The organism is Nostoc sp. 'Peltigera membranacea cyanobiont' 213 (genome assembly GCF_002245975.1).
Classification (GTDB): domain Bacteria; phylum Cyanobacteriota; class Cyanobacteriia; order Cyanobacteriales; family Nostocaceae; genus Nostoc.
On the sequence record NZ_NOLI01000040.1, the window covers coordinates 1 to 51,591 of the forward strand.

Annotated in this window: 41 protein-coding genes and 1 pseudogene; 32 read left to right on the forward strand and 10 right to left on the reverse strand. The window is 41.2% G+C overall.

Annotated elements, in window-relative coordinates; translation table 11 throughout:
* Positions 1-192 precede the first annotated feature (192 nt).
* Entirely contained in the window at positions 193-777 is a 585-nt protein-coding gene (gene hemJ / locus CDG77_RS13400; RefSeq protein WP_094329859.1) for a protoporphyrinogen oxidase HemJ, read from the reverse strand.
* A 187-nt stretch (positions 778-964) separates the two neighbouring features.
* Positions 965-1,816: an alpha/beta fold hydrolase gene (locus CDG77_RS13405; RefSeq protein WP_094329860.1), complete on the reverse strand. Its 852-nt coding sequence runs from the start codon at positions 1,814-1,816 to the stop codon at positions 965-967.
* Positions 1,817-2,111: 295 nt separating this feature from the next.
* Here CDG77_RS13405 and CDG77_RS13410 point away from each other — a divergent pair, with 295 nt between their 5' ends.
* Positions 2,112-3,392 carry an MFS transporter gene (locus CDG77_RS13410; protein WP_094329861.1) on the forward strand — a complete coding sequence of 427 codons (1,281 nt, stop codon included), beginning with the start codon at positions 2,112-2,114 and terminating at the stop codon, positions 3,390-3,392.
* 4 nt (positions 3,393-3,396) lie between these two features.
* Positions 3,397-4,584: an anion transporter gene (locus CDG77_RS13415; RefSeq protein WP_094329862.1), complete on the forward strand. Its 1,188-nt coding sequence runs from the start codon at positions 3,397-3,399 to the stop codon at positions 4,582-4,584.
* A gap of 341 nt (positions 4,585-4,925) precedes the next feature.
* Here CDG77_RS13415 and CDG77_RS13420 read toward each other — a convergent pair whose 3' ends face one another.
* Together CDG77_RS13420 and CDG77_RS13425 are read right to left on the reverse strand one after the other, a co-directional pair.
* Positions 4,926-6,278: an RNA polymerase factor sigma-54 gene (locus tag CDG77_RS13420; protein WP_223269802.1), complete on the reverse strand. Its 1,353-nt coding sequence runs from the start codon at positions 6,276-6,278 to the stop codon at positions 4,926-4,928.
* A 398-nt stretch (positions 6,279-6,676) separates the two neighbouring features.
* Entirely contained in the window at positions 6,677-7,228 is a 552-nt protein-coding gene (locus CDG77_RS13425) for an NUDIX hydrolase (RefSeq protein ID WP_094329863.1), read from the reverse strand.
* Between the two features lie 142 nt (positions 7,229-7,370).
* Between CDG77_RS13425 and CDG77_RS13430 the strand changes: the two genes are divergently transcribed.
* The 6 genes from CDG77_RS13430 (at position 7,371) to CDG77_RS13445 (ending at position 12,241) form a co-directional block, all read left to right on the forward strand.
* Positions 7,371-8,423 carry a dipeptide epimerase gene (locus tag CDG77_RS13430; protein ID WP_094329864.1) on the forward strand — a complete coding sequence of 351 codons (1,053 nt, stop codon included), beginning with the start codon at positions 7,371-7,373 and terminating at the stop codon, positions 8,421-8,423.
* The gene (locus CDG77_RS13435; protein ID WP_094329865.1) at positions 8,407-9,453 is read left to right on the forward strand and encodes a DUF1611 domain-containing protein; all 1,047 of its coding nucleotides are present in this window, start codon (positions 8,407-8,409) and stop codon (positions 9,451-9,453) included. Before CDG77_RS13430 ends, CDG77_RS13435 begins: the two co-directional genes overlap by 17 nt.
* 167 nt (positions 9,454-9,620) lie before the next feature.
* Positions 9,621-9,758 (forward strand): hypothetical protein, encoded by a 138-nt coding sequence (locus CDG77_RS36470; RefSeq protein WP_181154489.1) that lies wholly within the window; start codon positions 9,621-9,623, stop codon positions 9,756-9,758.
* 166 nt (positions 9,759-9,924) lie between these two features.
* Positions 9,925-10,095 carry a photosystem II assembly protein Psb34 gene (psb34, locus tag CDG77_RS35420; protein WP_104900141.1) on the forward strand — a complete coding sequence of 57 codons (171 nt, stop codon included), beginning with the start codon at positions 9,925-9,927 and terminating at the stop codon, positions 10,093-10,095.
* Positions 10,096-10,298: 203 nt separating this feature from the next.
* Positions 10,299-11,072, forward strand: coding sequence for a Uma2 family endonuclease (locus CDG77_RS13440; protein WP_094329866.1), 774 nt, complete (start codon positions 10,299-10,301; stop codon positions 11,070-11,072).
* 383 nt (positions 11,073-11,455) lie between these two features.
* A complete protein-coding gene (locus CDG77_RS13445; protein ID WP_094329867.1) occupies positions 11,456-12,241 on the forward strand; it encodes a COP23 domain-containing protein in 786 nt (261 codons plus the stop codon).
* Between the two features lie 90 nt (positions 12,242-12,331).
* Here the strand turns inward: CDG77_RS13445 and CDG77_RS13450 are convergent, their stop codons facing one another.
* Complete coding sequence (locus CDG77_RS13450; RefSeq protein ID WP_094329868.1) at positions 12,332-13,066, reverse strand: SDR family oxidoreductase; 735 nt, start codon at positions 13,064-13,066, stop codon at positions 12,332-12,334.
* Between the two features lie 266 nt (positions 13,067-13,332).
* On the opposite strand from CDG77_RS13450, the gene CDG77_RS13455 reads away from it, so the two are divergent.
* Positions 13,333-14,253, forward strand: a complete 921-nt coding sequence (locus CDG77_RS13455; protein ID WP_094329869.1) for an AraC family transcriptional regulator — start codon at positions 13,333-13,335, stop codon at positions 14,251-14,253.
* Between the two features lie 110 nt (positions 14,254-14,363).
* Positions 14,364-14,990 carry a PadR family transcriptional regulator gene (locus CDG77_RS13460; RefSeq protein ID WP_094329870.1) on the forward strand — a complete coding sequence of 209 codons (627 nt, stop codon included), beginning with the start codon at positions 14,364-14,366 and terminating at the stop codon, positions 14,988-14,990.
* 45 nt (positions 14,991-15,035) lie between these two features.
* Here the strand turns inward: CDG77_RS13460 and CDG77_RS13465 are convergent, their stop codons facing one another.
* The gene (locus CDG77_RS13465; protein WP_094329871.1) at positions 15,036-15,722 is read right to left on the reverse strand and encodes an HAD family hydrolase; all 687 of its coding nucleotides are present in this window, start codon (positions 15,720-15,722) and stop codon (positions 15,036-15,038) included.
* 181 nt (positions 15,723-15,903) lie between these two features.
* Here CDG77_RS13465 and CDG77_RS13470 point away from each other — a divergent pair, with 181 nt between their 5' ends.
* Positions 15,904-16,674: a glucosamine-6-phosphate deaminase gene (locus CDG77_RS13470; RefSeq protein WP_094329872.1), complete on the forward strand. Its 771-nt coding sequence runs from the start codon at positions 15,904-15,906 to the stop codon at positions 16,672-16,674.
* A gap of 176 nt (positions 16,675-16,850) precedes the next feature.
* Positions 16,851-18,896 (forward strand): potassium channel family protein, encoded by a 2,046-nt coding sequence (locus CDG77_RS13475; protein ID WP_094329873.1) that lies wholly within the window; start codon positions 16,851-16,853, stop codon positions 18,894-18,896.
* 102 nt (positions 18,897-18,998) lie between these two features.
* On the opposite strand, the gene CDG77_RS35425 is transcribed toward CDG77_RS13475, so the two are convergent.
* The gene (locus CDG77_RS35425; protein WP_143857020.1) at positions 18,999-19,841 is read right to left on the reverse strand and encodes a hypothetical protein; all 843 of its coding nucleotides are present in this window, start codon (positions 19,839-19,841) and stop codon (positions 18,999-19,001) included.
* Positions 19,842-20,457: 616 nt separating this feature from the next.
* Between CDG77_RS35425 and CDG77_RS38850 the strand changes: the two genes are divergently transcribed.
* The 4 genes from CDG77_RS38850 to CDG77_RS13500 all read left to right on the forward strand — a co-directional run bounded on the left by CDG77_RS38850 (position 20,458) and on the right by CDG77_RS13500 (position 26,932).
* Complete coding sequence (locus tag CDG77_RS38850) at positions 20,458-22,434, forward strand: PAS domain S-box protein (RefSeq protein WP_143857021.1); 1,977 nt, start codon at positions 20,458-20,460, stop codon at positions 22,432-22,434.
* Positions 22,435-22,445: 11 nt separating this feature from the next.
* Complete coding sequence (locus CDG77_RS13490) at positions 22,446-23,963, forward strand: hybrid sensor histidine kinase/response regulator (protein ID WP_094329875.1); 1,518 nt, start codon at positions 22,446-22,448, stop codon at positions 23,961-23,963.
* A gap of 147 nt (positions 23,964-24,110) precedes the next feature.
* On the forward strand, positions 24,111-25,274 hold the full coding sequence (gene argJ, locus CDG77_RS13495) for a bifunctional glutamate N-acetyltransferase/amino-acid acetyltransferase ArgJ (protein WP_094329876.1): 1,164 nt from the start codon (positions 24,111-24,113) through the stop codon (positions 25,272-25,274).
* A 449-nt stretch (positions 25,275-25,723) separates the two neighbouring features.
* Positions 25,724-26,932, forward strand: coding sequence for an AAA family ATPase (locus CDG77_RS13500; protein WP_094329877.1), 1,209 nt, complete (start codon positions 25,724-25,726; stop codon positions 26,930-26,932).
* Between the two features lie 175 nt (positions 26,933-27,107).
* On the opposite strand, the gene CDG77_RS13505 is transcribed toward CDG77_RS13500, so the two are convergent.
* On the reverse strand, positions 27,108-27,977 hold the full coding sequence (locus CDG77_RS13505) for a response regulator transcription factor (RefSeq protein ID WP_094329892.1): 870 nt from the start codon (positions 27,975-27,977) through the stop codon (positions 27,108-27,110).
* A gap of 355 nt (positions 27,978-28,332) precedes the next feature.
* Positions 28,333-30,291, reverse strand: coding sequence for a scytonemin biosynthesis sensor histidine kinase (locus tag CDG77_RS13510; RefSeq protein ID WP_094329878.1), 1,959 nt, complete (start codon positions 30,289-30,291; stop codon positions 28,333-28,335).
* Between the two features lie 1,509 nt (positions 30,292-31,800).
* Between CDG77_RS13510 and CDG77_RS36475 the strand changes: the two genes are divergently transcribed.
* The 13 genes from CDG77_RS36475 (at position 31,801) to trpC (ending at position 48,437) form a co-directional block, all read left to right on the forward strand.
* A complete protein-coding gene (locus tag CDG77_RS36475) occupies positions 31,801-31,953 on the forward strand; it encodes a hypothetical protein (protein WP_181154488.1) in 153 nt (50 codons plus the stop codon).
* 98 nt (positions 31,954-32,051) lie between these two features.
* A complete protein-coding gene (scyA, locus tag CDG77_RS13515) occupies positions 32,052-33,926 on the forward strand; it encodes a scytonemin biosynthesis protein ScyA (RefSeq protein WP_094329879.1) in 1,875 nt (624 codons plus the stop codon).
* A 303-nt stretch (positions 33,927-34,229) separates the two neighbouring features.
* Entirely contained in the window at positions 34,230-35,291 is a 1,062-nt protein-coding gene (scyB, locus tag CDG77_RS13520) for a tryptophan dehydrogenase ScyB (RefSeq protein WP_094329880.1), read from the forward strand.
* 25 nt (positions 35,292-35,316) lie between these two features.
* Positions 35,317-36,288 (forward strand): scytonemin biosynthesis cyclase/decarboxylase ScyC, encoded by a 972-nt coding sequence (scyC, locus tag CDG77_RS13525; RefSeq protein WP_094329881.1) that lies wholly within the window; start codon positions 35,317-35,319, stop codon positions 36,286-36,288.
* Between the two features lie 78 nt (positions 36,289-36,366).
* Positions 36,367-37,635, forward strand: coding sequence for a ScyD/ScyE family protein (locus tag CDG77_RS13530; protein ID WP_094329882.1), 1,269 nt, complete (start codon positions 36,367-36,369; stop codon positions 37,633-37,635).
* 97 nt (positions 37,636-37,732) lie between these two features.
* Positions 37,733-39,031, forward strand: a complete 1,299-nt coding sequence (locus CDG77_RS13535; protein ID WP_094329883.1) for a ScyD/ScyE family protein — start codon at positions 37,733-37,735, stop codon at positions 39,029-39,031.
* A 156-nt stretch (positions 39,032-39,187) separates the two neighbouring features.
* Complete coding sequence (gene scyF, locus CDG77_RS13540) at positions 39,188-40,357, forward strand: scytonemin biosynthesis PEP-CTERM protein ScyF (RefSeq protein ID WP_094329893.1); 1,170 nt, start codon at positions 39,188-39,190, stop codon at positions 40,355-40,357.
* A 164-nt stretch (positions 40,358-40,521) separates the two neighbouring features.
* The gene (locus tag CDG77_RS13545; RefSeq protein ID WP_094329884.1) at positions 40,522-41,811 is read left to right on the forward strand and encodes a glycosyltransferase family 4 protein; all 1,290 of its coding nucleotides are present in this window, start codon (positions 40,522-40,524) and stop codon (positions 41,809-41,811) included.
* An 18-nt stretch (positions 41,812-41,829) separates the two neighbouring features.
* The gene (gene tyrA / locus CDG77_RS13550; protein WP_094329885.1) at positions 41,830-42,909 is read left to right on the forward strand and encodes a bifunctional chorismate mutase/prephenate dehydrogenase; all 1,080 of its coding nucleotides are present in this window, start codon (positions 41,830-41,832) and stop codon (positions 42,907-42,909) included.
* A 116-nt stretch (positions 42,910-43,025) separates the two neighbouring features.
* A complete protein-coding gene (locus CDG77_RS13555) occupies positions 43,026-43,670 on the forward strand; it encodes a DsbA family oxidoreductase (RefSeq protein ID WP_094329886.1) in 645 nt (214 codons plus the stop codon).
* Positions 43,667-44,851 (forward strand): 3-dehydroquinate synthase, encoded by a 1,185-nt coding sequence (locus CDG77_RS13560; RefSeq protein ID WP_094329887.1) that lies wholly within the window; start codon positions 43,667-43,669, stop codon positions 44,849-44,851. The genes CDG77_RS13555 and CDG77_RS13560 overlap by 4 nt, the downstream gene beginning before the upstream one ends.
* A 464-nt stretch (positions 44,852-45,315) precedes the next feature.
* Positions 45,316-47,517: an anthranilate synthase gene (locus tag CDG77_RS13565; protein WP_094329894.1), complete on the forward strand. Its 2,202-nt coding sequence runs from the start codon at positions 45,316-45,318 to the stop codon at positions 47,515-47,517.
* Between the two features lie 92 nt (positions 47,518-47,609).
* Complete coding sequence (trpC, locus tag CDG77_RS13570; RefSeq protein WP_094329888.1) at positions 47,610-48,437, forward strand: indole-3-glycerol phosphate synthase TrpC; 828 nt, start codon at positions 47,610-47,612, stop codon at positions 48,435-48,437.
* A gap of 134 nt (positions 48,438-48,571) precedes the next feature.
* Here the strand turns inward: trpC and CDG77_RS35430 are convergent, their stop codons facing one another.
* A complete protein-coding gene (locus CDG77_RS35430; RefSeq protein WP_143857022.1) occupies positions 48,572-48,874 on the reverse strand; it encodes a hypothetical protein in 303 nt (100 codons plus the stop codon).
* 102 nt (positions 48,875-48,976) lie between these two features.
* Between CDG77_RS35430 and trpA the strand changes: the two genes are divergently transcribed.
* The 3 genes and pseudogenes from trpA to CDG77_RS13585 form a co-directional block, all read left to right on the forward strand.
* Positions 48,977-49,804 (forward strand): tryptophan synthase subunit alpha, encoded by an 828-nt coding sequence (gene trpA, locus CDG77_RS13575; protein WP_094329889.1) that lies wholly within the window; start codon positions 48,977-48,979, stop codon positions 49,802-49,804.
* Between the two features lie 152 nt (positions 49,805-49,956).
* Positions 49,957-51,186: a tryptophan synthase subunit beta gene (gene trpB, locus CDG77_RS13580; protein ID WP_094329890.1), complete on the forward strand. Its 1,230-nt coding sequence runs from the start codon at positions 49,957-49,959 to the stop codon at positions 51,184-51,186.
* A gap of 139 nt (positions 51,187-51,325) precedes the next feature.
* A pseudogene (locus tag CDG77_RS13585) lies at positions 51,326-51,591 on the forward strand (anthranilate phosphoribosyltransferase); the annotation flags it as partial.

Consider the following 51,591-nt stretch of genomic DNA (forward strand, 5'->3'; position numbering starts at 1 on the left):
GTAGTAAGGACTTTAGTCCTGATTTGAGAACTAAAGTTCTCACTACAAACCTTTAATTATTTACCCTGTTCTACTTAAGTCACTCATGAAAAGTTAGATACCCAACTTATTTAAGAAATCAGGTATCTATAAACTATGAATTTTCACTAACTTAACAACCAATGGATAGCTGGTATTAGACAGCAATTTTGTCTAACTTTGTTCTTGTGGAACTTGTCCTATCTGTGCCGTCAGCTTCTCTTTATCTTGCCTGCGTTTTTTGGCGTAAAGTTGAATAGTGACCGCCATCAAAATAATCATGGCAAAAATACCCCAGGCAGCGATATCTGTAGGTAAATTATTCTTAAATACAGCCAGTAATACGATCGCTACTAACATAACTGTCGGTGCTTCATTTAAAGCGCGTAATTGCTGACCATTCCAACCGCATTCATCTACTGCTAACTTCTTCATGAGTCGAGCGCAGTAATGATGATAGCCAATTAAAATAGCAACAAATAGCAGTTTTATATGTAACCAACCCTCTTTTAAAATATCCGGTTCAGTGCTTAATAAACCGATAGCCATTGCGATCGTCACAAACATTCCAGGGTTAGTAATGATGTGGTAGAGGCGCTTTTCCATAATTTGATACTGATTTTTCAGTATCGTTCGTGCTGGTTCAGGTTCAAGGTTCGCTTCAACGTGATAGATAAAAAGACGTACTAAGTAGAACAAACCAGCGAACCAAACTACAAATCCGACAATATGAAATGCTTTAAACCATGAATAAGCCATGAATACTAATCCCCTTTACTTGTGGCTGCGATCCATTTTTAGTGGTACTAAAAATTTCACAAATGCAGCCTAGAATAACATGATAAGTCTGGCAAAAATCCAGAATTATTTTTTTACCACAGATAAATCCTCGGTGTTTTTCTATGGCTTCATTTTTATAATATCGATTTTTGCCAAAACTATATTGTCAATGAGTATCTTTACGACGCACAAAGGGTAAAAGGTCTTGCAAAATCGTCTCGTGGTAGTGTTCTTGAGGATAATGTCCGACGTTATTAAGTTTGATTAATTCGGCATTTGGTGCAGAATCTGTAAAATTTTGGGCGATATCCACAGATAACCAAGGGTCAATCATCCCCCATTGAATCAGAATTGGCTGTTGCCATTCTTTAAAGCCAGATTCGATTTCTGTCATTGCTGAATCAAGCTGTAAATTGCGAATACTTGATAAAAGACTCCGCCCAGATGATGAAGTTTTCAAAAATGGCTTTCGATAAATATCTAAATCCTTATCTCCGATGCGATAGCGGCTACCACCTTCTAGAGTTCGGTCAACTAATAAGGGGTCTTGGGTCATTACCTCACCTGCCAAAGGTAAACCCATTTGTTTAATTTTCCAGGGTAATTTGGCAGCAGTTGATATTGGTGTATTCAGGATAGCTAAATTGGCAATCTGTTCTGGATGACGCAAGGCATATTGTAGTCCTACAGAACCTAAAAAACCTTGGACAACTAAAGAAAAATGTTCGAGTTCTAGTGCTTTGACAAATCCTTCTAAAGCTGTGATAAAAGCATCGGGTGTGTAAGCGAAATCTCGTTTTTCTGGTTTTGCAGAAAAGCCGTAACCAATCCAATCTGGAGCGATCGCTCTTGTCCCTTGATTCCCTAAAGCAGGTATAATATTACGCCAACTGTAACTTTGTGAAACCAACCCGTGTAGCAATAACACAGGTGCTAAATCAGTTCTGCCTATTGGTGAAGATTCTCGATAAAACCATTCCAGTGAATCTACATTGATTTTATGTTCTGTTATTGACACGCTATATTCCTATGGAATTGGGAATTGGGGATTGGGAATTGGGGTTATCCCCCCTCTCTCCCTAAAACCTCCATCAAAATCATAGAGCACCGGAGAGTGTCAACGTTAACGTTTAGATAATCATAATATTGATGTCGCTCAAGGCAGAACTACATCCTTGATGTGTTAAAGCGATAGTTCTTCATCGGTATGACTTTGTAGGTACTTGGCGGATTAAAGCGATTTGACATTGGCACGCTTTTTGCATTTAAAGTTGCATGGCCCAACTTCATGAAGTTTTGTAGCAAGCAAAGATATGGTTACTCGTTCGGTGACGCGTCAAGGAAGTCTAAAAGCACTCGATTGGTTAAATGTATTTTTAGCAGATATTCAGGGCGGTGTCGGCCCGTTTCTAGTGGTTTATCTAACTTCAAGTCTGCATTGGAACCCCTCTCAGGTGGGATTGGTAATGACGATTTCAGGATTGACGGGGGTAATTGCTCAAACACCGATTGGAGGATTAGTCGATCGGTTACGCCAGAAGCGATCGCTAATTATTCTCGCGGCGGTGTTAATTGGCATCAGTTCAATTGCCACCGTTACGATCCCATCATTCCCCGTAATTACAATATCTCAATCCTTCTGTGCCATTGCTGGAGCATTTTTTGCCCCGACGATCGCAGCAATTTCTCTAGGATTAGTCGGACGAAGGGGTATTGAGTATCGCATTGGCCGCAACCAGACTCTCAGTTCTGCTGGAAATGTGGTAGCTGCAATACTAGCAGGATTAATCGGTCATTTTGTGGCTCAGGCAGCTATCTTCTACTTTATGGCGCTGATGTCAGTTGCAGTGATTGTCTGCGCTTTGAAGATTCGCAAACAGGATATTAATTATCGGTTAGCAAGAGGGGGTGACGAGCAAGAAAGCAAGGATATACAAGAAGATGGGAAAGAAAAAGTTAATGTTTCTAAGTTTACAACCCTATTGAGCGATCGCCGTCTCCTGATTTTTGCCGCCTGTGCAGTGTTGTTCCACTTTGCCAACGCTGCCATGTTACCCTTGCTCGGTGAGGTACTAGCTCACCAGAAAGGTGCTAGTCCAACGTTATTTATGTCTGCCTGCATTGTCACTGCTCAATTAGTGATGATTCCCTTGGGAATTTTGGTTGGGGGACGGGCGAGTAAAGATCGACGTAAACCTATTTTTCTGATTGCATTTCTGGTGTTACCGATTCGCGCCGTGCTGTATACCCTCAGCGATAATCCTTTCTTTCTGGTGTCAGTGCAATTATTAGACGGGGTTGGCGGAGGAATTTTTGGGGTGATGCAGCTTTTGGTGATTGCCGATTTGACTAAGGGAACCGGACACTTTAATCTGGCACAGGGAGCAATTGGAACTGCTGTTGGTATTGGTGCATCCCTCAGTAATTCTTTGGCTGGTTTTGTTGCGAAATCTGCTGGCTACAATGCTAGCTTTTTGACTATGGCAGCGATCGCAACAGTTGCCTTAATTTTCTTCTGGTTTTTCATGCCCGAAACTAAGTCTACAGCCTATCCGGTAAGCTCTAAATCGGGGCTTGCTACGTTTAGGGAATAGAGAAATGGTAGTTTTGCGATATCTCGTGATTATTATCACCTACATCGGTTTAGGGCTAGGTTACTTGCCCGGATTGCGGATGAATCGGGCGACGATCGCCATTGTTGGTGCTGCCTTTTTGATGGCATTGGGAGTACTAGATTTACCTGCGGCGTGGGGCGCGATCGATTACAAAACACTAATTTTTCTATTTGGGATGATGGTAATCAGTGCCAATCTCGCCGCCTCTGGTTTTTTCCAGCTTGCCCTTGATTATACAATCCGCCGCATCCACAGCCCATTTGGGTTACTGGTGGTGTTAACTTTTGGCAGTGGCATCCTCTCAGCCCTTTTTTTGAATGATACGATTGCTTTAATTTTGACACCTTTAGTAATTGGTATTACCCAGTTACTCAAGCTTAAACCTATTCCCTATTTGCTGGCGCTAGCAGGTGCAACTAACCTCGGTTCCGTTGCCACTTTGAGCGGTAATCCGCAAAATATCTTGATCGGTTCTTTCTCTGGCATTAGTTATCTAGACTTTGCCAAAGCCTTAACACCACTTGCGTTGATCTGTTTGACAATTCAGGTAGGTTTGTTGTGGTGGTTATATCCAGAAGTGCGATCGCTTCGCCCTTACTTAAAAGTTAAACCACCCCGCTACCATGTCCTCAAACCACTGTTAGCTAAAAGTCTATTAATTACCACCGGATTACTAGTAGCATTTTTAATCGGAATTCCGACTGCTGAAGTTACCTTAATTGCTGCTGGATTATTACTGGTAACGCGCCGCCTTAAGCCAGAGCGAATTTTACAACAGGTAGACTGGGATTTGCTGTTAATGTTTTGTGGACTGTTCATCCTTACCGAAGGTGTGCAAAAACTCGGTTCTTTGGGATGGCTTTCTCATTTTACTCGCGATCCCTTGAGCATTTTGGGGATAACGGCGTTGTTGTCAAATTTAGTATCCAATGTGCCGGCTGTACTGCTATTACATCACCTAATTCCTCATCCCAACACCCACACTTGGCTACTACTCGCGGCGGCTTCAACACTGGCAGGAAATCTCACGCTGCTGGGTTCGGTAGCAAACTTGATTGTGGCGGAGGCTGTTGCTAAACAGGGATATAGGCTCACTTTTGGGGAACATTTGCGATTTGGGCTACCGCTAACTGTTATCACCTTGGCGCTTACCTATTTTTGGATTTATTAACTTTAACGTGAGTTGGATCTCCTTGCATTAATGCATGGGGTAGTTCAGTCTAACTTGTTATGCCAATGCATCGGCTTGTTATGCCAATGCATCGGCTTGCTATGTTAATGCATCGGCTTGTTATGCCAATGCATCGGCTTGTTATGTTAATGCATCGACTTATTATGTTAATGCATCGACTTATTATGCCAATGCATCGGCTTGCTATGTTAATGCATCGACTTATTATGCCAATGCATCGACTTGCAACAATTAGAACACCCTATATTACATAGAAATTATAAAAAGTTTGTGTACACAGTAGCGCTTTTTAGGAGAGCGATAAATTCCTCTAACTGATGTTAACGTTTACGTGCGTGGGAAGATTCGATTCCTGCCAGTTTTCGGTACTTGACTACAGTCCGTCGAGCGATCGCCATGCCAAATCGCAGTTTTAATAGTTGGGCTAGTTGTTCATCGCTGTAAGGTTTAGCTGGTGGTTCTTGTTGAATTAATTGAATAATCAACTCTTGGATTTGTTTAGGCGTGCGTCCACCAACACCAACAGAAGTACAGAAAGACTGCAACGGCACAATTCGACTTTGCCCGCCGCTAATGAGCAAATAGCGATCGCGCACAATGCGACTGATGGTAGCATTTGAAAGCCCGACCGATTGAGCAATTAGCTGCTGAGGTGTTGGTACTAAATCTAAACTGTCCTTACTTGTGAGAAAGGCTTGCTGACGATTAACCAAAAATTGCCCAACTTTGAGTAAATTTTCCTGCCACTGATTTAGTGCTGACAATAAATTTCGTGCTTGTTGTAGCAGTGTTTCCTGCATCTTGTGGTTTGATTGAACCAGCAAAGCGATCGCTTCTTCATCCAAGCAAAACTCTTGACTAACTTCAGAAGTTAAAGAAACCTGCCACCCATTGGCGTTGAGTTCGGCTTGTAAATCTGGGGTGGCGATCGCCACTGGATAATAGCTAAAGTTTCTTGCTGGGCGAGGTTCTAAGGTTTGAATTTCTTGAATCGCTGCTTTCAAAGCTGGCAGATTAATCGGTGATTCCACTACAGAAACTCTTTTTGCATGTAATTGCAACTTCTTCAACAACAATTGTTGATGTTCCTTAGCTTCAGTTGAATTACCAATACAATCTGCTACCTCTGCTAAGTAATCTCGTACCAGTAAGGCAGCCAAACTATTGGGACGATCTTGAAGCTGTAATAGCAAACATTCTTGCGGCGATCGCGCCCCAATCCCCGGTGGATCGAGACTTTGTAAATGCGACACAACCGCTTCTAATTCCTTGACATTCCAATCACTTCCTGCTGTCCAGACTTGGGACGATTCTTCCAGATAGCCGGAGGGTGAAATCCATTGCATGAGGTATAACAGTGCTTCTCGCTGTTTGAGTGGCAAATCTAAAGCGGTAATTTGCCCACGTAGATGTTCTTGTAAGCTTGGTTCCATTGCAACTGGACTATACCAATTTGGTAAAATGTCTTCTAGCAATGCTTCCCGATGATTAGAGCGGCGATGCAGCAAAAATGGATTGTGTTTGGCTTCTGCTTGTAAATATTCTCGAACTCGCTGATGATTCCAAGGTAACAGTTGCACTAACTGTCGCAGGCTTGGATAAAGAACTGCTTGCGTCTCTAAACGGGTTTCTACAGAGAGAGTTGAAGTTAATGCAGGTGTATCCATATCCATTAGTGAGAGGTTAAGGTAATTACACTAATGTTTGCGAGGGTAAAGGAAAGGGAAAAAATCCTACTTGAAGACTGGTAATAGCCAGGCTTTGACTATTCTTAAATCTTAATTCTTTTTTGCAGCGAAGTACTTGAACTAATTCGTAATTGGTGGCGATTCAGCTAGTTCCGCTAACTCAATTGGACGATTTTTCAGGAAAGTATCAGCAGTTACTGTAGAGACAAACATAATAATTAACTCTTGTATAGGAATCATATTTGATTTTTGAACAAAACTAGGTATTGTAGGGTGTGTTAGAACGCAGTTCGTAACGCACCAAACCCTTGATGATGGTGCGTTACGCTGTCGCTAACACACCCTACGTATCTTTTCAGAAATCAAATACTAGTCTTATATGATTAATAATTTATAAGTTTTAAACCTAAAAATAGAGCCGCAACAGTTCCCGCTACAGAAATTTCTCCTTGAATAATTTTATCTAAAACTGATTCTAGAGGAATAAATACAATTTCAATTTCTTCTGTAATATCGAGTTGTTGCTCTCCGACTTTACTCACATTTTCTGCTAAAAACAAATGGATTTGATTGGTATCTTTACTCGGCTTATCGTATAGAGTTCCAATTTTTCTAAATTCTTGGGGTATATAACCAGTCTCTTCTGTGAATTCTATAATTGCGGCTACTTCGGCACTCTCTTTTATCGGATCGAAATTCCCTGCTGGTAGTTCTAAGAAAAATTCACCTACTGCATGTCTGTATTGCCGGACAAAAATAACTTCTCTATTACTAGTAATAGGTAAAACCATCGCCACGTCTGGTTTAATATTGACAAAATAATCATCTATGATTTTACCATTGGGCAATTCTATTTCATCTTGCCTTACTTGACACCAAGGGTTATCTAAAACCATTTTTGATTTTAAAGTCTTCCATTTTCTTAAGTTGTTCATAAATTTAGTAACCAATAAAATTATGTCTAGGAACTTTAGTAACTAAGTAATGAATGTAAAAAAGTATAACAGATACATCCGATAATCTAAACTTTAAACTTACACTGACTTTTGCAATAACATAATATTATGTAAAAGAAATATGCAAATAAATGTAAATTTATTTACAGTAAACAAGAGATTTCCATTGACCATTAGTCGAGGGACAACGGCACAGACAACGAATGCATGGGTGAGGATTTCAGATGATGGTATCGAAGGCTGGGGAGAAGCATCGCCATTCGGTGTGGGCGATCGTCGACAATCAACTGATACAATCAAAGATTCTCTAGATCGAGTTGTGCCACTGTTGCAAGCATTTAGCCCCTTGCAGCGACAGCAAATTGAGCAAGTTTTAATCCAAAACCAGATTCCTTCTGCTGCTAGGGCAGCGTTAGATATGGCAATGCACGACTGGTTGGGTAAGCGTGTAGGATTACCTTTGTGGAAAATTTGGGGACTCGATCGCAATCAAATAGTACCAACCTCAGTCACAATTGGGATTAATTCGCCTGAAGGTGCTAAGGCGAGAGCGCGAGACTGGTTACGATTTACCGATGTCCGCCTTTTTAAGGTGAAGTTAGGTAGTCCAGATGGCATAGATGCAGATAAAAAAATGCTGTTGGCAGTGCGAGAAGAAGCACCGGAAATAGAATTATTTGTTGATGCCAATGGGGGTTGGAGCTTAGAAGATGCGATCGCAATGTGCAATTGGCTGGCTAATTTAGATATAAAGTATGTAGAACAGCCATTACCACGAGGTCAAGAAAAAAGTTTAGCTAAACTCAAAGAACACTCTCCCCTACCCATCTTTGTCGATGAGAGTTGCTTCACAAGTTCTGATATCCCCGATTTGGCAAACTACGTGGATGGTATTAATATCAAACTGATGAAATCAGGCGGACTAACAGAGGCAATGCGAATGGTACATACAGCGCGAGCATATCGGTTGCAAGTAATGTTCGGTTGCTATTCTGACAGTTCGCTAGCTAATACAGCAGCATTACAGCTTGCGCCACTAGCTGATTATTTAGATTTAGACAGTCATCTCAACTTAATCGACGATCCCTTTACAGGTGCATTGCTAAAAGAAGGTAGAGTTTTGCTAAACGATTTACCAGGTTTGGGGGTAAAACACAGTGCGTCTACCACTTAATCAACGAGTAGCTATCTTACTTCACGAGGGAACTATTGGAACTCACGGCAAAACAGGACTCGCAATTTTACGTTACAGCGAGTCACCAATTGTAGCCGTCATCGATCGCGAATGTGCTGGCAAATCTCTGACAGAATTAACAGGTATTAAACGTGATGTACCCATTGTGGCATCAGTAGCCGCAGCCTTAGAGTACAAGCCAGAAGTCTTAGTAATAGGCATTGCTCCCAGTGGTGGTGCTATCCCAGATGATTACTGGCTAGAAATCAAAAATGCTCTAGAAGCTGGGATGTCGTTGGTGAACGGCTTACATACACCAATGGCAAGCATCCCGGAGTTAAATGCACTAGTCAAACCAGGGCAATTAATTTGGGATGTCCGCAAAGAGCCGTCTAATATAAGTGTTGCTAGTGGAATGGCACGCACCCTCCCTTGTCGGCGAGTTTTGACGGTGGGAACCGATATGGCGATCGGTAAAATGTCAACTAGCTTGGAGTTACATTGGGCATCCAAACTGCGGGGTTGGCGTTCTAAATTTCTCGCCACAGGTCAAACTGGGGTGATGTTAGAAGGCGATGGCGTGGCTTTAGATGCCGTGCGAGTGGACTTTGCTGCTGGTGCTGTGGAACAAATAATCATGCGCTATGGCAAAAACTACGACATCCTGCACATTGAAGGACAAGGTTCGCTGCTACACCCTGGTTCAACGGCAACCCTACCCCTGATTCGTGGTTCGCAACCAACTCAACTGGTATTAGTCCATCGGGCGGGACAAGTTCATGTCCGCAATCATCCCCATGTTTTAATTCCACCTTTATCAGAGGTAATTCGGCTTTATGAAAGCGTTGCTAGTGCTGGTGGTGCTTTTGCAAGCGTTTCTGTAGTGGGTATAGCACTTAATACGGCACATTTAGATGAATCTGCGGCCGACGAAAGTATTGCTCAAGTAACAGCAGAAACCGGGCTACCTTGCACTGATGTAGTCCGTTTTGATGCCAATGTGCTTTTGGATGCGGTGATGAAGAATTAGGTTCTGACCTTATCAAGAAGCAAAACTTTAGTTGCTTCAAGACGAATCCGAGCAACTTAAAGGAAGCTTAACAAGAAGTATCTTGCTCCACTTTGCCACATAAGGGCAATTTACACCCCCAACTTACTGGGGGTTTTTTATCAATAAGGTTTGGTTAATGTTTTTTGATGGAAATTCTAGATCGTAAAGATGCGATAAATCGCCGTCTCTACAATCATCAGCGATTCATCGCGTCTCTTGCCTTAACCGAACACTATTGGTTTTGTATGGCACTTAGGTTAAAAGGACGCGCAGCAATGGGTTAAGAGACATGCCGCTTTCATTGCCTAGAACCGCTTTACCTAAAATCTTCCATTCCTTGATAAGCAACTCTTAATAAACTCATCAGATTTTTTTGTCAAGCCCTATTGACATTTTGTAACAAAATTGTTAAATTCAGTTACATAACTAAACAAAAGAAGAGAAAAAAATATGTACACTACTGTAAACGAAGACGGTATCCTTAATAACTACGCACATGAAGCCAAGGTATACTACGCAGAGTACCCAGCAATTTGGGAACAACGTAAATACGTTTTACAGGGTCTTTTTGCAACTTTAATTGTCACAACTTTAGTTTTGGTTGGTTTTAGCGTTAGCTAAGATTTTTCCATTGCCGTATCGCTGTATCTTATTGTCATTCTCACTTCTCTCTCAAGCCTCGGTTAGTTTCGCCGGGGTTTTTTGTGTTTTACCCCTGTGTGTTGGCAATGCCTGCCGTAGGCATCGCATCCCAAAAGGGCGACATTGTAAAATAACTGCGATCGCACATAAAATAAAGACAAATTAATAAAATGGGGTGTTATATGGCAACCCAACTCGGTGAAGCTAAATCTTCAACAGAACTGATAATATCTTGGGAAGCCTTGCCCGCAGATTTTCAGTTAGAGGATGAACCAGTGGAAAATACAGGTCAGCCACTGTTGGCTGGTGCTTTGCGCGAAAGCCTTGAGATAAGTGGTTTCATCCAACCCCAGATGTTAATCGCCTCAAATTTTGGACTTTGTGCAACGATAAACGATCAGTTTGTAGCGAAAGCACCTGACTGGGTTTATGTTTCAGCAGTAAATGAAGTTTTAGCAGAACGCAAAAGTTACACACCTAATTTAGAAGGTGAGATTCCGGCAGTGGTGATGGAATTTCTATCTGACACTGACGGTACAGAGTACTCTTTTAAGCGAATCTATCCGCCAGGAAAATGGTTTTTTTACGAGCAGATTCTTCAAGTACCAATTTACGTGATTTTTGACCCTAATGGCGGTTTGTTAGAATATTACCAACTCGAAAACAGGCGCTACGAATTACAACAACCTGACGAAAATGGTCGTCATTGGATTGATTCAATGGGCTTATTCTTAGGAACTTGGCAAGGAACAAAAGAATCCAGAACGGGTTATTGGTTGCGCTGGTGGGATAAAGCAGGTAATTTGTTACCTTGGGCAGTCGAACAAATTGCACAGGAACGTCAACGCGCCGAACAAGAACGTCAACGCGCCGAACAAGAACGTCAGCAAAAAGAACGGCTAATTGCCTATTTACAATCTCAAGGTATCGATCCAAATAATTTGCCAGGTAGCTGAGTTACTTACAGGACTTACGCAAAAAAGTTCTGAAGTAGCGGTAATTCATGAATTACCGCTACGACAAATCAGGTTTTTGAGACAATTTTGTGTAAGTCCTAACTTAGTTTAAGCAAAAATTACGTGCTAAGTGCGATCGCTTTATCTGTCTTTTGCTATTTCTTTATAAAAGTAAGAAAGAACACTTTTCTGCATAAGTACATCTCAGTATGAAACGAATTATGAAAGAGTGCGGTATTATGCAGAAATTCAAGTATATCTAAAAGCTACTCCCAGATAAAAAAGAAATTAAAGAAAAAATAACGTTTTTGATGAATCAAAAAATAGAATTATTCGTCACTTAAACTATCAATTCCTTACTTGTTTTTACTGGAGGATGATTCATGTCATCACAACTGTTACGCTTGATATCTTTAGGCAGTCTTGGCTTATCTTTGTGCCTGGGCAATTCGGCAGCAATGGCGCAATATGATTCTACTGGCGATGGTGGTGGTGGTGTAGTAGTACCAACAGTGCCATCAGGTGGGTCATCAGTTCCAATAGACACATCAACAGGTATACCAACTTCACCCTCATCTGACGGTACAACTCGGTTTAGCTGTCAGACTTACAACGGTCAGTCTACCGTTATGTATCAGCCACAAAGTCAGTCAGGACAATTTTTTCCTTGGGCTGCACCTGCGGCTTTGGGCGGTGGTTGGGACGCACAAAAGCGTTGTGCAGCAATTGCCAGTCGTTTAGAACTTTATCGTCCAGATGGCTTACAAGAACTCCAGACATCTGTAGAAAATAACGAAAATGTTGTCTGCGTCACAACTGAAGCTAACCCAAGCTGTAGAATTGTGCTGACAGTACCGCGTGGTAAAGATCCCGTTGTCATCCGCAATAGCATTTTTCAGAATTTGACTACTGCTGATAACGGACAGCAAACTATAGCCGTTAACACTTATGGCGATCGCAGTAGTGGGGGAAGTGAATTATATAATTTAGGACGCACACTTTTAGGCAGTGGCAATAATCGAGTTAGTTCATATAGAGGTGGCATTAATCTCAAACCTTTCCTCGATCGCAAAGATGGCGGTACTGCAAATAACCTCCGCAATGGAGTGGCAATTGGTCGTCAGTCCCAACCTAACTCTGTTCGCTTGAATCCTCGCAATTTCCGATAGGTAATAAGAAATTGAAATCAGCCTCTGGTTTAGTTATATCAACCAGAGGCTATTTTAGAGCTTTTATTTTGTCACCATATCCCGCCAGGATTAGAATGCACTTGCTGTAGGGCGGACAATCACTTCATTGACATCAACATCATCCGGTTGTGATATGGCATATAATACGGCTCTAGCGATCGCATCAGCAGTCAATGCGGTTTTACGGAATTCTTTCAAAGCACCTTTTGCAGACTCCTCCGTGATATCAGAGCCGAGTTCAGTCTCAACCACACCAGGGGATATTGTTGTGACGCGGATATTTTTTGATTCCTGACGCAATCCTTCGGATATCGCCCAAACAGCATATTTTGTCGCACAGTACACCGCACCAGTAGGCACAACCACATGTGCGCCGATAGACGCGGTATTGATAAATTGTCCGCCGCCTTGTGCTTCCATAATCGGTAGACCAGCAGCTATGCCATTCAAAACGCCGTGGATATTCACGTTAATCATGTTATCCCACTCCTCGACTTTCAACGCATTCATCGGGGATAGAGGCATAATACCTGCATTGTTATAGATAACATCGACGCGGCCAAACTTATCTTTGGCAAAGTGAATGAAGGCTTTCATCTCCTCACGATTGGCGACATCTACAGCTTTGAATTCTGCTGTGCCGCCTTCCTTGCGGATATCCTCAACAATCTTTTCTAGCTTTTCTGTACGCCGTGCGCCCAAAACAACTTTTGCGCCGTTTTTGGCCAGAAGTTTAGCGGTGGCTTCACCGATTCCGCTACTAGCTCCAGTAATGACAATAACTTTGTTTTCTACGTTTGACATGATTATTTTCCTTTCTATTCACCAAACCTTTTTTGGCAAGAGTCAAAGCAGTATTTTTGCCCAGTCCTCTGCCCAATCCCGTTACCAGACAATTTTGATAATTGCCTTATCCTTTGGCATGTATTCATAATATGGATTAAAAACTGATTTTTAAATACACAAAGATCGCAGATTATTGCCTAATTCTCCAAAAACATCTTTCATAAAAGGATCGATATTTTCTATAATCAGCGAATCAGAATGATTAAATCAGTCAAAAAGCCAGCATGACGATTGAAATACTAAAGCACGGTGCAGCCATTAATGAGTGTAAAGAACTGGCGGCATTACTAACCCGTTACACCGACGACAAGGGGAACGGTGTCCATAAAACAGATATAAATCATCTGGAATTTACGCGGGAATCTTCCGCTTCCACGTCAATATGCGGTGTTTATGAACCTATTTTCGCCATAGTTGTTCAGGGCAAAAAAGAAGCATTGCTGGGTGAGGAAACCTATTGTTATGGCGCGACTCAATATCTTGTTGTCTCGGTTCATTTACCGCTAAGTGCATTTGTTGTAGAGGCCACGCCAGACAAGCCTTATTTAGGATTCAAGCTGAATTTAGACCCAGTTCAACTCTGCGATCTTATTGCCCAAATCAGACCAGGCAGAGATAAGAAAGAAAACTCTGTTAGAGGCTTATTTGTCAGCAACGCCAATGCACCATTGCTCGATTGCGCCATCAGACTAACACGGCTTTTAGATACGCCACAGGATATTCATATCCTAGCGCCGATGATTATCCGCGAAATCTATTATCGCCTTTTAATGGGCGAACAGGGCGAAGCTGTCCGCCAAATTGCGACATCTGGCAGCAACATGCAGCGCATCGCTGAGGTAATAAAACTCATCAAGGCTGATTTGACAAAGCCGATGCGGGTTGAGGAGCTAGCTAGGCAGGCAAGTATGTCTCCTTCATCTTTTCATCACCATTTTAAGTCAGTGACATCAATGAGTCCGCTTCAATATCAAAAGCAATTGAGACTATTAGAAGCACGTCGCCTGATGCTTGCCGAAAAATTCGATGCCGCTAATGCAGCCTATCAAGTGGGTTATGAAAGTCAATCACAGTTCAGCCGCGAATATTCCCGGATGTTCGGTGCGCCACCGATGAGGGATATTGAACGTTTACGCACAGCCTAAGCGTTGACACAATTACTTACTTTACAAATCTTCATCAAAATTCTATTCCGATATATCGCGATATATTCCGATATATCGTATAGTAGAGAAAGTTGATTAGAGATTGATTTATGTTTAGACATTTTCGTTCACGGTTTGGAACACCTGCATGGGCAGGAGTTAGCGAAGAGGATTCATTGCTTGTCAAGTCTTGGTTTAGGCATGATAAGCATCATGGTAGAGAGCATGGCAAACACTTTGGTAATGAAATGTTTGGTCGTGGTTGGGGAGATGAACATCGCACTCGTCGGGGTGACATCAAGTTCATCCTGCTGGAATTGTTATCCGAGCATCCTAGTCATGGTTACGACCTGATTAAAGAAATGGAAACTCGTTATGGTGGTTTCCGTCGCCTCAGTCCTGGCTCTGTATATCCAACACTCCAATTGCTGGAGGAAGGGGGTTATCTCAAGAGCGCACAAGAAGGTGGCAAGCGGATTTACACGATCACCGATGAGGGTAGACAATTATTAGCAGAACGTTCCCAACAAGAAACTTCAGACTCTCCTTGGGATACGGTCAAAAGTTTTGTGAAAGGTAAGCCCCAAGAGTTTATGGAGTTGCGGAATGCTGCAACAGAGTTAGCTGCTGTTGTGGTGCAGGTTGCTCGTAGTGGCAATGTGGAGCGAATAAATCGGGTGCGTGAGCTTTTAGAGCAAGTTAAACGGGAAATTCACGCGATTCTGGCGGAAAAATAAGTAGAGATGCAAAAATTCGCGTCTCTACATTCTCAGATGTTGCGTTTATAGGTTAGAAGCGATCGCACTTAAATCTTCTTCAATGAATGAGTTAAGCAATGTCCACAACTGCAAATCAGTAAAATCTGGAATTGCCATAAATGCGCCGACTGACTGTAAAACTTGCGGATCGTGGGTGGAAGCGATGCCAATAGTGCGGATATCTGCGCCCACAGCAGCCCGAATTCCAGAGGGAGAGTCTTCTAATGCGATCGCTTCCTCTGCTGAAATCTCGAACTTATTCAGGGCGGCTAGGTAGGGTGCAGGGTCAGGTTTACCTGCAATACAATCATCTGCTAAAACAACTGTATGGAAAGCTTCTTTTATTCCCAATACCTGTAGCATAAATTCTGCATTTAATCTAGGTGCATTAGTTACTAATGCCCTTTTTAACTTATGTGTTTCTGTCCATGCTAGTAGTTCAGAAAATCCATTCAATGGTTTAAGATTCGAGGCGAGTTTACGGAAAAGCGCCTCTTTTTCGTCTGCAAATTTCTGCCCTTCTACGGTTGATAATTGTGGCAGAATATCCTTAACAATTTCTGGATTTAAGCGTCCACTAATTCGGGATTTATAAAATGTTTCGTCAATTTCTACGCTGTAATTTAACAGCATTTCCTGCCAAGCCCGGTAGTGTATGGGGTCAGTATTGACAATAGTGCCGTCTAGGTCAAAGAGAATTGCAGCCAGCATGATTTTTAGGTAAAATGTAAATAATTGTAAACTTAATCTACATAGTTTACATCGTTTTTTGTCCTTAGCGATCGCTCTACGTCAATACAGGGGAATACTTACACTGTGACGGAAGTTTACCTAGCTTTAAGATCGGGGACTTAAGCCCTTGTGAATTATTGATAACCTTCTATGTAAGCAAATGCTAACCGCTACAAACTTTTTTCGCGTTGATGATTTACTGGTGCAGATTTACAACTCTGAAGTCGAAATGGCCCAGGATGTTGCCAAAATCGCCCAAAAGCATTTACAGCAGGTTCTCAAACAACAGGATACAGCTGCTGTATTGTTGGCAACAGGTAACTCCCAACTCAAATTTCTTGATGCTTTGATTGCATTGGGTGGTGTAGATTGGTCGCGGATTATTCTGTTCCATCTAGATGAATATTTGGGAATTAGTGCTGACCATTCTGCGAGTTTCCGGCGCTATATGCGAGAACGTGTAGAGAAGCGGGTTGCTCCTAAAGAGTTTCACTATATAGAAGGTGATACACTGCAACCATTAAACGAGTGCGATCGCTACACAAAACTATTGCAAGCACAACCAATAGACTTATGCTGTCTTGGTATCGGCGAAAATGGACATTTGGCTTTTAACGATCCATCTGTAGCAAATTTCCAAGATCCATACAGTGTCAAGCTGGTGAAACTAGATACAGTGAACCGTCAGCAACAAGTAAGTACAGGTCAGTTTCCAAATCTAGAAACTGTTCCACAGTATGCTTTTACTGTGACTATCTCAGCGATTTGTTCAGCTAAAAAAATTATCTGTCTGGCTCCAGAAAAACGTAAAGCGAATGTGGTAAAACAAATGTTGCAAGGAGCTATAAGTACAGACTGTCCGGCTTCTGTTCTCCGTCAACAATCCCAAGCAACGTTATTTTTGGATGTCAATTCTGCTAGTTTGCTGTGAAAAGAAAGTGGTAAGTAAGGCAGGTGAGAAGTCGTCAAATATCATAGGAATGTTGTTATACTTCTTGACTAAGTGGGCGTAAATAATTAAAAGTTTGTAGTAAGGGCTTCAGCCCTTAGAATAGGGCTAAAGCCCTTACTACGAGCCAAGGTATCGAATACTGCCATCAACAGAAAGTGCATTCCCCTCCCAGCACCAATCCTAAAAAACCCCAAGACCTTTTCTTAGTATGCGGACTCCAAAGTTTAGGGCAACATTGCATTGCAGTCCTAAAGGAGTACGATGTTAGAGTTAACGCCATTGACGATGTACAACTCGAACATTGGGAAGTCCCAGAAGTCCCAAGCTTACTAGAAAAGTTGATCGTAGGAGACTGCCGCCAGCCAAGTATTTTAGAGCAGGCGGGTATAGGGGAATGTCGTTCAATACTTTTAGTCACAAGAAATGAGCGGATAAATATAGAAGCTGCCTTTGCAGCACGGCGACTTAATCCGCACGTTCGGCTGATTGTACGTTCTGACAAACAAAATTTCAACAAACTTTTGTCCGAAAATCTAGGCAATTTTGTTGCCTTTGAGCCTACCCATCTCTCTGCTCATGCTTTTGCTTTAGCTTCTCTCGGATCTGAAGCTATCGGGTATTTTACCTTAGAAGGGCAACTATTGCAAGTAATCAAGCACCAAGTACAAGCCAAAGATAGCTGGTGCAATGGCAAGCCAGTACATAGACTCAATCTTACAACTCGCCGCATCTTGAGTCACACAACAGTTTCATCCGATCCACTCAAAGAATTGTTTGAATGGAACCCAGAAGCAGAAGTGCAAGTAGGAGACACACTCGTTTACATTGATGTTGCATACGAATTAGCTTTATCTGAGCAACATACAAATAAATCTTACCGCCAAAATTGGCAGTGGCAAGAGTTTGTCGAAGGCATCACAGCGAAGAATCTTAAGCAGAAAATAGTACAACTTTGGCAATCTTACTACCAAAGCCAAAATCAAATTCGGCGAATTGCAACAATTTATGGGATTACTGTACTCATCCTGTGGTTCGTTGGAATAATTCTTTACCGCTTGTATTATCCTGAAATCACCCTGCAAGAAGCTTTCTATGCAACAGCAGTGTTGCTCTTGGGAGGATACGGAGATTTATTTGGCGGTGTTGAATTTAGATCGCAATCTGAACCTTCAGATCGTATCCCTTGGTGGTTGCGGTTCTTTAGCCTGGGACTCACGTTAACAGGTCAAGCTTTCGTGGGAGTATTATATGCACTGGTGACTGATGCTCTTGTCACTTCCAGATTCCAGTTTTTCAATTCTCGTCCTCCCATACCACAACGCAACCATGTAGTGATTATTGGCTTAAATCGTTTGGGACAGAAAGTTGTTGCTCTTTTGCAAGAACTTAATCAGCCGTTAGTGGGAATTCATACTACCACTCTCGACCAAGATACTTTACCAGATATGCCCCTGATTATTGGCAATACTACCGAAGCACTGACTAATGTGAATCTCTCCCGTGCTAAAAGCATCATTTTAGTGGGGGACGATAATATGGAAAATCTGGAAATTGGTTTGATGGTTCATGCAATAAACCCCGCCACAAGCTTGATTATCCGCTCTCAAGATCGTCATTTTAGTGATAATATCGCCCCTCTGTTTCCCTATGCTCAAGTTTTGTGTGGCGCGGCTTTGTCGGCAGAAGTCTTTGCTTGTGCTGCCTTTGGGGAAAATGTTTTGAGCTTGTTTCACTTGAGCGAGCAAATAGTCATGGTGACGGAATACAAGATTGAAGAAAGTGATACCCTCAATGGGTTACTTCTATCTGAAATCGCATCTGGCTACAGTGTTGTGCCGATTCTCTACCAAAAATATCGGCGAGATAATTATTCCTTGATGCCTTGGTATGATGTTAAGCTTTATGCTGGCGATCGCTTGATTGTTTTAGCCACAAGCACTAGTTTGCAGCGAATTGAATGGGGTGAAATGCTGCCTCGCCAATGGAGCGTGCAGATTGAAAAAGCTCTGACTACAAATGCTGTTATGTATGGCGCTGAAGAAATCGTCTTGATTACGGGATGTAGTTTAGCTACTGCTAGGCAATGGATGAATAATTTGCCTGGAGTATTGCCAATACCACTTTATAAACATCAAGCTCAACGTCTTGTGCGGGCGCTAACAAAAATCCAAGTTTTGGCAAATGTAATCTTCATTGGGTAAGACAGTTGCTCCACTTGAGCAAACTGGGATGTAATTATAGGGGCCAATATCAATATATTGTGCCCCTACTAGTCTAATCTGAAGTTGACAGTGTGGTGAATACTATCTAGAACGAGTACCTGTTACTTCATTGGGATCGTTATAAGCTCGGACTTTATCGCGATTACGAGCCAGACCGCCTAAACCGAGTAGACCAAATAAACCCAGCCAACCCCAATCGAAACCGCGATCGCTAGTTCTTTCGGAAGCTGTGACACCTGTATTCCTATTAGTACCTGTGGAATCAGTACCTGTGGTTCCAGTACTTGTAGTGCCAGTACCTGTGGAATCAGTACCTGTGGTTCCAGTACCTGTAGTTCCAGTACCTGTAGTTCCAGTACCTGTACTTCCACTGCCTGTGGAATCAGTGCCTGTAGTTCCAGTACCTGTACTTCCACTGCCTGTGGTTCCAGTACCTGTACTTCCACTGCCTGTGGTTCCAGTACCTGTACTTCCACTGCCTGTGGAATCAGTGCCTGTAGTTCCAGTACCTGTAGTTCCACTGCCATTTATACCAGTACCTGTGGTTCCAGTACCTGTAGTTCCACTGCCATTTATACCAGTGCCTGTGGAATCAGTACCTGTACTTCCAGTACCTGTAGTTCCACTGCCTGTAGTTCCAGTGCCTGTGGTTCCAGTGCCTGTGGTTCCAGTGCCTGTGGTTCCAGTGCCTGTAGTTCCAGTGCCTGTGGTTCCAGTACCTGTACTTCCACTGCCTGAGCTTCCAGTACCTGTACTTCCACTGCCTGAGCTTCCAGTACCTGAGCTACTACCACCACTAGAACCTCCGCTACCGGAGCCTCCACTTTGGGCAAAAACAGAAGAAGGTAAGGATACAGAGGCGAAACTGATGGCAAAGACAGTAGCCAAAACAGTTTTAGATAAATCAAAAGGCTTTATAGTCATGGTTCCTTTTATGTTTTAGATTTCTGTGGTTGATTGATGTTCAAAACTGATATTTTCTACTCAATCCAGTGCTAGGTTAGGTAAATTTGGATAAATAGTATAGATTGAGGATTCTTTCACCTATTTTGTGTTGGAAGTGTTGGAGAAAAACTAAACGCATTTGATGCTTCCATAACACATGAATATTTGTCATACCCAAACTAATTCATAATTAGTAATTACTTATTTATGATTAAGAACCTACGACTAGAGCCGCTTGCCCAAAAAAAGCAAGGTTTAAAATAAAACTATATTCACTTGCATCATAGATTTTAATTACTTATTGTGAATTATTCTGTCATCCTTAAATTTAAGATAACATCTAGTTTTTTATTTAACTTCTACCATAAGAGTAAAACAAATTCTATCCCAGGAATTATTTTTGCATTCAAATGAGTGACTCTGGAAAACAAAGAGAAACGCTTATTTTACCTATCAATATTTCTGTGCCGAGATTTCAGCAACATTCTAGATTATTCTCTGGCGAAAGTGATAGAAGAATATCTCAGTTCGGTGAATCACCACTATTTAGCTAAAATTTGAGGAGTGTCGTGACTTTTGATACCATTCCTAAATTATGATGGAATTTTTAAATAATTTTTTCTCTACTAGCCAGTTTATTCCTCACGGACATTGCTATCTCTGGAAACCAGGATTGGTGTGGTTGCATCTGGTTTCAGATGTGTTAACTGGATTTGCTTATTATTCAATTCCAGTGATGCTAGTTTATTTTGTCCGTAAACGGCGAGATGTGCCTTTCGACTGGATGTTTCTGATGTTTGGCGCATTCATAGTTGCTTGTGGCACAACGCATTTGATGGATGTTTGGACGCTTTGGTATCCTACCTATTGGCTATCAGGGTTACTCAAAGCTATCACCGCTTTTGTCTCCGTGTTGACAGCTATAGAACTTGTGCCATTAATACCCCAAGCACTAGCTCTACCAAGTCCTGCCCAGTTAGAGGCTGCAAACTACCAACTAGCAAAGGAAATTGCTGAACGCATACGAACTGAAGAGGTGTTGAGAGAAAGCGAACAACGCTGGCAATTAGCTTTGCGCGGCAATAATGATGGAATTTGGGACTGGAATGTTAAAACCAATGAAATTTTCTTCTCGGCTCGGTGGAAGGAAATGCTCGGTTACGAAGACTACGAAATTTCTAACCATTTAAATGAAAGGATAACACGAGTGCATCCAGACGATCTCAACTGGGTGACACAAGCAGTTCAAGATCACTTTGCTCAGAAAACACCGTTTTACATTACTGAGCATCGAGTTTTATGTAAAGACGGTACTTACAAATGGATTTTGGATCGAGGTCAAGCACTGTGGGATGAAGATGGTAAGGTAGTGCGGATAGTAGGTTCACATACTGATATTACTGAGCGCAAGCAAGCAGAGGAGGCAGTAAGCAATCTACTTAATCAGCTAGAAAACATGGTTGAGGAACGAACAGCAGAGTTAACAAGAATTAATAAATCACTACAGGCAGAAATTACTGAGCGCCAACGAATAGGAGAAGCATTGCGGGAAAGCCAACAACGATTCCGTGCTACATTCCATCAAGCTGCTGTTGGCATCGCCCATGTAGCAATAGATGGAAGGTGGTTGTTAGTTAATCAGAGGCTTTGCGATATTCTCGGTTACACACCTGAAGAACTACAGTTCCTAACTTTGCAAGATATTACTCACCCAGATGATATTAACGCCGATCTGAAATATTTTGCTCGAATTATAGCAGATAATATTCAAACTTACTCAATCGAAAAGCGCTATTTCCACAAAGATAACTCCATCGTTTGGGTTAATCTCACCGTGTCTTTAGTGCGCGAACCTAGCGGGGAGCCAATATATTTTATTTCTGTCGTCGAAGATATTAGCGAACGGCAAGCCGCGCTGCGCGATCGCAAGCAATGGGAAGAGCAAATCCAAGCATCGCTCTTAGAAAAAGAGGTGTTATTAAAAGAAATTTACCATCGGGTCAAAAATAATTTACAGGTTATTTCCAGTCTGCTAAGTTTGCAATCTGCTTATATCAAAGACGAATACGATTTAGTAATATTCAAACAAAGCCAGCAACGGATTGCATCAATGGCTCTAGTACACGAAAAATTGTATCAGTCTCAAGACTTAGCAAGGATTAATTTTGGTGAATACATTCGAGATTTGGTAACAGATTTATTTACTGCTTATGAAGTCAATGAAGATGCGATCGCTCTGAATATAAATATTGACGATGGCGTGTTTCTCGGCTTAGATACAGCAATTCCTTGTAGCTTAATTATCCATGAGCTTGTATCCAATTCTTTGAAATATGCATTTCCATCAGGTAGAGATGGTACGATATATATCGAAATTCACCAAAATCAAGAGCGTCATGTTACACTTGTAGTCGGTGATGACGGAATTGGTTTACCACCAAATTTTAGTTTCAAAAATATAGCTTCTTTAGGTTGGCAGTTAGTAGATGCTTTAATCAATCAAATTTCAGGAAATATCAATATCCAAGGTGCTAGCGGAGTAGAGTGTCAGGTGACATTTACATTAATATAAAAAACTAAAACATGACAACCGCAAAAATCTTAGTTGTAGAAGATGAAGCTATTGTTGCCAAAGATTTACAATATCGACTTATAAAATTTGGTTATACAGTTCCTGTTATTGCTTCTTCAGGAGAAGAAGCAATTAATAAAGCAGTAGAAACATCTCCAGATTTAGTGCTAATGGATATTAAGCTCAAAGGTTCAATGGACGGGATAGAAGCTGCCCAAGAAATCCATAAATATTTAGATATTCCAGTAATTTATTTGACTGCTTATGCGGATGATAAAACATTAGAAAGAGCTAAAATAACTGAACCATTTGGCTATATACTCAAACCTTTTAAAGAAAAAGAACTACGAATAAATATTGAAATAACTCTAACTAAACATGGTTTAGAAAGGCAATTAAAAATAAATCAGAAATGGCTGGATGCACTTTTAAGAAGTATAGGCGATGCTGTAATTGCTAGCGATATGCAAGAATTGGTAACTTTTATGAATCCGGTTGCTGAAAATCTGACTGGATGGAAACAGGAAGAAGCTTATGGCAAAAATTCATCAGAAGTATTCAATATTGCCAATGCAGAAACTCATAACTCTATTGAAAGTCCAATCGTAAAAGTCCTTCAAGATGGTATTATCGTTAGTCTCCCAGCAGAAACTATTCTGATTACTAGAGAAGGTGGAGAAATACCAATTGATGACAGTGCTGCACCAATTAAAGACGATAAAGATAATATTACGGGTGCTGTGTTAGTTTTTCGAGATATTACTGAGCGCAAACGAGCGATTGAGGCGCGTCAAAGGCAAATTGAGCAAGAGCAACTTGTGGCGAAATGGGAGGGGATAAATCAACTTAAAAATGACTTTTTGAATTTAGTTTCCCACGAACTGCGATCGCCTCTGAGTAATATGAAGGTAATGATTCAAATTATACAATTATCTACTAGTACTGAGGAAACTCAACGCTATCTACAGCTGATGGAAGGCGAGTGCGATCGCGAGTTAGGATTAATTAACGATCTACTAGACTTACAACGGCTAGAAAGTTCATCATATCCAGTTATTACAACTCATGCGTTGCTCTTACAACAGTGGTTAACTTGGATGATTGAGCCATTTAAAATCCGCGTTCAACAACAGCAGCAAAATCTACAGTTAAATCTCCCTTCAAATCTCCCGCCGTTGTTATCAGATGGCATAAGCTTAGAACGAATCTTAGTAGAATTGCTTAATAATGCCTGTAAATACACACCTGCGGGTGGTGAAATTATCCTAAGTGTCAGCTACAACTCCTTGGAAACGCCTGCAAAAACTATTATTACTACCAGTAATTCAGCAGAAATTCCCGCAACAGAGTTACCACGAATTTTTGATAAGTTTTATCGCATCCCCAATGCAGACATCTGGAATCAAGGTGGTTCTGGATTAGGTTTACCTATAGTACAGAAATTAGTCGAACAACTGCAAGGAAACATTCAAGTAGAAAGCGGTAACGGCTGGACAACATTCACCCTTACATTAACTGATTTATTATAGGCTTTTAGCTTCTATTAAAAATTTTATAAGATTTATCCGACACATCAATTATTAGAGGCGAACATCCATACACCTCTAATAATTGACATAGCAAATATTTCTAGAAATGTTATGAGATAATAAAAGCAATTTATTAGATTCAGAAAAATGTCATTAAATTTATCTTTCACACCTCAAGGTTTTAGTGCATTTATTACAAATTTAGGAATCCGCGATGCAACTGATGATTTTGTATTTATTAAATCATCAGTTCCTTGTATTGCGGATGGAGTCTTCACTCAAAGTCTTTTCGTCGGGCCAAGTGTTACTATTAGCCGCGAGAACTTAAAAGATTCACAAATAGAAGGAATTGTCGTTATATCTAAGAATGCAAATGTTGCTAATGGTGCTGTTGGCATCGCTGATGCCCAAGAGGTTCTACAATTAGTTGCAACTGAAACTGGAATTGCTGCACATAATATTGCGATCGCTTCTACAGGCGTGATTGGCAGACGTTACCCGATTGAAAAAATCCGAGCAGGTTTATTAGGATTGGGAAAAAAATTGACTCCTGCTGATTTTAATGCCGCAGCCCGTGGTATTATGACCACCGATACAGTACCGAAAATAGCTACACGGCAAATAGGTAATGCCAAGCTGGTAGGAATTGCCAAAGGTGTCGGGATGATTGAGCCTAATATGGCTACACTTCTAACTTTCTTTTTTACCGATGCTGCGATTTCTGCAAATAGCCTTCGTTCTATTTTTCGATCTACTATAGATAAAACCTTTAACTGCCTGAGTGTGGACACTGATACTTCTACAAGTGACTCCGCCATGATTTTAGCTAATGGAATAGCTGGTGAAGTTTCAGAAGCGGATTTTGCCAGTGCATTGCAAGAAGTTGCACAAGAATTGGTGCTGAAAATTGCCAGAGATGCAGAAGGTGCAACCAAAATTATTCAGGTAACTGTAGATTCAGCAATTAACTATGCACAAGCTAAAAAAGTAGCTAAAGCAATTGTCAATTCCCCATTAGTAAAAACCGCCGTTTATGGAGCAGATCCAAATTGGGGAAGAGTTGCTATGGCTATAGGCAAATGTGAAAATGAGCAAGAGATAAATCCAGAGCGAGTTGTTATCAGTTTTGATAACGTTAAAGTTTATCCTAATAGCTTAACTAATGAAAATCTGGAACAGTTACGGCAAATTATGTCTAAAGATAAAGTAGATATTCATGTTAGCCTCAATATTGGCGAGGTTTCTGCAACTGTATGGGGTTGCGATCTTTCGGAGGGTTATATAGAAATTAATGGCAAATACTCAACTTGATTAACAAGAAGAGATGCAAAAATCTGCGTTTCTATATCAGTTGATCCTACGCTTCATCAGAACACACTCGATTATGTTTTTTGACTTGTGTGTACAGGTTAGCCCTTCCAGAAATGAGAGAAACTTTGGTATTAGTCAAAAGTGTAGTTATGTGCTTTATTTTACAAAAAATTCCACAGTGATGATACTAGTCCTCATCTAGAGATGGATAAGTAGCGCAAGTATATCAAGAGCTAATTGCTTTGTCAAAAAAGTTGACGCGGGTAGCAATATTGTAATATAGTATATTACATAAATGATGGGTTAGATTAAAAAGACTTCCTAGCCAGTACAGCACGGTGGAAATAAAATTAACACTTGTACGTAAATAGTTGATATTACGAGAAAAATTTTGACAATTTCATCCTTAATAGCAAATAAGTTTATTAACGCTGCATAACTAAACAAATATGGATTTTGACTATTTTAGAAGCAATGAAGGCACTCCTGCAAATAATACCAATACCCGACAAAGCTTGCTTGCTAGTGGTTGGCGACCGTTTAACCGAGAATTAGACTGGGGGTTTTTGTGGCAACTTTTGTCTAGTGACTCCCGCGAATTAACTCAAAAAAGTTTGAATTTAGCGAGTAATGTTGCTGATATTTTGGGACGAAATAATTATGCTTGGTGGGCTAATTTATTAAATATTGTATCTGAGAATACCCGCTACGAAGTGGAAAAGTTTTGGAATTACATTACGCCAGATCCTCTATCACCAGATCATCGCTACAAAGATGTTTTGAGTACAGAAACGCCCATTGTCCAATTTGTTAGTCGTACTAGCATTCCCATTGATTACGTTCTGAACCGACTGCAAGAAATTACTGTATTACGAGTTTTGGGTGTGTTGGGTAATCCTGACATTATTACTCAGTATTATTCAGAAAGAGATTTTTATTTTCCTATAGATAGATTTATTAGCTGGGAGCGCTTAGACGTTATTAATACTGTTTATGCTTACTGGGCGAAGGATGACGTTTGGTTGCAAATCGATCCCTACGATCGCGGGCGACGACAATATAGCTTAATGGCGAGAAATCTCGCACCACTAATTAACAAAGCGACTTATGACTTAGCAGTAATGCTGAGTGGATATCAAAGTCGTGTAGGTAAAGTTCACAGCCAATTTAACATCCGCACATTTCCGACAGATATCCAAAACTTTACTGATTCTGTACAGCAAGCGATTCTGAATCAAAACCAGTTAGCGGTTGTTGTACATGGTCAACCAGGTACTGGTAAAACAGTCTGGACACAAGCAGTAGCAAAAGAAATTCTTGTACCTTTAGGGTATGTAATTTTTATTTTAGATCATGATGCGATCGCTAATTTTGTTCCTCCAACTTACATAGAGCGTATTTGTATCGTTATTAACGAAGCTGATAATCTGGCGCAAAATCGCGCTTCTGAGGTAGCGCAATACAACAATAAAACCGAACATATTCTCAGTTTGCTGGATGGCACTTTGTATCAAAGTGTCATTGATGAGTCTGGTATTCAGATGCAACAAAGGTTAGTTATCTTGATGACTTGTAATACTACTGAAAGATTAGACCCAGCTATGTTACGTAAGGGCCGGGTGGATTTAATATATGAGTTTACGCAACTATTTATTTGAATTGGGTAATACTATTTAATACAAACCTTGATACATATAGGTTTCTCCTAGCCAGGGCGAATATGCGTCAACGCGGCTACACAAACTGAACAAAAATTGAGGTTTTCAAACTCACGGAGGTGGGTTTTGTCTGTATAGACGCAGTTTATAACCGCCCTTTTAAATTTCAGTACTTTCACCAGAGTTTCACCTGTTTTTGCGATCCAAGCTGATGCTGCTTGCGCCAAGCCTGGGGAGGTAAACCGTGATGTTGGCGAAACTGGCGAGAGAAATGAGATACATCTTGATAGCCTAATGCTTTCGCTATCTTCTCGACTGTCTGATTATCATTTTGGAGTAAAAAACGAGCGCCCGCCATGCGGCGTTTGACAATCCAGCAGTTTACAGTCTCTCCCGTCTGTCTTGCAACTCGGTTAGTTAAGTAAGCAGGTGAGTAACCAACAGCAACAGCCACATCACACAAAGTAATTCCTTGATGATAATGCGCTTCGATAAAGTCGAAAACTTCTTTTAATTGGGGAATGGAGGGAAAGATTGATTGAGAAGGGATCGTGGTTTCTCGATCGGTGGTTTCTACAGGTGCGATCGCAGCTGAGGTATTATCTGCAAATACTGATTTTAGAGCTTTCTCAGATTTCATCGTACACCAGTTTTGCAGAGTAGCTTGTTTTTGTAGCCGGATAGCGATCGCTCTGAGCAATTCGTCTAGTGTAGAGGGTTTGGTAAGATAATCATCTGCTCCCAATTCCATAGCTTTGCGAACATCTGCTTTGTTACTACTCCCAGTCAGAAAAATAAAGGGAATAATTGCTGTCAAAGGATCTTGGCGTAGCGTACTTAAAACGCTATAACCATCCATATCGGGCATCGTAATATCGCAAATCACTAAGTCGGGTATACACTCTTGTACTTGTTGGATGCCAGCAAGACCGTTGTTTGCACTGATTGTATCAAAACCTTTAGCCTTAAGACCTTTTAAATAAAGATCGCGGGTAACATTATCATCTTCAATGACGAGAATTTTATTTGACGATTCGTAGATCATTTTTATTCCCATAACTTTTTGCAGAAGCTGGTTTCTATTAGACTGTGGCCGAAGTTTGCCTATCTTTAGAGGATGTTTTAAAAGTGTTTGGCTGTGATTTTAGGCTTCCCGCTCACCCCTAGCCCCCTTTTTAAGGGGAATTTAGGAGAATCTAAAAGTATTTGATACATCACTAGCAGATTTTAAAATATCCTCTTAATCTGGCTTAGTTGGATTTATACTGCGCTGCATTCATTTTTTTTGCGAGTATGTAAATAGGCATAAGCTCAATTGATTTGTTCCGAGAGTTGTGATTGTTAAGTTGTTAATTAAGAACTAATCTTGATTTGAACATTCATAACTCGGAACTAGGAAATTATGATTTGTTTAATGGCAGAATCACAGAGAACATAGTGCCCACACCAATTTGACTTTCTACAACAACTTGACCATGATGTAAGTCTACAAGGGTTTTAAGAATTGATAGTCCTAATCCAGTGCCAGGTATACGATCGATATTACTACCACGGTAGAATGGCTCAAATATTCGTTGTTGATCTAGTGCTGAAATACCGATCCCCCTATCTTTAACCTGGAAAATTACTTGCTCTTTTTCACAAGAGAGTTGTAATTCAACTGTCATCCCTGAGAGGGAATATTTGATTGCATTATCGAGCAGATTCTTTAAAATTTGCTCTAAAAGTTTTTTGTCTATGCAGGCTTTTAGAGAACTTTGTTGACTAACAAACTTAATTGGAATTTGCCTAATGCTCATCTCCATTTGTGCTACTAAATCATTACAAAACTCAACTAATTCAAGGGGTCTAGGTTCATAGTTTATTTTTGCTGCTTCTGCCTTAGAGAAAAATAAAATATCATCTAACATCTGACCGAGTTGTTCGGTAGCTTTTTGAATATGATCTAGTAATGGTTGAATTTTCTTCTGTGTACGTTTGTCTACTTCTTCCTTTAGTAAACTATTAGAAAATGAAACAATATTCAACGGTGTACGGAATTGATGGCAAACCATAGAAAGAAAACGCGCTCTAAGTTCGCTAAGTTGTTTTGCTTGTTCTAAAGCTTGATTAAGACCTAATTCTGCATATTTGTAATCGGTAATATCAATGCCCGCAATCATTTCTACTGGTTTACCTCCAAAATCTAGCACTCCATCCAACATTACAACCGCACAAGCTAGCCAGCGCTCCGTACCGTTTTTTGTCAGAATATTCATTTCCTGATATTCAAAGTTAGTTGCTTCATTTTGCTTACGTACCTGCCTGCTTCTTTTGCTCTTAATCAGTCGGCGAAGATCAAAACCTGTTAATAGTTCCTCTTTTGTGTAGCCAGTGAGTTGCTCTACTGCTGGATTTATGTAGCAAAGCCGCGTCCCTTGAATCAGAAAAGTGCTGGTATCTGTCGTTTCTGCCAAAGTCCGAAATCTAACTGCGTTTAGCCGCAATGCTTCTTCAGTCTGTTTCGATTCAGTAATGTCCCAAATACTCCAGACTCTACCAATAATTTTGCCCTCCAACAAATGAGGCTTAGAGTAGTGTGCAAAAACTCTCCCATCTTTCAATTCCAGAATGTCGTAGCTCTCGAAATCGGATTGGCTAGATACTTCCCAAATTAGCCGACTAAAGGCTTGTGGATCTTTAAGTTGGTTCTCAAAAAAGGCTTTGCATCGAGGACATTTTTTAGATAATATTAGGGACTGTGGGATCTGCCACATATCTAAAAATTTCTGATTCAAGCTCAGAATATCTCCCTCAAAGTTAACTGCAACAATACCAATGGCAGTAGATTCAAGAGTAGAACGAAGTAAAGAAAGAGATGTTTTTAATTCTACTTCTTTGGCCTTAAGTTGAGAAAATTCCTGTTGTAAATTGTCTTTGGCATCCCTTAATCCATCATTCCACTTTTGTACGCTCAGTTCTACTATTTCACCAGTTTTCTCACGAGCAAAGGCACAGCCAAATTCCATATCTTGGTGTTTTACATAACTCATAGATATTTCTACCAAAAATATCCGACCTTGTTTTGTGCGATAACGAGATTTAAAGGTAAGGGAACCCTGGGAGCTAATGTCTGACCAATTGTGTAGAGAAAAGTCTACATCTATATCATGCAGCTTCATAGAAAGTAATTCCTCACGGGAATACTCAGTCATCAGGCAAGTGGCATCGTTGACGTAAAGAAACTGGGCGTTTGCTCCTAAACAGAAGGCAGCATCTACAGCTTGATTTATTAGAAAGTGAGCAAACTTCATCTCTATTTTTGGTTCTAGTGCCCATTGATTATTTGCTCTAGCTAGTGTATATTCGCCAGAATTCATATTCATACTTTGTCCTGGTAATCAATCAGCACCATAGCCATTAATGAGTTAATAGTCATAACTTACTAAAATCTTTGATGCACTATTTGGTTATTAAAAAATAAAATTAGTTAGTATATTAAAAAATATTACTAATTATCTTAACAAAACTTATCATACCAATAAAACTGAATAAATTGACCAAACTTTCTTAAGAAAAGTAAAAATCTATAGTTATTTGTTGACTTAATTAGCTTTTTATGGGTTCAGAAAATTTAGACAAATCAAATCCAGATTAGTCAAGAAACCTTATTAGATAAAAGTTCAAAACTCTTAATCTATAAGTAGAAAAGATATTTTAAATTGAAACTAGTGCTGCACCAGAACTAGCGAATGGTTCACCAACCTAAAATTGCTGGGTTTCGACTGGGGAAAAGTTGAAGGATAAAAATCTTTATCCTTTAACTTTTCCCTCGCCAAAGACTTTGGCGAACTACTAGTACTTTGTCAAGCTAATTTTGAGGGTTTGTACTACGGACTTTAGTGCTTAGAAAATAAGGACTAAAGTCCTTACTACGAACTTGCTTATCCATCCATTTAAACTTGACAGACTATTAGCATACCGTGGCGGAAGTTTGGTTAATTGAGATGGCAGCTGGATTTACGCTCTGCTGTATTAGTATATAATTGTTTTATTTTCAACATAAGCGTGATGTAAAATACTGAGACTGGCTTAGATAAACAAATTTTACTCATCAACTCATTTTCTTAATTTATCTTAACTTATCTCTCAGCTATCTAACTATAGAAGAATATGCTTAGTCATCTGTCGTAAGAAGTACATTTATACTAAAATAAATACGTATAACATTGTGTTTGTTTTCTCATAAAGAAACATTGTATTCTTATACTAAGTATGTTCTCCTTGGATTACGTCACATAAAATACAGGTTTAAAAAAATTACGGGCTCAATGCTTAGTCATCTCTTAAAGGAAATATAAAAAGTTAAAAAACGATGTCTTTCTCGTTACAAATAATTGACTCCAAGAGTTTTTGGTGGCAATATGAAGACCGCAGAACGGTTGTAGTTCGGCTCATGCTTGAATTTAGATAAAAAAGTTGTCTAAGTCTTAAAGCAAAAGAATTGACAACCATATCAAAAGATTTTCTATTGCGAATTTAGTAATGTGCCGTTTCTGCGATCGCAGCGTCTCAGTTTTTCAGAATTACTAAGTTGAAAATGTCGCAATCGCGACAACAGCGAAAGAATTGACACTTTTATCAAAAAATTTATCATTGCAGATATGCTTTCATTAGAGTATTCATCAGAAGTTAAGAATCTCTGCAAGTGGTTCAATCAGTAAGTTGGTACTATTAAAGACAACTATGTAAAGCTTTGTAAATATTCTGAGATGTGCTTGAGTTAAGCTTAATTGCTTGTTTACATAGCTTTACATGGTTTAGTTTTTCGCGCAAATCTACTTAAGTACTGTAGAAGCGAAAAATTTGACACCTCCATCAAAAGATTTTTGATTGCACATCAGTCATCATCCCCTCTATTGTGGTTTCTAGAAGCACAGCCTTACTTGCTGTATGCTTTGCAAAAATTTTTTGGTAGTGCTATCACAACCATCAATCAGCAGCAATCAACCGTTTCTACCATCGTTAAAACTCGGTCATAGCTCTCATAAACAACAGAGTTGTTCGGATTAAATATTGCTAGTGCTGTGATTGTAAACTAAAAAGCATTTGTGTAACTTTATGTAATTGCGTGAAACCAATGAGTCAAAACTATACTGGTTCAAACTCTCATCTCATCACCACTGAGCCATACAAAGAATTTCCAGCAAATAGATATGTAGAATCTTCTCGTCAGCTTGATGAATCGGAGAATAACGAGGAAATTCAGCCTTTTTTAAATGACGAAACACCCCCAACGCTCTCAGTTGCCGATGCGATCGCTCAGATGTTAGAAAATTTGGGAGTAAGCTACGCTTTTGGTGTCGCCGGTGGTGCAATGGCCAGCCTTTGGGGGGCGCTATCCAATAGCAGTATAGATGTGTTGAACTTCCGCCATGAAGCAGGAGCAGCATTTGCAGCCACCGAAGCATACTTTGCCAATAATCGCCCCACTGTAGTTTTTACCACAGCCGGGCCGGGGATCACCAACGCACTGACCGGGTTATTTGCGGCTCGTGGTGAAGGTGCAAAGGTAATTTTGTTATCGGCTTGCACCTCAGCACCGCAGCGGGGACGCTGGGCAATTCAAGAAACCAGCACTTATACATTACCTAGTGGAGGAATTTTTACATCAGGAGCGCTATTCAACTATGCAATAACTATTGAATCTGCATCTCAACTCCCGCAGATTTTTCGCAAACTTGCTTTGGCGATGGCGCAACCAGGCGGATTTGTGGCTCATTTGAGCATTCCTACGGCTGTACAGACAAGTTTAGTTGAGGATATAGCCTTACCCCAACTAGATGTTTCGCCATTTCCGATGACTGCTTCCAAAGAAGCGATCGCTAAATCTGTAGAGTTATTATCATCTGGCCCCTTTGCTATCTGGGTTGGTTTCGGTGCGCGGGATGCAGCAGCCGAAATCCGCCAACTTGCTGAAAAAACTGGAGCAGCCGTCATCTGCTCACCCCGTGGTAAAGGTATCTTTCCCGAAGATCATCCCCAGTTTGTGGGTGTCACAGGTTTAGGGGGTCATGCTTCCGTCTTAACCTATATGGAAGAACAACCTCCACTACGCACACTCGTATTAGGAACCCGCCTTGGCGAACCGACTTCCTTTTGGAGTTCGGCGCTAGTTCCCAAAGGCGGCTTTATCCATGTAGATATTGACCCAGAAGTGCCAGGTGTAGCCTATCCACACATTGAAACTTTCGGGGTTCGGTCTGATATCAAAGCTTTTGTGGAAGAGTTATTGCAGCAATTACCGGATGCTCCTGATTCCACAACTTTGTCGCTACCTCGTCCAGAACGCAAAGCAATTGAACCTGCACCAGACGTAGATTATCCAGTGCGGCCAGAAGTATTGATGGCAGCAATTCAGAAGATAATTGTTGAAGGTAGTGATGCCATAATAATGGCGGAGTGTGGTAACTCCTTTACTTGGTCAACTCATTTATTGCAATTTGCCGAAGCCAATCGTTACCGAGTCAGCACCGGAGTCGGCGCAATGGGTCACGCTGTTACTGGAGTGTTGGGTGCAGCGCTGGCGAACAATACTAAGGCTGTAGGGATTGTTGGCGATGGAGCAATGCTGATGAATAACGAAATCAGCACAGCCGTGAAATACAAAATTCCCGCAATCTGGATTGTCCTTAATGATGCGCGTTACAACATGTGCCATCAAGGGATGAAAATCTTGGGATTAAAGGGCGCAGATGCAACACTTCCACCGACAAACTTCGCCATGATTGCTCGTGGGATGGGAGCAGAAGCGATCGTGGTTGTTAGAGAGTCGGATATTGAAGCGGCATTAGAACAAGCGATCGCATCATCTGTTCCTTTTCTCATTGATGTAGTAATTGATGCCGACCGACCAGCACCTTCTGGTGGACGGAATAAGAGTTTGGCAGCACAAGGAGTTAAATCAAGTCCAGCTAAAAGTGCAGCCAAGCAAGTTTCATTTCCAATGGTTTGATTTTAAAAGCTGGCAATTTCATTCAATTGTTATAGACACTAAAATCCCAATCAAACGGACTTTGTAATATATGTCTGATTGATACATTCGCAGTCTTAGTCTACTCACCAAAAGATAAGGATGAAGTACGAATTTAGAAGCGAAAAAAGCCTTTCCAGCTAACAACTACACCGCCAAACTGGAACTTAAAGTTTTTTATTTTTTAAGGACTTACTTATTGTTACTTCATCCTATCTTAATCTTCGAGACTGCTTTTATTTCTATTTCTTTACATTTCGTAATTCTAATTACTTTGAGGTCAAGATGCTGCTATTTGAAACTGTTAGAGAAATGGGCCACGAACAAGTTTTGTTTTGTCATGGTAAAAATCCTGAAATTAAGGCAATTATTGCTATCCATGACACAACCTTGGGCCCAGCGATGGGAGCTACAAGACTCATGCCTTATGTCAGCGAAGAAGCTGCTTTAAAAGACGCACTTCGTCTCAGTCGGGGGATGACTTATAAAGCTGCCTGTGCAAACATTCCGGCTGGTGGCGGCAAAGCAGTTATTATCGCTAATCCTGAAAATAAAACAGACGATCTGTTAAGAGCTTACGGACGTTTTGTTAACAGTCTCAATGGACGTTTTATTACCGGGCAAGATGTCAATATTACCCCTGATGATGTCCGAACAATCAGTCAAGAAACTAAATATGTTGTTGGAGTATCAGAAAAATCTGGTGGGCCTGCTCCCATAACATCATTAGGAGTTTTTCTCGGAATTAAAGCTGCTGTGGAGTCTCGTTGGCAGAGCAAAAGACTTGATGGGATGAAAGTTGCCGTTCAAGGCTTAGGAAATGTCGGAAAAAATCTCTGTCGTCACTTACATGAGCATGATGTCAAGCTTTTTGTAAGCGACGTAGATCCAGTAAAAGCGGAAGAAGCAAAACGGCTTTTTGGTGCAACTATCGTAGAACCAAGCGAAATTTACTCTCTTGATGTAGATATCTTTTCTCCTTGCGCTTTAGGAGGAATTCTTAATAGCCATACAATTCCTTTTCTGCAAGCTTCTATTATTGCTGGTGCAGCTAATAATCAATTAGAGAATGAGCAACTACATAGTCAGATGCTTACCAAAAAAGGAATTCTCTACAGCCCAGATTATGTAATTAATGCCGGAGGGCTAATAAATGTTTACAACGAAATGATTGGTTATGACGAAGAAAAAGCTTTCAAGCAAGTACATAACATTTATGACACGCTGTTAGCAATTTTTGATATCGCCAAAGTTCAGGGAATTACTACCAACGATGCTGCTAAACGATTAGCCGAAGACCGCATCAACAATAGTAAGCGAAGCAAGACTCAGGCGATCGCAGCTTAATTTTTATTATCTTCAGGAGTGAAAAATGGAAAAAAATACTTTTGCGACATCAGCTTACATTGCGACTTCACCAGAGAATGCCTTTAACTATCTTTGTAGTTTAAAGAACTTGGATGAATGGACACTTTATAGCCGGATGAAAGAGCAAATTGACGAAGATACTTGGCTCGGAACTGCATCTGGTTATCACAAAAATCTCTATTATCACGTTAAAAAACTAGAAAATCCGCTTTTCTACGGCATTGAGTGGCACTGCGGATTAGAGTATCAAAAGTATTATCAAGTTTACCCTGTTTTGCTATTTCCCACCGACTACATCGAGCCAGGGACAGATGAAAAAGGCGTGTATTTTCATTGGTTAAGCTTTGTCGATCCCAAACGACAGACTCAGATGATTATGCAGGGAATTCATACAGTACATACCTCTGAATGTCGTTCTCTCAAAGGTAATTTGGAACGTAAGGCTGGTCTGACCTCAGCAGCGAAAGGAAGCCACTTTATTGATACAGACACAATTTATGTTGATGCCCCAATTGAAATCGGCATTGAATACCTAAAAGACCTACAAAATGTAGGTGAGTGGGCGCATTTACTCCGTCCCAATGGTGATATTACTTCCGAATCAGGTGAATTCAAAGATGAATATGACCAAAGAGTAAAAGTTTCTGTGCGAGTTCATAGTCTGAGTAAATACTACTTGCTTGAACAAGAGCATTTTTATCCAGACTACGAATATTATCAGCGTTCTGTAGCTTTACTTATCCCAACCGCATACTCTTTCGCTGACCCCGAAGCTTCTGGTTTTATTTTGCATCGAATTACATTCTGGAAAACAGATGGAACTGTTAGCCACGGCAAACTTCAAATTGAAGACTTTGGTGCTGAAAGCATGAACATCAAACGTTTACTCGAAGCCAAAGCCGGCAATCTAAAATCATTTGACCGGGGAATGAGCTATCTACCAAAAGTTCAAGAGGATCTAGTCATTAGTAATTAGTCATTGGTCATTGGTCATTGGTCATTGGTCAAATAACAAAGGACGAATGACAAATGACTAATGACAAAGAACAAAATTATGAAACTAAAACAACTTACTATTACCATCTTTACCTTTTGTGTTGCCGCCTTTTCTGGAATGAAAGCTGCATCAGCCACATCCTTTTCAGTCATCGCCGACGGACTATATAATGCCGGAGGTTTGAGCTTTGGCCCTGATGGGAATCTCTATGTTACAGAGGCGGGAATCGGGGGAAGTGGAGGTTGCGTTCCACCAGCAAGCGGTCAAGGCGATTCATTATGTTATGGCGCAACTGGAGCAGTTACTAAAATTGAGAATGGTAAAACCGAACGCATACTTACAGGACTTCCTTCCCTAGCATTACCAGATGGGACTGGAGGCGCTGGTCCTCGTGACATCAAATTTGATGCTACAGGTAAACCTTATGTTCTGATTGGGTATGGGGCGAATCCAACCTTTCGCGATCGCAATTTAGGTTACACTGACCTCGGTAAAATCATCGCTCCCGATTTTAATACCAACTCCTGGACGACTATTGCCGATTTAGCTAACTATGAACTCGCCAACAATCCCGATGGTGGTGATGTCGGTAGTAATCCCTTGGGTTTTGCAATAGATGGCAATAAGTTAGTTGCAGTTGATGCAGGTGCAAATGACTTACTCAGCGTTAATACTGATGGTAGTAATTTGCAAGCTATTACTACATTCCCTGAAGACATATTAGCTAATCCCATCTTTCCACCCTCTGGGACTCCATCCAATGAACCAGCACAGGTGCCATCTCAAGATGAAGAGGTGCCATCGGAGTTTGCAACCCAAGCAGTCCCCTCAAGTGTGACCAAAGGCCCTGATGGTGCTTATTATGTCAGCCAATTTACTGGTTTTCCCTTCCCTGAGGGTGGCGCAAAAATCTATCGAGTCGGTGCTGATGGGACATCAACAGTTTTTGCGGATGGTTTTACCCAACTCACAAACTTGAAATTTGATCCTGAGGGCAACTTATATGCTTTGCAGTACGCCAATCAGTCAGCCTGGAAGGGTAATCTGGATGGTTCTGTCATCAAAATAGCTGCTGATGGAACTCGCACAACTCTGCTGAGTGGCGATGGATTAGAGTCACCTAGCGCCCTGACTATTGGTGCTGATGGTGCAGTATACGTCACCAACCGAGGCGATCGCCCAGGATTTGGGCAAGTTCTCAGAATTGAAAATACTAAATCTATTCCTGAACCTGATTCTGTTTTAGGCGTATTAGCGATCGCAGCCTTGGGCGTTGGTTGGTTGCACAAGAAGAGAATCCCCACACCTCCCATAAATCTCAACTAAAGAGTTTCAAACCAATTGCGCGTTCCTTAAAAACTGGGATTCGTTGTCTTTCAAACCATAAAGTTTTCCACTTACTTAATTTTCAATCTCCAAAGGTATGAAACTCAAATCATTTACTCTTACACTTTTGACTGTTTGTATTGCTGCCGTATCTGCACCCAAAGCTGCCGAAGCTGCAAGCCTAACAGTAGTTGCCGATGGTCTTAGCAATCCACGCGGCATCGGCTTTGATTCTACGGGCAACCTTTATGTTACAGAAAGTGGTTCTGGCGGTGATGGAAAAGACGGAAGATGCATTGCATCACCTAGCGCCGGATATATTCCTTTATGTGCTGGTCAGAATGGCTCCCTGCTCAAAATTGCTCAGGACGGTACAAAAACAAGTATTATTTCAAATCTAACTTCTTTAGCATTATCACCCTCTGGAGAACAAGCAGCCGGGCCTGCGGATATCAAATTTGATTCTCTAGGTAACGCTTATCTTTTGACAGGTCTTGCAGGCGATCCAACCAACCGTGATACCGTTTTAAAATCACCTGACCTCGGTAAATTATACAAAGTAGACTTAAAAACTGGAGGGTTGACAACCCTTGCAGATTTTGGAGCTTATGAAACTGCATTTAATCCTGATGGTACTGATATAATTTCCAACCCCTATGCTTTTGCAATTAAAGACGAGACTGCTTACGTAGTTGATGGGGGCGGAAACAGTATATATACTGTGGGACTCGATGGCAGTGGGATTAAGAACGTCGCGGCAGTTCCTGAGAAAGTGATAGATAGAAGCAAACTGGAATTCCCCGATCTTGGGCCTGGTGTAGATCCATCTACGCTTCCTGTAACACAGCAATCAGTACCGACTGGAATTGCGATCGCTCCAGATGGCAGTTTAACAGTCAGCGAATACACTTATTTTCCCTATCCAGAGAAAGAAGCACGGATCTTTAGCTTTGACCCTAATACCTTGCAATCAAAAGTTATTGACGATGGCTTTACACAACTGACTGGCGTAGCTTATGACCCTGACGGCAACTTATACGCCTTGCAACACATCAATCATTCCGAATGGAAGGAGATTCAACAGGGCGGTATTATCACTGGCGATATTAGTGGTTCTTTAATCAAAATAGGCACTGATGGGACTCGTGAAACTATCTGGAGTGGTGATGGACTAGAAGCTGCTTCTGGTATCACTTATGGCCCTGATGGTGATTTATATATCTCAAATCGAGCCAGACTTGCAGGAACAGGACAAGTTATCAAGATCGATCCCAGAGTAACCAAAGTCCCCGAACCCAACTCGGCAATAGGTCTGATAGTTGCTGGTGCTTTAGGTGCAACTTCAATGCTGAAGCGCAAACGCAGCAAAGAATTAGCTAACGCAGAGATTATCTAATTCCTGATAAAGCTTACAGAATAGGCTGCTGCCTCACAGAGAAAGTTGCATTTCAAACAAGAGGCAGCAGCCCAAATCTTAGAGTTCCCAAACTGGAACTGGGAACAAAATTTGTATAGGAAAGAGTATAACTCATACAACCAAGACTTAAAACTCATGGGATTAGTCAAAAATTTCTCACTTGCTATTCTCGGTGCTGGATTCACCGTCTTAGCAACATCTATCCAAGCCAAGGCTATAACATTAACTTACAACAGTAGCATTGGTAGCCCCGGCTTTGGCCCTGGGCAACTCTTTGTTCCCCAAGGCATAACGGTAGATAACTCCGGGAATATCCTTGTAAGTAACGGTCGCGGTCTTAACCCAGACGGCACTTTTAACCCAAACATTGGTAACAAGGTTGAAGTATTTAATCCTCAAGGTAATTATATTGGAGCGATCGGTAAGGGCGGCAAAGGGGCTGGAGAATTCGACGAGCCATCAGCCCTAGAAATCGATCCGCAGACTGGGAATTTGTATGTAGGAGATGTTTTTAACAACCGCGTTAATGTCTACAATCCCCAAGGTAACTTTATTAACTCATTTGGTGAGTTTGGCGGTTTAATACCAGGTAGAGCTTTCTTTGGCCCATCGGGTGTGACATTTGACAAAACTGGCAATGTGTATATTGGTGATTTTAGCGGCGACAAAATCAATAAATACACTAAGGATGGCAAACTAATTGGTAGCATTGGCACATCTGGAACTCAACCAGGGCAGTTTGAAGGGCCAGCAGGTCTAAGAATTTCCCCGGTTAGTGGCAATTTTTATGTTAGCGACCAATTTAACAACCGCGTCCAAGTACTCGATCCTGAAGGTAAATCTCTGTTCACATTTGGCAAACAAGGCAGTGGCGATGGAGAGTTTAATCAGCCAATCGGACTAGAAGTGGACGAGTTTGAGAATATTTATGTGGCTGATTCTATCAACAGCCGCGTCCAAGTATTTGATAAAAACGGTAATTTCCTGACAGCTTATGGTAAAGCTGCCGCAGCAGCACCTCCTCAACTAGGTCAGCCACCCTTTGGCGATCCCCTCGACCTCACACCAGGCACATTTAACTGGACGGGTGGCACAAGCTACAAAAATGGCAAGCTTTATGTGGGCGATTTCTTCCAAGGTCGCGTCCAAGTATTAAACGTAGAAGGCAGAACTCAAGTACCTGAACCTAGTTCAGCATTGGGTTTAGCATTGCTTGGACTTGGGGCTGCTACCGTCACATTGCGGAAACGTGGGCAACAAAAGCCAGTCTTCAGTTTAGAAAAGGAACTGCAAAAACAGTGCTAAATAATTACTAATTCGTAGTTTCGTAGGGTGCGTTATGCCGTTGGCTAACGCACCATCTCAATAATTTCGGTGCGTTACGCTTCGCGGTAACACACCCTACGAAAGTTTTAGCCAATGAGTAGAAAGCAAATATTATCAAGGTGCTTCCAGGAAATTAACAGTTCATGCAAATTCTGATTTATTCATACAACTATCATCCAGAACCAATTGGTATTGCACCTTTGATGACTGAACTAGCAGAAGGGCTGGTGAAGCGGGGGCATCAAGTGCGGGTAATCACAGGTATGCCTAACTATCCTCAGCGTCAAATTTATGACGGTTATCAAGGTAAGCTATATGTTACTGAAAAGAAAAACGGTGTCAAAATTCAGCGTAGTTACCTGCGGATTAAATCTAAACCTAACCTCATAGACCGGCTATTGCTAGAGTTGAGCTTTGTATTTACAAGTTTGCCGCAAGCACTGAAGGGTGAGCGACCTGATGTAATTCTTTTAACAGTACCGCCGTTATTAGTTTGTTTACCTGCAACTTTGATAGGTTGGCTATACAACTGTCCAGTAGTGCTAAATGTACAAGATATTCTCCCGGAAGCTGGTGTGCGTGTTGGGCTAATTAAGAATAAGTTGATGATTAAAGCTCTGGAAGCTTTAGAAAAATTTGCTTACCGAACTGCACATACTATTAGCGTAATAGCCGATGGTTTTGTAGATAATTTAAAAAATAAAGGCGTACCTGCTAATAAAATTGCCTGCATTCCCAATTGGGTAAATCTAAATTTTATTCGCCCTTTACCGAAGGAAAATAACTCTTGGAGAGCTACCCATCAACTCGATGGTAAATTTGTAGTACTTTATTCAGGTAATATTGCTCTCACACAAGGTTTGGAAACAGTAATAGAAGCAGCAGCCCGTTTGCGTCATCTAAAAGAAATTGTCTTTGTCGTAGCCGGTGAATCCAAAGCCCTCGAAAGGTTGCAAAAACATTGTCTTGCATGTGGTGCAGATAACGTTTTACTTTTACCATTGGAAGTGCGAGAAAAACTACCGCAAATGTTAGCAGCCGCAGATGTGGGGCTGATTGTGCAAAAGCGGAATGTGATTTCCTTCAATATGCCTTCTAAAATACCACTGTTGTTAGCTAGTGGTCGCCCGATTGTGGGTTCAGTTCCCGCCGCCGGTACTGCTGCCAAAGCTATCAGACAAAGTGGTGGCGGCGTTATTGTTGAGCCTGAGTCAGCAAATGCTTTGGCTGCGGCAGTGCTGGATTTATATAATCAGCCGGAATTAGCAGCGCAATTAGGGCGTAAGGGAAGAAAGTTTGCGGTAGAAAACTATTCCTTTGAGCAAGCGCTAGATCGATATGAAGAGTTATTTGCTGATGCGATCGCAAAAAGAGCAACAAACTTGGATATCTTACCAGAAATAAGTTCTAAAGAATCACTTGTTGATATTTGAAAATTGGGGACGATAAAAATGCCTCTGAAATCCTCTTATTCAGATCGGCTTAAAAAAACTGACCAGAGCTTGATCGCCTTACTTAGCGATCGCATATCATTATTAGCATCAGAACAGCCTTCTTTAGATGAACAACTGGCTGATGTCGCTCCCCTACTCGCGCAAGCTGGTATTCCTGAGTCTGTTTGGGTGGGTGTAGTAAAGAGTTGTCATGCCAGTCTTACCCCTAAATCTGCCACAAATCATGTCATTCCCCGACAAGTTACCATCATCGGTGGACGCGGCAGGATGGGAAGATTATTTAAAGAGCAGCTTTCTGTAGTAGGTCATAATGTTAGCGTTCTCGAACATGATGATTGGGAATATGCAGATAAACTGTTAAATCAGGCAGAATTAGTATTAGTAAGCATTCCTATTGAATATACGGTTGATGTTATTAAGCGGGCAGCAAAATATCTCGCCCCAACTACAGCTTTGTGTGACATCACAAGTATTAAGACACAGCCTACTCAAGCAATGCTCGAACACCATTGTGGCCCTGTTATGGGTTTACATCCCATGTTTGGGCCAAATATCAAATCGTTTTTAGGACAAAAAGTGGTGGTGTGTCCAGGACGAAATGATGATTCATTTCAATGGTTATTAGATTTTCTAGAAAGTAAAGGTGGTGAGTTAATTGTTTGCACGCCTGAAGAACACGATAGAATGATGGTGATTATTCAAGCAACGCAGCATTTCTGTAGATTTAGTCTTGGGGTTTTCTTAGCACAAACAAGAGTTGAGATAGAGCAGAGTTTAACAATGTCAACTCCTAATTATCGTCAAGAAATTGATATTGTGAAACGTTTGTTTTCTCAAAATCCTAATTTATGTGTTGATATTATGCTAGCTACTGAAGAAAGATGTAATGCTATTAGCTTTTTGGCTAATACTTACAGTCGTTTGGCTAGACTGGTGGCTAGGAAGGATAGAGAGGCATTAATTAAAGAGTTTGAAAATACTCAAGGTTTTTTTGAAGAGAAAATTAACAGTTTTCTCCAGCCTTTAAATGCAACGGGTATCCAAAGAGATTTTAAACCACAGAATATTAGCATTTGAATAATAATTTTTTATGAGGAACGAACCGCAAAGGGCGCTAAGGACGCAAAGGAAGAAAGAGAGAGGCAATAAAATTTAGTACAGCCTCATTAAGAAATGGATGAATAAAGAAAAATATGCTGATAGACATTTTTCATGATACCGTTTGTCCTTGGTGCAGAATTGGGAAAAAGCATCTGTTTGATGCACTGGCACAATGGCAAGAACAAGAAGTACATATCCGATGGCATCCTTTTCTTCTGGATAATACTGTTCCTGCTGAGGGATACGAATTTCGTAGTTTTATGCAAAATAGAAAAGGCATTAAAGCCTCAGAAATGCAACAGATATTTGATTATACGCAACGCGCAGGTGAGGCGGCTGGAGTTAAGCTAGATTTTGACAAAATCCGTTTGGCTGTTAATACTCAGCTTTCTCATCAACTGATTGCACTAGCACCTGCAAACGTAAAAAATAATGTCGTCGAAGCTATTTATAGAGCTTACTTTGAAAAGGGTTTGAACATTGGAGATATTAACGTTATTGTTGCCATCGGTACAGCATATCAGATGGATAGTACCGAATTAAAGTTGCAATTAAACAATCGTGATGTAGCTGATGTAGTTGTTACTGAATCGGAATTTGCTCGGTTAAATGGCATCAACAGCGTGCCGTTTTTCATCATGAATAATCAAGTCAAGGTAAATGGTTCTCACTCGGTAGAAGTTTTCCTTGAAGCTTTGAATCGTGCTGCACTTTTAGATATACCTGCAAAAATATGATAGTTGACATCAAGCAAAAAAGTAGATTAATTCATCAACGTGTTTCGGTTACTTTTAACTACGAGGTTTACTTCACCCAAAATTTATTTGAGTTGAAAAACCCGACGCTAGCGCAAGTGGTGACAGCAGATGACGAGACAAAGCCGAAGAAATTAGTTGCGGTGGTAGACGCAGGAATATTAAAGTATCAACCGGAATTGGTGAAGCAATTAGTTGCGTATACCAAGTTTTATGGAGAGGTACTAGCGATCGCAGCTGAACCCATGATAATTTCGGGAGGAGAAGCTGCTAAAAACGATCGCACTTTAGTAGAGCAAATCCAGCAACTCATTGAAACAGCCGGATTATGTCGCCATTCTTATGTGTTAGCGATCGGGGGCGGGGCGGTATTGGATTTGGTAGGATACGCTGCTGCAACTGCTCACCGGGGAATTCGCCTGATTCGCGTTCCGACAACGGTGTTAGCGCAAAATGATTCTGGGGTTGGAGTAAAAAACGGCATCAATGCCTTTGGTAAAAAGAACTTTCTCGGCACATTTGCGCCACCTTATGCAGTTATAAATGACTCTGCGTTTTTGACAAGCCTAGACGATCGCGATTGGCGTTCTGGGATTGCAGAAGCCGTGAAAGTGGCGCTGATTAAGGATGCTAAATTTTTCGATTATATCCATTCTCACAGCAAAGCCCTTGGGCGGCGAGATATGGATGCTATGCAACAAGTTATTTATCGTTGCGCCCAGTTGCACCTTGAACATATTGCCAATAGCGGCGATCCTTTTGAGATGGGTTCGTCTCGTCCTCTGGATTTTGGACATTGGGCGGCTCATAAACTGGAGCATTTGACAAATTATCGCCTGCGTCATGGCGAAGCTGTTGCGATCGGTATTGCTTTGGATAGCACTTATTCTTATTTAATAGGATTGCTTGATTGCTCAGAATGGCAACGGATATTAAATACTTTATCGGCGTTGGGTTTCACGTTATATGTGCCAGAAATGGCTGAGAAGTTATCAGAACTAGAAGATCCTGATTGTTTGTTTCGGGGTTTAACTGAGTTCCGGGAACATTTGGGGGGAGAGTTGACTTTAATGTTGTTACAAGGGATTGGGAAAGGAATTGAGGTTCATGAGGTGAATTGGTTGTTGTATAGGGAAGCGATTTCGCTGTTGCAGGGGTTTTAGGAGAGGATTTTAAACGCAAAGGGACGCGGAGGGAAGCGCAGAGTAATGCAGAGGTTAAATAATAAGTTTTGAGACGATATACTACTTTTGAGGGAGGCGGAGAATTTCAAATATAGTTATTCGGAGAAGTGCTAGATAAGCAGTATAAAAAGCGAATAAATTGACACTCGATCGAAAAATTATTCAATGTATTATCTGCTTGATATCTAGTAATCTTAAATAAGAAATAAAAAGGTTTTGATTACATTTTTTACAATTAATTCGCAGGTTAAAATAGGTTATTTTGGATTGATGTCAAGCTATTTAGATTAGTTGTTTATAGCATTCATAAATATTCTTTTTTCTCTACGATATACTTTGCGTTAGCAAAGCCTCTAGTAGATAAGGCGGTCATTTAATCTTCACAACTCAGATAGCATCGTCATATCTACAAATGACAAATGACAATTAGTGAGAAATTACCCATGACTTTTAATTCCCGTTCCTATAAAACCCTTGGTGGCGTAATTGTTTCTCGCTCCATCACCGAAGTGAAGATGGACACCGCTCTCGAAGATATTCTGTTTCACTTAAATTCTCAGCGTGGCGGCTTGCTAAGAAGTAGCTACGAATATCCAGGCAGATATAAAAGATGGGCAATCGGATTTGTCAATCCACCATTGGAATTAAGTACACAAGAAAATGCTTTCAATTTGATAGCGTTGAATGAACGCGGCCAGGTACTTTTACCATTACTATTAGAGTGTTTATCCAACTCAAGCCAACTTGAGAAAGTTACTTTAGACAATAATAATATTGTCGGCTTTGTTAAAGCTAGTAAGAGATTATTTACTGAAGAAGAACGCAGTAAGCAACCTTCAGCATTTACAGTTGTCCGCGAAATTATACATACTTTCTCTAGCCCAGAAGATGAGCATTTAGGATTGTATGGGGCTTTTGGTTATGACTTAGTTTTTCAGTTTGAACCAATTACCCAACGTCTGGAACGTCCTACAGATCAGCGCGATTTGGTGCTTTATCTCCCAGATGAATTGATAGTTGTTGACTATTATCAACAAAGCGCCTTTCGTTTACAATATGATTTTGAAACAGCATCCGGCAGTACAAAGAATCTGCCTCGAACAGGTGAGTCTATTGATTATCGCGGGAAACATCTTCTCCCAAATCAAACTGCCGATCATAAAGTAGGCGAGTATGCAAAAAAAGTTGAGTCTGCACTCGATTATTTCCGCCGAGGGGATTTATTTGAAGTTGTTCCTAGCCAAAACTTTTTTGAAGACTATGAAGATGAACCCAGCAAACTATTTGAAACTTTAAAGGATATAAATCCTAGTCCTTATGGGTTTATTTTTAATTTAGGTGGAGAATATCTAATTGGCGCATCTCCAGAAATGTTTGTGCGAGTTGAAGGGAAGCGGGTAGAAACTTGTCCTATTAGTGGCACTATTAGCCGGGGACTAGATGCTCTCGATGATGCGGTGCAAATTCGTCATTTACTCAACTCTCACAAAGATGAAGCTGAGTTGACTATGTGTACTGATGTCGATCGCAATGACAAATCCCGAATCTGCGAACCTGGCTCAGTTCAAGTGATTGGTCGTCGCCAAATTGAATTATACAGCCATTTGATTCATACAGTTGATCATGTTGAAGGGACACTGCGATCGCAATTTGATGCTTTAGATGCCTTTCTTTCCCACACTTGGGCGGTTACAGTCACCGGCGCACCCAAAAAAGCCGCAATAGATTTTATTGAACAGCACGAACGTAGCGCCCGCCGTTGGTATGGTGGCGCAGTCGGTTATTTAAATTTCAATGGCAATTTAAATACTGGCTTAATTCTGCGGACAATCCGATTAAAAGACTGCATCGCTGAAGTGCGAGTTGGGGCTACTGTTCTTTATGACTCCATACCCCAAGCAGAAGAACAAGAAACAATCACCAAAGCGGCTGCTTTATTTGAAACGATTCGCCGTGTTAAGCAAAGCAGTCAAAAAATTGATGAATCCAGTTCTATAAAATCAACTAAAATTTTTCCTTGTGCGGCAACTGGCAAACGCATCTTACTAATAGACTATGAAGACTCATTTGTTCATACATTAGCTAATTACATTCGCCAAACTGGTGCAAGTGTCACCACACTCCGTCATGGTTTCTCAGAATCGCTATTCGATACAGAACGCCCTGACTTAGTTGTATTATCTCCCGGCCCTGGTAGACCAAGTGATTTTCGGGTTCCCCAGACTGTCGGTGCTATCCTTCATCGCAAAATTCCCATTTTCGGAGTTTGTCTGGGGCTGCAAGGCATAGTTGAAGCTTTTGATGGACAATTAGGAGTTCTCAACTATCCTCAACATGGGAAATCTTCACGGATTTTCGTTACCGATTCCGATTCTGTTACCTTCAACAATTTACCAGAATCCTTTACCGTGGGTAGATATCACTCATTGTTTGCTCTCCCGGAGTATTTGCCGAAAGAACTGAAGGTGACAGCAATTTCTGATGACGACGTAATTATGGGCATTGAACATCAGACACTTCCCATCGCCGCCGTTCAGTTTCATCCAGAATCAATCATGACTTTAGCGGGAGAAGTTGGTCTGGAAATCATTAAAAATGTGGTGCGTGCATATACAACGAAAGAGTCATTGGTTATTGGTCATTAGTCATTTGTTATTTGTCATTGGGCATTAGTTATTTTTTCCCTACTTCCCCTACTTCCCCTGCTCCCCCTGCTCTCCATTCCCCCAAGCATTTTATGACTAACCAAGTTACCGCTTCTCGCCATATTCTTGAAGAGATTGTGTTGCATAAGAGGCAAGAAGTTGCACAGATGCAGCAGGAATTTCCTTTAGCTTCTTTGCAACAGCAGTTAATTACGGCTCCACCTGTCCGAAATTTCTTGGCTGCTTTACAACAAAATCCTCAGCAACCTAGCTTAATTGCCGAGGTAAAAAAGGCATCACCCAGCCGTGGGATTATTCGGGCAGATTTTGACCCAGTAGCGATCGCTCTAGCTTATGAACGAGGTGGTGCAGCTTGTCTATCAGTCCTCACCGATTGTAAGTTTTTTCAGGGCAGTTTTGACAATCTGCGGCGTGTGCGATCGCACGTTGCATTACCCCTACTGTGCAAAGAATTCATCATTGACCCTTATCAAATCTATCTAGCACGGACAGCAGGCGCAGATGCAGTTTTGTTGATTGCCGCTATTTTATCAGACCAAGAATTGCAAAACTTTCTGCGAGTAATTCACGATTTGGGCATGAATGCACTGGTAGAAGTCCATACTTTGGCTGAACTAGATAGAGTGCTTAAGCTTGACGACTTGCATTTAGTGGGAATCAACAATCGCAATCTAGAAGATTTTACGGTTGATTTAGGAATAACACAGCAACTTTTAACACAGCATCACCAATATTTGCAAAGTTTGGATATCACTGTTGTCAGCGAGTCTGGATTCTATACACCTGCTGATTTATCTCTTGTTGCTGAAGCTGGTGTTCGTGCGGTTTTAGTTGGAGAGTCTTTAGTTAAACAAAGCGATGTAGAACAAGCTGCGCGGAGTCTTTTAAGGCTTTCTTAGAATACAGACCTAACAAGAGCAGCCCCTTCCCTGCAAGGGAAGGGGAGTAAGATTCAAAGCCTCTCTCCTTTTAAGAGAGAGGTTTGGAGAGAGGTCAAAGTGTATTCCATCCAAACGAGAAGCGCTATATTACTTCAAAAAATGAAGCTCTGATACTTGACCACCGAGTAAAAAGGCTCGTCCACCGAGTAAAAAGGCTCATTCACCGAGCAAAAAGGTTCATTCACCGAGTAAAAAGGCTCATCCACCGAGTAAAAAGGCTCATCCACCGAGTAAAAAGGCTCATTCACCGAGCAAAAAGGCTCATCCACCGAGCAAAAAGGCTCATCCACCGAGTAAAAAGGCTCATTCACCGAGCAAAAAGGCTCGTCCACCGAGTAAAAAGGCTCATCCACCGAGCAAAAAGGCTCATCCACCGAGTAAAAAGGCTCGTTCACCGAGTAAAAAGGCTCGACAACAACAAATATAGCGTGGGTATCGCTAATTCTTAAATGTTGATTTTTGCAGAACTATTAACTAATCATTAACTATTTTCCAAAATGACTTCTATCTCTGCTGATTTTAAAACTTTACGCGATCGCCAACAGTGTGCTTTAATCCCCTTTATCACAGCAGGCGATCCTAACTTAGAAACCACTGCCGAAGCTTTACGAATCTTAGATCGCAATGGTGCTGACTTTATCGAGTTGGGCATTCCCTACTCCGATCCTCTCGCAGATGGGCCTGTAATTCAAGCAGCAGCAACCCGCGCTTTACAAAAAGGCACGAAATTAGAGCAAGTATTAGAGATGTTGGAAGCTGTAACTCCTACCCTAAAAGCGCCAATCATTCTATTTACTTATTACAATCCCATTTTGCACCGGGGTATTAAGACATTTTTGGCGCAAATTGCCACTGCTGGGGCGCGAGGCTTGGTAGTGCCAGATTTACCCTTAGAAGAAGCAGAAGAATTAATCCAGACTGCTGCATCTTTTGGAATTGAGGTAATTTTACTGGTAGCTCCCACTAGTTCTAAAGATAGGATTTTAGCGATCGCTCGTCAATCTCAGGGTTTTATTTACTTGGTAAGCGTTACTGGGGTTACAGGTATCCGCGCTCAAATCCAACACCGCGTAAAAGATTTAATTACAGATTTGCGAAGCGTCACCGATAAACCCATCGGCGTTGGTTTTGGCATTTCAGCACCAGAACAAGCGCATCAAGTAATGGAATGGGGAGCAGATGCCGTGATTGTTGGTAGCGCCTTTGTCAAACGATTAGCTGAAGGTAGCCCAAGCGAAGGATTGCTTGCTGTGAAAGAATTGTGTCAAGAACTGAAAGCAGCAATTACTTCTGCATCCCTGCAAAAAGTTGGTTCAGCAAAGTAAAAAAACTCTCTTTTTCTTCTTTACTTTGCGTCCTTTGCGGTTCGATAAATAACGAACCGCGAAGGACACGAAGGAAGAAAGAAATAAGAAGGAAATCTTGGCTGTGGTATTAGTTCTCGAAAATATATTTGAATGTAAAAGGATTTTAACCAGTGGTAAGCATACAAGACATCAAGACTGCAACTGTCCAACCAGATTCTTTAGGCAGATTTGGCAGATTCGGTGGTAAATACGTCCCCGAAACCTTAATGCCCGCATTAAGTGAATTAGAAGCAGCATTTCATCAATATCGCAACGAGCCGAGTTTCCAAGCAGAACTGCAAAACTTACTGCGCGATTATGTAGGACGACCCAGCCCATTATATTTTGCTGAACGTTTGACAACAAATTACGCTAGACCAGATGGCACAGGGCCGCAAATCTATTTAAAGCGTGAAGATTTAAATCATACAGGCGCTCACAAAATTAATAATGCTTTAGCTCAAGTATTACTCGCTAAACGCATGGGTAAGCAACGGATTATTGCCGAGACAGGTGCAGGGCAACATGGTGTAGCAACTGCAACCGTATGTGCTAGGTTTGGTTTGAAATGCGTGATTTACATGGGCATCCACGATATGGAACGCCAATCGCTGAATGTCTTCCGCATGAAATTAATGGGGGCAGAAGTTCGTCCAGTAGAGGCAGGTACGGGAACTCTCAAGGATGCAACATCTGAAGCAATTCGAGATTGGGTGACGAATGTAGAAACAACCCATTACATCTTAGGTTCTGTTGCCGGGCCTCATCCTTACCCGATGATTGTCCGTGACTTCCACGCCGTAATTGGCGTAGAAACTCGCGCTCAATCCCAAGAGAAATGGGGAGGATTACCAGATATTTTACTGGCTTGCGTGGGTGGAGGTTCCAATGCCATCGGCTTATTCAATGAATTTGTCCATGAAACTTCAGTGCGTCTAATTGGAGTCGAAGCCGCAGGTGAAGGAGTAGATACAGAAAAACACGCTGCTACCTTGACAAAGGGAAGAATAGGTGTATTGCACGGTGCAATGAGCTATTTACTGCAAGATGATGATGGTCAAGTCATCGAAGCCCATTCAATTAGTGCCGGGTTAGATTATCCCGGCGTTGGGCCTGAGCATAGTTATTTAAAGGATCTTGGTCGCGCTGAATATTACAGTGTCACCGATAAGCAAGCCTTAGAAGCATTTCAAAGACTTTCCCAACTAGAGGGAATTATCCCAGCTTTAGAAACTGCTCATGCGATCGCATATCTCGAAACCCTTTGCCCTCAGTTAAAAGGCAACCCCCGCATTGTCATCAATTGTTCCGGCAGAGGTGATAAGGATGTCCAAACCGTCGCAAAAGTCCTGATTCCTTAGCGCTTCATGTCATTAATCCTGATGGGTTTGTAGTAAGCACTTCAGTGCTTAAAAATCCAGGACTAAAGTCCTTACTACAAACTTATTCTCCCTTCATAACTAATGAAACAGACCAATAGTTTAATGACAAATAACCAAAATGATCGCTGTAACTCAAACTCCACCTGAGAATATCTCCATCCCTTCTGAGTTCTACAACTGGCCAGCTTTATTACAACAGTTGCTAAATCGGCAATCGTTGACGACTCCTCAAGCTACAGATTTGATGCAAGGTTGGCTCACAGATTCTATCCCTCATGTTTTATCAGGAGCGATTTTAACCGCAATTCAAGCCAAAGGCGTATCCGCCGAAGAATTAGTCGGCATGGCCAGCGTCTTACAATCCCAATCCCCGGTCCCCAGTCC

Bases quoted from the DNA above. Each gene is read 5' to 3' on its own strand.
- hemJ (WP_094329859.1), bottom strand. From the start codon at position 777: ATGGCTTATTCATGGTTTAAAGCATTTCATATTGTCGGATTTGTAGTT.
- CDG77_RS13410 (WP_094329861.1), top strand. From the start codon at position 2,112: ATGGTTACTCGTTCGGTGACGCGTCAAGGAAGTCTAAAAGCACTCGAT.
- CDG77_RS13415 (WP_094329862.1), top strand. From the start codon at position 3,397: ATGGTAGTTTTGCGATATCTCGTGATTATTATCACCTACATCGGTTTA.
- CDG77_RS13420 (WP_223269802.1), bottom strand. From the start codon at position 6,278: ATGGATATGGATACACCTGCATTAACTTCAACTCTCTCTGTAGAAACC.
- CDG77_RS13425 (WP_094329863.1), bottom strand. From the start codon at position 7,228: ATGAACAACTTAAGAAAATGGAAGACTTTAAAATCAAAAATGGTTTTA.
- CDG77_RS13430 (WP_094329864.1), top strand. From the start codon at position 7,371: ATGCAAATAAATGTAAATTTATTTACAGTAAACAAGAGATTTCCATTG.
- CDG77_RS36470 (WP_181154489.1), top strand. From the start codon at position 9,621: ATGGAAATTCTAGATCGTAAAGATGCGATAAATCGCCGTCTCTACAAT.
- psb34 (WP_104900141.1), top strand. From the start codon at position 9,925: ATGTACACTACTGTAAACGAAGACGGTATCCTTAATAACTACGCACAT.
- CDG77_RS13440 (WP_094329866.1), top strand. From the start codon at position 10,299: ATGGCAACCCAACTCGGTGAAGCTAAATCTTCAACAGAACTGATAATA.
- CDG77_RS13445 (WP_094329867.1), top strand. From the start codon at position 11,456: ATGTCATCACAACTGTTACGCTTGATATCTTTAGGCAGTCTTGGCTTA.
- CDG77_RS13450 (WP_094329868.1), bottom strand. From the start codon at position 13,066: ATGTCAAACGTAGAAAACAAAGTTATTGTCATTACTGGAGCTAGTAGC.
- CDG77_RS13455 (WP_094329869.1), top strand. From the start codon at position 13,333: ATGACGATTGAAATACTAAAGCACGGTGCAGCCATTAATGAGTGTAAA.
- CDG77_RS13460 (WP_094329870.1), top strand. From the start codon at position 14,364: ATGTTTAGACATTTTCGTTCACGGTTTGGAACACCTGCATGGGCAGGA.
- CDG77_RS13465 (WP_094329871.1), bottom strand. From the start codon at position 15,722: ATGCTGGCTGCAATTCTCTTTGACCTAGACGGCACTATTGTCAATACT.
- CDG77_RS13470 (WP_094329872.1), top strand. From the start codon at position 15,904: ATGCTAACCGCTACAAACTTTTTTCGCGTTGATGATTTACTGGTGCAG.
- CDG77_RS35425 (WP_143857020.1), bottom strand. From the start codon at position 19,841: ATGACTATAAAGCCTTTTGATTTATCTAAAACTGTTTTGGCTACTGTC.
- CDG77_RS38850 (WP_143857021.1), top strand. From the start codon at position 20,458: ATGATGGAATTTTTAAATAATTTTTTCTCTACTAGCCAGTTTATTCCT.
- CDG77_RS13490 (WP_094329875.1), top strand. From the start codon at position 22,446: ATGACAACCGCAAAAATCTTAGTTGTAGAAGATGAAGCTATTGTTGCC.
- argJ (WP_094329876.1), top strand. From the start codon at position 24,111: ATGTCATTAAATTTATCTTTCACACCTCAAGGTTTTAGTGCATTTATT.
- CDG77_RS13500 (WP_094329877.1), top strand. From the start codon at position 25,724: ATGGATTTTGACTATTTTAGAAGCAATGAAGGCACTCCTGCAAATAAT.
- CDG77_RS13505 (WP_094329892.1), bottom strand. From the start codon at position 27,977: ATGATCTACGAATCGTCAAATAAAATTCTCGTCATTGAAGATGATAAT.
- CDG77_RS13510 (WP_094329878.1), bottom strand. From the start codon at position 30,291: ATGAATTCTGGCGAATATACACTAGCTAGAGCAAATAATCAATGGGCA.
- scyA (WP_094329879.1), top strand. From the start codon at position 32,052: ATGAGTCAAAACTATACTGGTTCAAACTCTCATCTCATCACCACTGAG.
- scyB (WP_094329880.1), top strand. From the start codon at position 34,230: ATGCTGCTATTTGAAACTGTTAGAGAAATGGGCCACGAACAAGTTTTG.
- scyC (WP_094329881.1), top strand. From the start codon at position 35,317: ATGGAAAAAAATACTTTTGCGACATCAGCTTACATTGCGACTTCACCA.
- CDG77_RS13530 (WP_094329882.1), top strand. From the start codon at position 36,367: ATGAAACTAAAACAACTTACTATTACCATCTTTACCTTTTGTGTTGCC.
- CDG77_RS13535 (WP_094329883.1), top strand. From the start codon at position 37,733: ATGAAACTCAAATCATTTACTCTTACACTTTTGACTGTTTGTATTGCT.
- scyF (WP_094329893.1), top strand. From the start codon at position 39,188: ATGGGATTAGTCAAAAATTTCTCACTTGCTATTCTCGGTGCTGGATTC.
- CDG77_RS13545 (WP_094329884.1), top strand. From the start codon at position 40,522: ATGCAAATTCTGATTTATTCATACAACTATCATCCAGAACCAATTGGT.
- tyrA (WP_094329885.1), top strand. From the start codon at position 41,830: ATGCCTCTGAAATCCTCTTATTCAGATCGGCTTAAAAAAACTGACCAG.
- CDG77_RS13555 (WP_094329886.1), top strand. From the start codon at position 43,026: ATGCTGATAGACATTTTTCATGATACCGTTTGTCCTTGGTGCAGAATT.
- CDG77_RS13560 (WP_094329887.1), top strand. From the start codon at position 43,667: ATGATAGTTGACATCAAGCAAAAAAGTAGATTAATTCATCAACGTGTT.
- CDG77_RS13565 (WP_094329894.1), top strand. From the start codon at position 45,316: ATGACTTTTAATTCCCGTTCCTATAAAACCCTTGGTGGCGTAATTGTT.
- trpC (WP_094329888.1), top strand. From the start codon at position 47,610: ATGACTAACCAAGTTACCGCTTCTCGCCATATTCTTGAAGAGATTGTG.
- trpA (WP_094329889.1), top strand. From the start codon at position 48,977: ATGACTTCTATCTCTGCTGATTTTAAAACTTTACGCGATCGCCAACAG.